General features: G+C 63.4%; 53 protein-coding genes (1 of these 53 cut by a window edge). 25 read left to right on the forward strand and 28 right to left on the reverse strand.

Annotation, left to right across the window (positions count from 1 at the left end):
• The coding region (locus HMPREF2807_RS05795) for a Clp protease N-terminal domain-containing protein (RefSeq protein ID WP_304439985.1) at positions 1–707 on the reverse strand (707 nt) is incomplete at its 3' end.
• A 234-nt stretch (positions 708–941) separates the two neighbouring features.
• Between HMPREF2807_RS05795 and HMPREF2807_RS05800 the strand changes: the two genes are divergently transcribed.
• The 4 genes from HMPREF2807_RS05800 (at position 942) to HMPREF2807_RS05815 (ending at position 5,265) form a co-directional block, all read left to right on the forward strand.
• On the forward strand, positions 942–1,628 hold the full coding sequence (locus tag HMPREF2807_RS05800) for a hypothetical protein (RefSeq protein ID WP_070511101.1): 687 nt from the start codon (positions 942–944) through the stop codon (positions 1,626–1,628).
• A 122-nt stretch (positions 1,629–1,750) separates the two neighbouring features.
• A complete protein-coding gene (locus HMPREF2807_RS05805) occupies positions 1,751–2,416 on the forward strand; it encodes a hypothetical protein (RefSeq protein WP_046647212.1) in 666 nt (221 codons plus the stop codon).
• A 2-nt stretch (positions 2,417–2,418) separates the two neighbouring features.
• Complete coding sequence (locus tag HMPREF2807_RS05810) at positions 2,419–3,912, forward strand: serine/threonine-protein kinase (protein WP_070511104.1); 1,494 nt, start codon at positions 2,419–2,421, stop codon at positions 3,910–3,912.
• Between the two features lie 111 nt (positions 3,913–4,023).
• Positions 4,024–5,265, forward strand: a complete 1,242-nt coding sequence (locus tag HMPREF2807_RS05815; protein WP_070511106.1) for a serine/threonine-protein kinase — start codon at positions 4,024–4,026, stop codon at positions 5,263–5,265.
• Here HMPREF2807_RS05815 and HMPREF2807_RS05820 read toward each other — a convergent pair.
• Positions 5,262–6,662 (reverse strand): MDR family MFS transporter, encoded by a 1,401-nt coding sequence (locus tag HMPREF2807_RS05820; protein WP_070511108.1) that lies wholly within the window; start codon positions 6,660–6,662, stop codon positions 5,262–5,264. The genes HMPREF2807_RS05815 and HMPREF2807_RS05820 overlap by 4 nt on opposite strands.
• 270 nt (positions 6,663–6,932) lie before the next feature.
• On the opposite strand from HMPREF2807_RS05820, the gene HMPREF2807_RS05825 reads away from it, so the two are divergent.
• Positions 6,933–7,274, forward strand: a complete 342-nt coding sequence (locus HMPREF2807_RS05825) for a hypothetical protein (RefSeq protein WP_046647209.1) — start codon at positions 6,933–6,935, stop codon at positions 7,272–7,274.
• A 1-nt stretch (position 7,275) separates the two neighbouring features.
• Here HMPREF2807_RS05825 and HMPREF2807_RS05830 read toward each other — a convergent pair whose 3' ends face one another.
• On the reverse strand, positions 7,276–8,214 hold the full coding sequence (locus tag HMPREF2807_RS05830) for a hypothetical protein (protein ID WP_070511203.1): 939 nt from the start codon (positions 8,212–8,214) through the stop codon (positions 7,276–7,278).
• A gap of 147 nt (positions 8,215–8,361) precedes the next feature.
• Complete coding sequence (gene lysS, locus HMPREF2807_RS05835) at positions 8,362–9,936, reverse strand: lysine--tRNA ligase (RefSeq protein WP_070511110.1); 1,575 nt, start codon at positions 9,934–9,936, stop codon at positions 8,362–8,364.
• Positions 9,937–10,106: 170 nt separating this feature from the next.
• On the opposite strand from lysS, the gene HMPREF2807_RS05840 reads away from it, so the two are divergent.
• Positions 10,107–12,203, forward strand: coding sequence for a PhoX family protein (locus tag HMPREF2807_RS05840; protein WP_070511113.1), 2,097 nt, complete (start codon positions 10,107–10,109; stop codon positions 12,201–12,203).
• 27 nt (positions 12,204–12,230) lie between these two features.
• On the opposite strand, the gene HMPREF2807_RS05845 is transcribed toward HMPREF2807_RS05840, so the two are convergent.
• Genes HMPREF2807_RS05845 through dacB form a run of 13 tightly spaced genes read right to left on the reverse strand, consistent with a single transcriptional unit; the run spans position 12,231 to position 24,021 of the window.
• Complete coding sequence (locus HMPREF2807_RS05845) at positions 12,231–13,178, reverse strand: 2-dehydropantoate 2-reductase (RefSeq protein ID WP_049154717.1); 948 nt, start codon at positions 13,176–13,178, stop codon at positions 12,231–12,233.
• A 39-nt stretch (positions 13,179–13,217) separates the two neighbouring features.
• Positions 13,218–13,949, reverse strand: a complete 732-nt coding sequence (locus HMPREF2807_RS05850) for a pantoate--beta-alanine ligase (protein ID WP_046647273.1) — start codon at positions 13,947–13,949, stop codon at positions 13,218–13,220.
• A gap of 23 nt (positions 13,950–13,972) precedes the next feature.
• The gene (locus tag HMPREF2807_RS05855; RefSeq protein WP_083306688.1) at positions 13,973–14,650 is read right to left on the reverse strand and encodes a Rossmann-fold NAD(P)-binding domain-containing protein; all 678 of its coding nucleotides are present in this window, start codon (positions 14,648–14,650) and stop codon (positions 13,973–13,975) included.
• The gene (locus tag HMPREF2807_RS05860; protein ID WP_070511115.1) at positions 14,651–15,868 is read right to left on the reverse strand and encodes a DUF6779 domain-containing protein; all 1,218 of its coding nucleotides are present in this window, start codon (positions 15,866–15,868) and stop codon (positions 14,651–14,653) included.
• Between the two features lie 5 nt (positions 15,869–15,873).
• A complete protein-coding gene (locus tag HMPREF2807_RS05865) occupies positions 15,874–16,347 on the reverse strand; it encodes a DUF3180 domain-containing protein (protein WP_070511118.1) in 474 nt (157 codons plus the stop codon).
• On the reverse strand, positions 16,347–16,820 hold the full coding sequence (folK, locus tag HMPREF2807_RS05870; protein WP_046647202.1) for a 2-amino-4-hydroxy-6-hydroxymethyldihydropteridine diphosphokinase: 474 nt from the start codon (positions 16,818–16,820) through the stop codon (positions 16,347–16,349). The genes HMPREF2807_RS05865 and folK overlap by 1 nt, the downstream gene beginning before the upstream one ends.
• Complete coding sequence (gene folB / locus HMPREF2807_RS05875; protein WP_046647201.1) at positions 16,820–17,191, reverse strand: dihydroneopterin aldolase; 372 nt, start codon at positions 17,189–17,191, stop codon at positions 16,820–16,822. The genes folK and folB overlap by 1 nt, the downstream gene beginning before the upstream one ends.
• 3 nt (positions 17,192–17,194) lie before the next feature.
• A complete protein-coding gene (gene folP / locus HMPREF2807_RS05880; protein ID WP_046647200.1) occupies positions 17,195–18,124 on the reverse strand; it encodes a dihydropteroate synthase in 930 nt (309 codons plus the stop codon).
• Positions 18,125–18,129: 5 nt separating this feature from the next.
• Positions 18,130–18,720 (reverse strand): GTP cyclohydrolase I FolE, encoded by a 591-nt coding sequence (gene folE / locus HMPREF2807_RS05885; RefSeq protein WP_046647199.1) that lies wholly within the window; start codon positions 18,718–18,720, stop codon positions 18,130–18,132.
• Positions 18,710–21,166 (reverse strand): ATP-dependent zinc metalloprotease FtsH, encoded by a 2,457-nt coding sequence (gene ftsH / locus HMPREF2807_RS05890; protein ID WP_070511120.1) that lies wholly within the window; start codon positions 21,164–21,166, stop codon positions 18,710–18,712. Before ftsH ends, folE begins: the two co-directional genes overlap by 11 nt.
• A gap of 48 nt (positions 21,167–21,214) precedes the next feature.
• Complete coding sequence (gene hpt / locus HMPREF2807_RS05895; protein WP_046647197.1) at positions 21,215–21,802, reverse strand: hypoxanthine phosphoribosyltransferase; 588 nt, start codon at positions 21,800–21,802, stop codon at positions 21,215–21,217.
• Positions 21,792–22,745: a tRNA lysidine(34) synthetase TilS gene (tilS, locus tag HMPREF2807_RS05900; RefSeq protein ID WP_083306690.1), complete on the reverse strand. Its 954-nt coding sequence runs from the start codon at positions 22,743–22,745 to the stop codon at positions 21,792–21,794. Before tilS ends, hpt begins: the two co-directional genes overlap by 11 nt.
• Positions 22,735–24,021 carry a D-alanyl-D-alanine carboxypeptidase/D-alanyl-D-alanine endopeptidase gene (dacB, locus tag HMPREF2807_RS05905; RefSeq protein ID WP_070511124.1) on the reverse strand — a complete coding sequence of 429 codons (1,287 nt, stop codon included), beginning with the start codon at positions 24,019–24,021 and terminating at the stop codon, positions 22,735–22,737. Before dacB ends, tilS begins: the two co-directional genes overlap by 11 nt.
• Before the next feature lie 69 nt (positions 24,022–24,090).
• Here dacB and HMPREF2807_RS05910 point away from each other — a divergent pair, with 69 nt between their 5' ends.
• Positions 24,091–24,564, forward strand: a complete 474-nt coding sequence (locus HMPREF2807_RS05910) for an inorganic diphosphatase (RefSeq protein WP_010188812.1) — start codon at positions 24,091–24,093, stop codon at positions 24,562–24,564.
• A gap of 414 nt (positions 24,565–24,978) precedes the next feature.
• Complete coding sequence (locus HMPREF2807_RS05915) at positions 24,979–25,524, forward strand: endonuclease domain-containing protein (RefSeq protein ID WP_232751634.1); 546 nt, start codon at positions 24,979–24,981, stop codon at positions 25,522–25,524.
• Between the two features lie 15 nt (positions 25,525–25,539).
• On the opposite strand, the gene HMPREF2807_RS05920 is transcribed toward HMPREF2807_RS05915, so the two are convergent.
• From HMPREF2807_RS05920 to HMPREF2807_RS05930, 3 genes are read right to left on the reverse strand one after another with little or no spacing between them, the layout of a single operon-like run.
• Positions 25,540–26,472 carry a S41 family peptidase gene (locus HMPREF2807_RS05920; RefSeq protein ID WP_070511126.1) on the reverse strand — a complete coding sequence of 311 codons (933 nt, stop codon included), beginning with the start codon at positions 26,470–26,472 and terminating at the stop codon, positions 25,540–25,542.
• Positions 26,469–27,869 (reverse strand): FtsX-like permease family protein, encoded by a 1,401-nt coding sequence (locus HMPREF2807_RS05925; RefSeq protein ID WP_070511129.1) that lies wholly within the window; start codon positions 27,867–27,869, stop codon positions 26,469–26,471. Before HMPREF2807_RS05925 ends, HMPREF2807_RS05920 begins: the two co-directional genes overlap by 4 nt.
• Positions 27,866–28,552 carry an ABC transporter ATP-binding protein gene (locus HMPREF2807_RS05930; protein WP_070511131.1) on the reverse strand — a complete coding sequence of 229 codons (687 nt, stop codon included), beginning with the start codon at positions 28,550–28,552 and terminating at the stop codon, positions 27,866–27,868. The genes HMPREF2807_RS05925 and HMPREF2807_RS05930 overlap by 4 nt, the downstream gene beginning before the upstream one ends.
• Before the next feature lie 109 nt (positions 28,553–28,661).
• On the opposite strand from HMPREF2807_RS05930, the gene HMPREF2807_RS05935 reads away from it, so the two are divergent.
• Together HMPREF2807_RS05935 and HMPREF2807_RS05940 are read left to right on the forward strand one after the other, a co-directional pair.
• Complete coding sequence (locus HMPREF2807_RS05935; RefSeq protein ID WP_046647190.1) at positions 28,662–29,354, forward strand: sensor histidine kinase; 693 nt, start codon at positions 28,662–28,664, stop codon at positions 29,352–29,354.
• A 3-nt stretch (positions 29,355–29,357) separates the two neighbouring features.
• Positions 29,358–30,014 (forward strand): LuxR C-terminal-related transcriptional regulator, encoded by a 657-nt coding sequence (locus tag HMPREF2807_RS05940; protein WP_070511133.1) that lies wholly within the window; start codon positions 29,358–29,360, stop codon positions 30,012–30,014.
• Between the two features lie 149 nt (positions 30,015–30,163).
• On the opposite strand, the gene HMPREF2807_RS05945 is transcribed toward HMPREF2807_RS05940, so the two are convergent.
• Positions 30,164–30,976, reverse strand: coding sequence for an endonuclease domain-containing protein (locus HMPREF2807_RS05945; protein WP_070511135.1), 813 nt, complete (start codon positions 30,974–30,976; stop codon positions 30,164–30,166).
• A 92-nt stretch (positions 30,977–31,068) separates the two neighbouring features.
• Here HMPREF2807_RS05945 and HMPREF2807_RS05950 point away from each other — a divergent pair, with 92 nt between their 5' ends.
• From HMPREF2807_RS05950 to HMPREF2807_RS05965, 4 genes are all read left to right on the forward strand, one after another.
• On the forward strand, positions 31,069–31,371 hold the full coding sequence (locus tag HMPREF2807_RS05950; RefSeq protein WP_070511137.1) for a rhodanese-like domain-containing protein: 303 nt from the start codon (positions 31,069–31,071) through the stop codon (positions 31,369–31,371).
• Positions 31,372–31,506: 135 nt separating this feature from the next.
• Entirely contained in the window at positions 31,507–31,836 is a 330-nt protein-coding gene (locus HMPREF2807_RS05955) for a type II toxin-antitoxin system HicB family antitoxin (RefSeq protein WP_070511139.1), read from the forward strand.
• A 60-nt stretch (positions 31,837–31,896) separates the two neighbouring features.
• Positions 31,897–32,373: a MarR family winged helix-turn-helix transcriptional regulator gene (locus HMPREF2807_RS05960; protein WP_049154701.1), complete on the forward strand. Its 477-nt coding sequence runs from the start codon at positions 31,897–31,899 to the stop codon at positions 32,371–32,373.
• Complete coding sequence (locus HMPREF2807_RS05965) at positions 32,374–36,342, forward strand: Pls/PosA family non-ribosomal peptide synthetase (protein WP_070511141.1); 3,969 nt, start codon at positions 32,374–32,376, stop codon at positions 36,340–36,342.
• Between the two features lie 98 nt (positions 36,343–36,440).
• On the opposite strand, the gene ppk2 is transcribed toward HMPREF2807_RS05965, so the two are convergent.
• From ppk2 to HMPREF2807_RS05985, 4 genes are all read right to left on the reverse strand, one after another.
• Positions 36,441–37,340 (reverse strand): polyphosphate kinase 2, encoded by a 900-nt coding sequence (gene ppk2 / locus HMPREF2807_RS05970; RefSeq protein WP_046647187.1) that lies wholly within the window; start codon positions 37,338–37,340, stop codon positions 36,441–36,443.
• 522 nt (positions 37,341–37,862) lie between these two features.
• Positions 37,863–38,042 (reverse strand): PorH family porin, encoded by a 180-nt coding sequence (locus HMPREF2807_RS05975; RefSeq protein WP_046647186.1) that lies wholly within the window; start codon positions 38,040–38,042, stop codon positions 37,863–37,865.
• 494 nt (positions 38,043–38,536) lie between these two features.
• Entirely contained in the window at positions 38,537–40,183 is a 1,647-nt protein-coding gene (groL, locus tag HMPREF2807_RS05980) for a chaperonin GroEL (protein ID WP_046647185.1), read from the reverse strand.
• Positions 40,184–40,475: 292 nt separating this feature from the next.
• Entirely contained in the window at positions 40,476–42,449 is a 1,974-nt protein-coding gene (locus HMPREF2807_RS05985; RefSeq protein WP_049154698.1) for an OPT family oligopeptide transporter, read from the reverse strand.
• 109 nt (positions 42,450–42,558) lie between these two features.
• On the opposite strand from HMPREF2807_RS05985, the gene HMPREF2807_RS05990 reads away from it, so the two are divergent.
• From HMPREF2807_RS05990 to HMPREF2807_RS06025, 8 genes are all read left to right on the forward strand, one after another.
• The gene (locus tag HMPREF2807_RS05990) at positions 42,559–43,926 is read left to right on the forward strand and encodes a dipeptidase (protein ID WP_070511144.1); all 1,368 of its coding nucleotides are present in this window, start codon (positions 42,559–42,561) and stop codon (positions 43,924–43,926) included.
• 236 nt (positions 43,927–44,162) lie between these two features.
• The gene (locus HMPREF2807_RS05995) at positions 44,163–47,078 is read left to right on the forward strand and encodes a Na+/H+ antiporter subunit A (protein WP_070511146.1); all 2,916 of its coding nucleotides are present in this window, start codon (positions 44,163–44,165) and stop codon (positions 47,076–47,078) included.
• Positions 47,078–47,578, forward strand: a complete 501-nt coding sequence (locus HMPREF2807_RS06000) for a Na(+)/H(+) antiporter subunit C (RefSeq protein WP_046647182.1) — start codon at positions 47,078–47,080, stop codon at positions 47,576–47,578. Before HMPREF2807_RS05995 ends, HMPREF2807_RS06000 begins: the two co-directional genes overlap by 1 nt.
• Complete coding sequence (locus HMPREF2807_RS06005) at positions 47,571–49,367, forward strand: Na+/H+ antiporter subunit D (RefSeq protein ID WP_070511148.1); 1,797 nt, start codon at positions 47,571–47,573, stop codon at positions 49,365–49,367. The genes HMPREF2807_RS06000 and HMPREF2807_RS06005 overlap by 8 nt, the downstream gene beginning before the upstream one ends.
• Positions 49,364–49,882 carry a Na+/H+ antiporter subunit E gene (locus HMPREF2807_RS06010; RefSeq protein ID WP_070511150.1) on the forward strand — a complete coding sequence of 173 codons (519 nt, stop codon included), beginning with the start codon at positions 49,364–49,366 and terminating at the stop codon, positions 49,880–49,882. The genes HMPREF2807_RS06005 and HMPREF2807_RS06010 overlap by 4 nt, the downstream gene beginning before the upstream one ends.
• Positions 49,882–50,154 (forward strand): monovalent cation/H+ antiporter complex subunit F, encoded by a 273-nt coding sequence (locus HMPREF2807_RS06015; RefSeq protein ID WP_046647179.1) that lies wholly within the window; start codon positions 49,882–49,884, stop codon positions 50,152–50,154. Before HMPREF2807_RS06010 ends, HMPREF2807_RS06015 begins: the two co-directional genes overlap by 1 nt.
• Positions 50,151–50,531 carry a monovalent cation/H(+) antiporter subunit G gene (locus tag HMPREF2807_RS06020; RefSeq protein ID WP_049154692.1) on the forward strand — a complete coding sequence of 127 codons (381 nt, stop codon included), beginning with the start codon at positions 50,151–50,153 and terminating at the stop codon, positions 50,529–50,531. The genes HMPREF2807_RS06015 and HMPREF2807_RS06020 overlap by 4 nt, the downstream gene beginning before the upstream one ends.
• Positions 50,532–50,619: 88 nt before the next feature.
• Positions 50,620–51,843, forward strand: coding sequence for a glycosyltransferase 87 family protein (locus HMPREF2807_RS06025; RefSeq protein ID WP_070511152.1), 1,224 nt, complete (start codon positions 50,620–50,622; stop codon positions 51,841–51,843).
• Between the two features lie 158 nt (positions 51,844–52,001).
• On the opposite strand, the gene HMPREF2807_RS06030 is transcribed toward HMPREF2807_RS06025, so the two are convergent.
• Genes HMPREF2807_RS06030 through HMPREF2807_RS06040 form a run of 3 tightly spaced genes read right to left on the reverse strand, consistent with a single transcriptional unit; the run spans position 52,002 to position 54,232 of the window.
• Positions 52,002–53,132: a glutamate--cysteine ligase gene (locus tag HMPREF2807_RS06030; protein ID WP_070511154.1), complete on the reverse strand. Its 1,131-nt coding sequence runs from the start codon at positions 53,130–53,132 to the stop codon at positions 52,002–52,004.
• A gap of 48 nt (positions 53,133–53,180) precedes the next feature.
• On the reverse strand, positions 53,181–53,951 hold the full coding sequence (locus tag HMPREF2807_RS06035; RefSeq protein ID WP_118853190.1) for a LytR C-terminal domain-containing protein: 771 nt from the start codon (positions 53,949–53,951) through the stop codon (positions 53,181–53,183).
• Between the two features lie 26 nt (positions 53,952–53,977).
• Positions 53,978–54,232, reverse strand: a complete 255-nt coding sequence (locus HMPREF2807_RS06040; protein ID WP_070511158.1) for a DUF3263 domain-containing protein — start codon at positions 54,230–54,232, stop codon at positions 53,978–53,980.
• 16 nt (positions 54,233–54,248) lie between these two features.
• Between HMPREF2807_RS06040 and HMPREF2807_RS06045 the strand changes: the two genes are divergently transcribed.
• The 3 genes in view from HMPREF2807_RS06045 to HMPREF2807_RS06055 are tightly spaced (at most 5 nt apart) and all read left to right on the forward strand, a layout consistent with a single transcriptional unit that may run on beyond the window.
• Positions 54,249–54,863, forward strand: a complete 615-nt coding sequence (locus tag HMPREF2807_RS06045) for a peptide deformylase (protein WP_070511160.1) — start codon at positions 54,249–54,251, stop codon at positions 54,861–54,863.
• Positions 54,863–55,861 carry an N-acetylglutamate synthase, CG3035 family gene (locus tag HMPREF2807_RS06050; protein ID WP_070511163.1) on the forward strand — a complete coding sequence of 333 codons (999 nt, stop codon included), beginning with the start codon at positions 54,863–54,865 and terminating at the stop codon, positions 55,859–55,861. The genes HMPREF2807_RS06045 and HMPREF2807_RS06050 overlap by 1 nt, the downstream gene beginning before the upstream one ends.
• Before the next feature lie 5 nt (positions 55,862–55,866).
• On the forward strand, positions 55,867–56,398 hold the 5' portion of the coding sequence (locus HMPREF2807_RS06055) for an exodeoxyribonuclease III (protein WP_070511166.1). Its footprint extends 278 nt past the window's final position; only the first 532 of its 810 coding nucleotides appear in the window; its start codon is at positions 55,867–55,869; the stop codon falls past the right edge of the window.

A 56,398-nucleotide genomic window follows, 5' to 3' on the forward strand; every position in this document is an offset into this window, starting at 1 on the left:
CCGGGCTCACCGATGAGCACCGGGTTGTTCTTGGTGCGGCGAGACAGAACCTGCATGATGCGTTCAATCTCGGAATCGCGACCCACGACTGGGTCCAGCTTGCCGTCGCGCGCAGCCTGGGTGAGGTTGCGGCCAAACTGGTCCAGCACCAGGGAGTTGGAGCGCTCGCCGGAGCCACCCGGGCCAACACGGCCTCCCTGGCCAGCGCCGGCACCGGCACCTACCGGGCCGGGGCCACCCTGGGACTGGCCGCCTTCGCCTTCATTCCCTTCGTAGCCTGAGAGCAGCTGGATAACCTGCTGGCGCACGCGCGGCAGGTCGGCGCCCAGCTTGGTCAGCACCTGAGCCGCCACGCCGTCACCCTCACGGATGAGGCCGAGCAGCAGGAACTCAGTGCCAATGTATTTGTGGCCCATCTGGAGCCCCTCACGCAGGGAGAGCTCGAGAACCTTCTTCGCGCGCGGGGTAAATGGGATGTGGCCGGTGTGCGGCTGAGAACCTTGACCAATAATCTCTTCCACCTCACGGCGGACGTCCTCCAGCGAGATCCCCATGGATTCCAAAGCCTTGGCCGCTACGCCTTCGCCTTCGTGAATAAGCCCCAGGAGGATGTGCTCGGTGCCGATGTAATTGTGGTTGAGCATGCGTGCTTCCTCCTGCGCCAAAACGATGACGCGGCGAGCACGGTCAGTAAACCTCTCGAACATTACCTCTTACCTTTCGCTGTAAATGTGTCATCCACTCTAACGCGCGGGGCGGACACTCCATTCGCGAATTCCGCACCCCCCTACTCAAAAACCTCATTTCCCCAGGTAGAGCCACTGTACGCCGGTAGCGAACAGGTGGCGGGAGGCGTCGCCAAGCGCCTGCGCGCAAGCCTTAAAGTAAAGTAACTCTTCAGTCAACACTGGTTACATCCCCGCGGGAAGGAGCCTCCCCCGATGCAACAGGCACAGCACGGCACTCTGCTTATCGACGATCTGATTGGGCACTCCCGCCTCCTCGAGGTCTCCGAAAGCGTCACCCTTGGCCGCCAGGGGGACTTCCTACTGGCCTCCGATGATCCCGCCATGCACCGCACGTTCCTGCAGGTGTGGTCCAATGGCTCACAGTGGTTCATCAAGAACATCGGCAGTTTCATCGCCGCTACGATCCAGCCGCCCGCCGCCTGCGGCTTCGGCCGCACCCTCATCAGCCCCGGCAGCATTGAGGTCCTGCACCCGGGAACCTCCACGCTCTATTTCTCCACTGCCACCATGAGCTACGAGTGCGAGCTCACCGTCATGCAGTCGCTGCGCAGCCCACAGCCCAGCCTTCCACCGGATGGACCGTTTACCACCCACGTCTTCGAGCCGAATGAGGAGCAATGCCTGCTGCTCAAGACCCTCGCTCAGCCGCTCCTCGACAACCCCGCTGCGGAGCCACGGGTGGTCGTGAGTAGTCAGCGCGAGCTAGCAGAGGCCCTGGACTGGACGGAAAAGAAAGTAGAGCGCAAGATTCAGACGCTGGCGGAGACCTTGCAAAAGCTCGGCGTTCCGCAGTTCCAGCCGGGCCAAAAGATCTCATGGCGCATTGTGCTCGCCCAATTCGCGGCCGCGCACCCGCACTACTATGCGCACCTTTCATAACAATTCAGCATTATTGTTTTAAGCCGCTCACCGGTGCTGTTATTCTTTGTCTGATTCTGGCCCCTATCTATTTTTATCCCCTTCTATCCCTCATCTGTCCCTCTGCAAGGATCTGACAACCAATGTTCGCCTCCGTCTCTCCGCGCGCGCTAGCTGGACTCGGCGTAGCGCTCCTCGCGCTGTCTGCGTGCGCGACGAACAAAGACACCGCGGAGGATGCGCCCAAGTTCACGGTCACGGGCCAGACCACCCTGTCCCAGCACGAAGACGTTCCTGTCGAGGGCACCGATTCCGAGATCCCAGAACCCAGCGAACCTTCGCACCTGCGTCAGGAGGACGGCACCTACCTGCTCACGAAGAAGGAAGCGGGCCCAGGAGTGGTCAACGAAATCGTGGCCACCTACTCGGGCGTGGAGCCCTACGGTTTCCAAACCCTGCGCGTTGAGCTGGACAACCGGCGCTACGACGGGGCCATCGGCGGCTCTGCCCCGACCGGCGTACTGCAGTGGGCCACCGGGGGTGCCCTTGTCCTCAGCGTGCAGGCCACGAACTTGAGTGGGGACGAGGCAGATCTGGATAACAATGCCGAATGGCAGGTGGCGCTTCTCGACGACACCCAGTCACACCACCTCAAGGAGGGCGAGGATTTCGTCGTGGACTGTGAGTCCGGCGAGTGCACGCTGGTTGCTCGGCTCACCGACCCCGGCGACTTCGTCGCAGAGATCAGCATCCGGCAGGCCGGTTATGAGCCTTTTGTCATTCACCAGCCCATCATCGTCGCCGCATAGCCATGAACAGTCAGCCCACCGCTTCCGGTCTGCCTTTGGATCTTGAGCCCGAGCTCAGCGCCAAGGGCTACTCGCAGTTCCACCAGATCGGTGCGGGTGGCATGGGCACCATCGTCTTTGCCCGCAAGGAAAGCTTGGACCGCGAGGTCGCCATCAAGGTCATCGCGCAGCATGCGGCCGAGGATGATGAGGAGGTCCGCCGCTTCATGGCGGAGATGCGCACCGTCGCGGCACTCGAGCATCCGGCCATCGTGCCTATCTACGATGGCGACATCACCCCGGGCGGCGTGCCTTATTTCATTATGAAATTTCTGCGCGGCCCTAGCTTGGAGGCGCACATTAACCAGCGGATCTTGGACAATTCCAAGTTCACGGTGGAGGAAACCGTGCAGCTGCTCGCGCCCATCGCACAGGCCCTGGACTACCTGGCGGCCCTTCCATCGCCGGTCATTCACCGCGACGTCAAGCCCGCGAACATCATCGCCGATAGCACGCCTTCCCCCACGGCCCACAGTGATAACGAGGGCTGTACCGTCATGCTGGCGGACTTTGGCATCGCCATCAATGAGGACACGACGCGCTTGACCCGCGAAGGCCTGCGCGTGGGCACGGATGCCTACATGGCGCCGGAGCTCTACCCCACGCAGTTGGTCAAGCAGCCACCGCAGCCGACCGCCGCCAGTGACCGCTACTCGCTCGCGCTCATCGCGCTGGAGATGCTCACTCTGGTTAATCTGCGCCGCGCCACCAGTCCCCAGCAGTGGGCGCACAGCCGTGTGATACCGCAGTTGACCGCTCATAATCTGGCGCCTGGCGACGCTCCCCTCGCCCCCGCCCTCAACACTTTCTTCGCCTCCGCGTTGAACCCGGATCCTCAGCAGCGCTTCGCCACTGCATCGATTATGCTCGCGGAGCTGAGTGAGCTGGCGTCCGCGCCGCGCCCCGCAGCCCCGGATGCTGCCGCCGGCCCTGCTACGCTACCGGCCAGCCCCCATCACGAGCGCGCCCAGCACGAGCGCGCCCAGCAGCCGCGGCGCCGCCATCTGAGCATCCTCGGGGGCGTGCTTGCTGCGGTGTTGCTGTGTCTGGCAGTCGCCGGCGGACTAGCGCTGTACGGCGCGGGGTGGGACGAGCACGACGAAGTTCTGGCCCAACAATTTCCACAGCTGTTGCCGGAGCACCCTGGCCGCGCTCCGTGGCGCAACCTCGACTGCCGCCCCGCGCTGCCGGAAGCGGGGCAGCAAGCTCGAATCGTGTGCAGGAGCGACGACCTCACGCTCGTCGCAGCTGATTTCGGCACGGAGGACAACCGTAACTCCATCATGCCGCGCCGCCTCGACGTCTTAGTCCAGGATGCGTGCAGCATCACCTCGGCGGAAATCCCTCACCAGCCGGGAACGTGGGGAGTGTACCCCTCGGGAGTCTCCGCGCGTTTTGCTCTCGTTCTTGCTGGTCCGCATGCCCACGAGGACCGTTTGAGCTTGCCCATCTGTTAGCCCACCCTGGCGGGAGCGCTGTGTCACGCCCATGGACACGGTGTCGCCTTTAGAATGAGGAAGATTCTTATACCTCACCGTCTACCTCCTCCACGAAGGATTTCTCTCACCGTGACTACGCTTCCTGAATTTTTCACTACCCAGCACCGGCTGCGCGAGAAGGCTGTCTTGGACCAAGGGGCGGGCTCCTCGCTGTTTCTCGTGGAAGATCCCTCGCAGGACGAACTCCTCGTAGAGATTTATGGTCCGGAGCACCGCGGCGTGCTCCGCCAGTCCGGAATCGTTGGCCAGCTGCAGCACAGCGCTATTGCCCCCGTCGTGGGCACGGGCACGATGAACAATGGTCAGGAGTTTTTTGTGCGCCGCAGCCTGCCGGGCGAGCAGCTGTCGAAGTACACGTCGTCTGGCATCGGCGCCCACCACCTTTCCCAGGAGGAGGCTCTCGCCGTCTTTGCTCCCTTGGCCGACGCCACGGACTTCCTTATCCAGCAGGGCCGCGCTGGCTTTGCTCTCCGTGCGCTCAACCCGCGACGCATCATCCTCACCGATAACCGCTCGAACGCCTTCTTCGCCTCAGTCGGCCCAGCCACCGCTACCGACGCCCCCACTGCCTCCGCGAAGGAGGTCATCGACCGCCTGGCCCAGCTCGTCTCCGCGGCCTACCCAGGCTTCCGCGCCGCGGCCGCCTACCCCTCAGCCGCCGCCGTTATCGACGCCGTGCGCAGCACACACGCGGACAGCCCGGGCCCGGGCGCGGCCCCGTGGCAGTCAGCTCCGCAACACACCGCCGCCCCGCAGGCGGAGTGGGCCGGGCCGCAGCAACCCCAGCAACCCCAGCCTGGCTATGCTGCCGATCCCGCGGAGTCATCACCCACCACGCGCACCTCGAAATCGAAGGGCAAGGTCTTTGCGGGCTTGGGCGTGGGCCTTCTTCTCCTGCTCCTGGTTGGTGGGCTGCTGTGGTTCTTCTTGGGGAGGTCGGCGTGGTCCGACTCAGAGCAGGCGCTTGCCGACGGCCACCCCGGGCTCATCAGCTCCCGCCCCGGCGACGAAGGCTTCAACGGCGCCACCTGCGAATCCCGTGCTCCGGAGGACGGCCAAGAGGCGAAGATTACGTGCGTTGGTGACGGCGTGAGCTACTCCGTGGCGCGGTACGGGGACGTCACCCAGCGCGAGGCCGCCGGCCCGACGCAGGGCGCGCAGGAACTATCCAACGGACGCTGCACCGTGTACAGCTACGACATTTCCGATTCCGAGCCGGTGTTCTACATGAGCGCCGAGGACTCCACCGACGCCGTCCTCGTCTGGGGCGAGGACGCAGAGGACATCCGCCTCAACCTACCTCTGTGTTAAACCGCGCGCTTAAGCAGCGGTGCTATCACCGCAATGGCGATGCCGGCCACGCCGGCAAACAGGAAAGCCCAGTGCGTTCCCTGCGCCGTCGCCGCGGCCGGGCTTAGCCCAGCGGCAGCGCCAGCCAGGGTGCCGCGGGTGAGGAAGACAACGAGCAAAGCCGTTCCCGTCGCACCCGCCAACTGCTGGAAAGTGTTCATGATTGCCGAGCCATGCGAGTAGAGCTTCTTCGGAAGCGAGGACAGCGCAGTGGTCATCAGCGGCGTCATCATCAAGCACATGCCGAGGGAGAAGATCACGTGCATACCCACGACCATCCACACAGCTGAGTTCTCACCCAAGGTGGCCATGAGCCACAGCCCGGCCACCATGAGCAGTGATCCAGGAATCATAAGCGGGCGCGGGCCATAGGAATCGAAGAGCCGGCCCACAATCGGGGAAAGGAAGGCTTGGAGGATGCCGCCCGGCATCACCACCAACCCCGTGGCAAAGGCCGTAGCCCCCAGGGTGGTTTGCAGATAGATGGGCAAAACCGTGACCATTCCCAGCATGAGCCCAAAGGACAGGAGGAGGATGATCACCGCGAGGGTGAAGTTGCGCACGCGGAAGGGCCGCAGATCCATCAGGGCGCGGTCCTCCAGCGCCAAGCGCCGCTGCCGACGGATGAATACGACGAGCGCGATAACGCCCACCACGGTAACGGCGATATCCACCCATCCGTCACCCTGCAGCATCTTTTCTATCGAGGATAAACCGTAGATCAAACCGCCAAACGCGAAGGCGGAAAGGATGACGGAGAGGCCGTCGAGCGGGGTATCACGGTTCTCACCAACATTGTCCAAACGCCAGAGCCCGGCAACCAGGATGAGGCCGATGAGCGGAGCCATGGACCAGAAGATGGCGTGCCAGGTGAAGTGGTTGAGAATCGCTCCGCCGACGGTGGGGCCCAATGCCGGGGCCACGGAGATCACCACGGAAATGATGCCCATCACCGTACCCCGACGCTGCGCTGGGACCAGCGTCATGGCCACGGTCATAAGAGTAGGGATCATCAAAGCGGTTCCACCAGCTTGAAGGACGCGGCCCACCAGCAGGATGAAGAAGCTCGGCGCGAGGGCCGCCACCACGGTTCCGGCCAGGAAGAGCCCCGCGGACGCAACGAGAATCTGACGCGTCGTGAGCCTTTCCAGAAGGAAACCGGTGGTGGGGATAACCACTGCCATGGTGAGCATGAACCCTGTCAGCAACCACTGCGCACTCGTGGCGGGGATGGAATAGTCCGCCATAATGGCCGGTAGCGCAACGGAGAGCGAGGTCTCGTTGAGGATCATGACCATCGCTCCCAGCACCAGGATGCTGAGGGTAGTTATTACCTTCGAAGGGATTTCAGCGGACATTCAGCCGGCTACACCTTTCAACTTTTCTATTTTGGGTCTTCAGCGCTACTACTCACATCGTCAGCACCCAAAAGACAACACGTGAGCGATTTAGTGTATTCCTCTGGTGGCCGGGGGTGCCACACGAGCCAAATGTGAGCCCTCGTTGGGTGGCACTCCCCAGAATCTCAGCGAGTGCGCTAGGCCACACGGCAGTGTAAAGGTGACAGCGCCCTCCGTACTACTCAAAGCTCTAAAAGCTACTGCCTAAAGTTACAGAAAGGCCTCTGGATGCAGCGCGACCTCCTTGTCACTAACTCCGCTGGGGAACGCGCCGTCGTGCGCCCAGGTCAGCAGCTAGTGGCAGGCCGCGCGGGGGACTTCCCACTGGCTCCTGATGACGCCTCCATGCACCGCCACTTCCTCCACTTCTGGCAGCAGGAGGACAACTGGATGGTGAGTAACGTGGGCAGCTTCCTGGCGGCGGAGTTATCCTCCCCACGCATCCGCACGCACGGCCCCATCAGGCTACTGCCGCACGCTACCGCAGCCATCCCCGAGGGCACCTCGCTGCTGTGCTTCACGACGCCCAGCGGCTCCTACGAACTCACGCTGACTCGCGGCCCGCACTGATCTAGCGCTGCCCACCTTTCTCGGACACGAGTGCACGCGCGGTCGGGTCCAAGACGACGACTGCGCCGCCATCTTCGATGCTGCAGCCCAGCCACCGATAGTCGGGCTCGTCTGGCCAGCCGGGATCGGCGTTATAGGAGCAGCTGAAGTCATCTTCCATGAGGTACCCGCGGTTGCCGCCCTCCATGGGCGCGAAGTCATAGTTCTTGTAATACTCAAGAACCTCCATTGCCCGCGCGCAGTTCGTCCCATTCTCTTTGGCATAGACGTATTCGCCATTACCGAGGTCCCCACAGATAGTTCCGGTCATGGCTTTTCCTTCCCCATCTGGCTCCGGCGGGAAGGTATCGGAGTAGTATTCACCATCGTCTTTCACTGTGAAGTGGTGGCCATCAATCTTGACCGTGAATTCATCCTCACTCACGGATTCAAACGTCACCCCGTTCATCGTGACGGTGTTCCCTGCTTCCAGCCTGGTGGGTGCCGCGGCGTCTCCTCCCATTTTCACATTGGGATAAAAGCCCGCGTTCGCATCGAAATTGACGGAATTGGAGAGCCAAAGCGGCTGCCCGGTCGCCGGGTACAAGGGCGGATCAGCGAACATGACGCTGCACCCGATCAAACCTTGATCCTCAGTGACTGTGCAGGACACGCGGTCATTTGGGCTGCTCACTCCATACACCGTGGAGGTCGCGTGCCCCAAGTTGGTGGCGATGAAGTCTTCCTTAGCTTGTTCCTTAAGACCCGAGTCGCCTTCCTTGTCCTTCCCAGACGTCGGAGACGGGCTCGCTGCCGTAGATTCAGCGTTATCGGCGGAAGTCTCGGCGGTGGAGGTGTTGTGGAATTGCGGTTCACCGCTGGTGGAATCCTCAGCAGCAGAACACGCTGCCGCTGTACAGGCGATCAGTGCGAGGGGCAGGGCATTCAGAAGCTTTGTCACACCTGCATCTTCCCACGGATTGGTCAATCCTGCGGCCTGCCGCAGCAGTTTTCCCTCATTGGGGGCTGAAGGCGCAGCAATGAGAAAACCAGAAAACCCGCGCAGCCACCACAGTGGCGGGCGCGGGCAGGTGGAAGCTAGGAGAAACTAGTGCTCCGGCTTCACGATCGGGAAGAGCACGGTCTCGCGGATGCCCAGGCCGGTCAGGGCCATGAGCAGGCGGTCCATGCCCATGCCAGCACCGGCTGTCGGCGGCATGCCCTGCTCCATGGCGGCGAGGAAGTCCTCATCCAGCACCATGGCCTCCTCATCACCGCCGGCGGCAAGGCGGGCCTGGTCCTCGAAGCGCTCGCGCTGGATTACGGGATCCACCAGCTCCGAGTAGCCCGTGGCCAGCTCGAAGCCGCGCACGTACAGGTCCCACTTCTCCGTCACACCCGGCTGCGAGCGGTGCTGGCGGGTCAGCGGGGAGGTCTCAACCGGGAAGTTCTTCACAAAGATCGGGCCCTCGAGCTGGTCCTCGCAGAGCACCTCCCAGATCTCCTCCACCAGCTTGCCGTGGCCCCAGCCGCCGTTCTTCGGGACGTCGAGCCCGATGACGTCGGCAATCGCCTTGAGCTCCTCGACGGTGGAGTCGATGGTCACTTCCGGCTGGCCGGGGAACTTGCGCTGCAGAGCCTCGTTGAGGGAGGGGTACATTTCAATTTCCGGCCACTCTTCGCCGCCGAGGTCATACTCCGTGCCATCCGCCAGGGTGACGGTGGTGGAGCCAAAGACCGCGCGGGCCACAGACTGGATGGACTCGCGAATGGTGCGAGCACAGTCGTTGTAGTCGCCCCATGCCTCGTAGGTCTCCAGCATGGCGAACTCCGGGGAGTGGGAGCGGTCAACGCCCTCGTTGCGGAAGTTGCGGTTGATTTCAAAGACGCGGTCAATGCCGCCGACGACAGCGCGCTTCAGGAAGAGCTCCGGAGCGATGCGCAGGTAGAGGTCGATGTCCAGGGCATTGGAGTGGGTCACGAACGGGCGGGCCGCCGCACCACCGTGGATGGTCTGCAGCATCGGGGTTTCGATCTCCACGAAGCCCTGATCCTCCAGGTAGTTGCGCAACGCACGCATGACCTTCACGCGGGTCATGGCATTCTTGCGGGCCTCCTCGCGCACGATGAGATCGTTGTAGCGCTGGCGCACGCGAGTTTCCTCGTTCATGTCAGCGAAGGAAACCGGAAGCGGGCGCAAGGACTTCGCCGCCATGGTCCACTCGGAAGCCATGACGGAGAGCTCGCCGCGGCGCGAAGCAATGACGCGGCCGCGTACGGAAATGAAATCACCCAGGTCAACGTCAGACTTCCACGCGGCGAGGCGCTCCTCCCCTACCTCCGCCAGCGACAGCATGGCCTGTACCTGGGTGCCATCACCATCCTGCAAGGTGGCAAAGCAGAGCTTGCCGGTATTACGCATGAAGATAAGGCGGCCGGCGATGGCTACCTCGACGTCAGTCTCCTCACCCGCGCTGAGGTAGGTGACGCCCTCTTCCGCGGCCGGCTCTTCGCCCTCTGCAACGACCTGGAACTGCTGGCGGAGATCCCGCAGGGAGATCGTGCGGTCCACGGTCACCGGATAAGGCTCGGTGCCGGACTCCAACAGTCGGGCGCGCTTCTCGCGGCGGATGCGCAGCTGCTCGGGGACGTCAGTAACTTCAGTATTCTTCTTCTCGCTCACGGTTGTCTAGGGTAGTCGATCCCCATACGCTGGCGCGATCCCGGTTCACAGAGTGTTCATCTAGCCGTTAGACAGCATCAACCGCGCGGCCATCTCAACCGTATTAACTCAGTGCGTCCGTTGCGACATCCCCGCGCAACCAACGAGTTCGATTTTTGGAGCATATTTTCATGACACTCAACGGCCGCAATCTCTTGGCTAACATGTTTACCTCTTCTCGTTCTTCTCTTACCTGCACCTACAAGTGCGGTAATGCCTGCTTCGGCGAGTGCGAGAACACCTCCGATAACCCTTACTTTGGTGACCAGTTCTCCCGCCGCACTGCTCTGCGCGCCGGTGGTCTGGCCGTCGTCGCCGTCGGTGGCTCCTCTGCGCTGGCTGCGTGTGCCGCGCCGGATGACAACGGGTCTGCGGCTGGCAGCTCCTCCAACAAGACCAGCGAGGTCAAGGGCTCTGACATCGAGCTCACCTCCGCCGAGGGCATGCACTTTGAAGCCGTGGAGGCCAACACCAAGGATGAGGTCGTCATCCCCAAGGGTTATGAGCAGTCCGTCCTGATTGCCTGGGGTGACCCGGTCATCGAGGGCGCGCCGGAATTCGACGTCAACAACCAGACTGCCGCGGATGCGGAGAAGCAGTTCGGCTTCAACAATGACTTCGCCGGCCTCATCGAGCACCCGGATGACAAGAACCGCATGATCTACATGTGCTCGCACGAGTACACCACCGAGCCGATGATGTTCCCGGACTACGACCCGGAGAACCCTACCGAGGAGCAGGTAAAGATCGGTTGGGCTGGCCACGGCCACACCATCCTCGAGGTTTCCAAGGTGAAGGGCTCCGGCGAGCTCAAGCGCGAATTCGGCCCGCTCAACCGCCGCATTACCGCCACCACCCCCTTCACCTTGGTCGGCCCCGCCAAGGGAACTGATCTGGTGAAGACCTCCGCCGACCCGAAGGGTGAGAAGGTCCTGGGTACCCTCAACAACTGCTCCGGTGGCGTGACCCCGTGGAACACCATGCTGTCCGGCGAAGAAAACTTCGACCAGTATTTCGCCGGTGGCGATGTCAAGGATGAGAAGGCCGCTGAGTCTCTCAAGCGCTTCGGCATCGAGGAGGGCCCGTCCGAGCGTAAGTGGGAAAAGTACGATGACCGCTTCGATGTGACCAAGGAGCCGAACGAGCCGAACCGCTTTGGCTGGCTCGTGGAGATCAACCCGCTGGACCCGAAGTCCACCCCGATTAAGCACACCGCTGTGGGCCGCTTCAAGCACGAGGCCGGCAACATCCACATCACCAAGGATGGCACCGTGGTCTGCTACTCCGGCGATGACTCCCGCTTCGAGTACGTCTACAAGTTCGTCTCCTCCAAGAAGTACAAGGAGGGCGACCTGAAGCACAACATGACCATCCTGGACCACGGCACCCTGTACGTGGCCAAGATGGAGGGCAACTCCCCGGAGAAGGAAATCGACGGCTCCGGCGTCCTGCCGGAGGACGGTGCTTTCGACGGCACCGGTGAGTGGGTCAAGCTGCTGACCTCCGATACGGAGAACAACAAGTTCGAGTCCCACGTGGACGGCATGTCCGCCGAAGAAGTCGCCGTCTTTACCCGTGAGGCCGCCGATAAGGTGGGTGCCACCAAGATGGACCGCCCAGAGGACGTTGAGGTTCACCCGGAGACCGAGAAGGTCTACATCGCACTGACCAACAACAAGTACCGCGGCGCCACCGGTGAGAACGCCAAGAAGAACAAGGAAGACGCCAAGGAATGGGCTCCGGTCAAGGAGAACAAGAACGGCCTGGTCATGGAGCTCGAGGATGACCACGCCGGCGAGAAGTTCACCTGGAACCTCTTCCTGGTCTGTGGTGACCCGCGTGAGGCCAGCACCTACTTCGGTGGCTTTGATAAGGAGAAGGTCTCCCCGATTTCCTGCCCGGATAACCTGGCCTTCGACAACCACGGCAACCTGTGGATCTCCACTGACGGCAACGCGCTGGACTCTAACGACGGCCTCTACGCCGTGACCACCGAGGGCGAGACCCGCGGCGAGCTCAAGTGCTTCCTCACCGTCCCGGCGGGCGCGGAGACCTGTGGCCCGATCGTCGACGATGACCGCGTCATGGTCAACGTTCAGCACCCGGGCGAGTCTGATGACGCCACCTTCGACAACGCCACCTCCCACTGGCCTGATGGCGGTAAGTCCACCCCGCGCCCGGCCGTGGTTGTGGTGTGGAAGAAGGGCGGCAAGATCGGTACCGAATAAGGCACCGACGTTGCGTAGTGCGCACTCTTAGGCGGTGCGCAGCTGCGCCTCCAGCACCTCCTGTGCAAAGTCCCACAACGGGGTTGCAACGCCAGCTTTGACGCCCATGCGTCGGATCGCTCCGACCTGGGCGTCTAATTCGTTGGGAAGCCCCTCCTTGATATCGCGCTGCATCGAGGACGTACTGTCCGGGTGCTGCTGGCGGGCGAACTCCATGGTCTGTTCCACCACGTTCTCCGGCAGCTTCACGCCGAGTGCGCGCCCGACGGCCTCGACTTCCCGCATGAATGCCTCAAGCTGGCCGGGGATTTCCTGGCAGAGGTAACCAATCGGTTTATCCACCAAGGCGCCCAGAGTTCCTGTCGGGGTAACGAACATGGCTTTCGACCAAACGTCGACAAGCGCGGCGTCATGGAACTTGCTGGAAGCCCCAGACTCCTTCAGCGCCGCCGCCAGTTCCTCGCCCGTGCGGCGCAGGGACTCCGGCGCATCGGCACTTAGCGGTCCGAAAGCCAAAGCCAAAGGCCCTGGGTTGCGCTTGATCCGTGCCGGCGCCAGGCGCGTGGCATAGACGCGAGCGACACCGGCGAGGATGTTTTCCTCCCCGAATTCCTCGGCCGCCAAGTACGGAATCTCGACCGAGTTGTGCGTGGTCACCACCGGGATTCCCTGCAGCGCCTCGCGGTCCTCCGCGCTTCCAAAGGTCTCGTTGCCCGGCAGCGCCTTCGACGCGATAATCGCCACGTCCAATCCGCCCAAGAGTTCTTTGACCTCAGCAAAGGTGTGGGCAGCCGGGACCTTTATGACCTCGGTGGTGGTGGGTTCCGCGTGGGCGTCGATCAGCGTCACGCCCGTCTCCCCCAGCACCCGCAAGGTCTCACCGCGAGCGACGAAGGCGACGTCGTGGCCCGCTGCTTTCAGTTTTCCGCCAAAGTATCCGCCGATGGCGCCGGCTCCCAGAATTCCAATCTTCATGTCTCCAACCTAGCTGGTGGAGACCTGCGCCACAGACTTTTATCCGCGCTGTTCTAAGTTACGGAAGCCAATGCCCAACGGCACGCCCGCGTTATCGATGAGCCGCACGCCGCCAATGGTGGCGGCGATAAAGAGGCGGGCATCGCCCTCTGCTGGGGCTTCACCCAGGTCGCGTCCGCGCAGCTCCACGTACTCCGGCTCGACGCCCGCGGCGGCCAACACTTCACGTGCCACACGGACAACTTCCTCGGCTCCGGATTCCGCCGCGTACGCACCGGCGGTGAGTGCCGCTGACAAGGCGCTGGCTTGCTCACGGGCCTCCGGTGCGACGTCGGCATTGCGCAGGCTCATCACCACCCCATCGGGCATACGCACCGAGGGCACGCCCTGCACACGCGCCGCAATGTGGAGGTCCGTAAAGGCCTGCTGGGTGGCCACGAGCAGCTCGTAGTCCTTCTCCCCCATGAACACATCGCTGGGACCCAGCGCGCAGGTCAGCGCCACAATGCGGGTCAGCTCCGCGCTCACGTCCTCCATGCCGTGGTCGGGTGCAAGGACCCGCGTGCGCTGACTCTGCTGGTCGTAGCGCCACACCACATCAACCCCATCGAGGGAAGAGATGTCCGTCTCCGGGTCCACTGCCACGACCACGATGCCACCGCGCACGCGTTGTGCTGCCTGCACGAGTGCCAGGTGCCCGGCGTGAATATCGCGGCCGAGTGGCACCAGCACTACGCGCTTGCCGGTCTTGCGGTAGGCGCTGCCGACCATGCGGATGCGCTCGTTGTCCTCCACTAGGAGTTGCTCTGCCACGGCGCTTCCTTTCTTACTGCCCACAGTTCCAGTTCTTCCATGTTCTTCTTCTCACCCACCATGCGGGCGACGTCGCGGTAGTTGCGCGCCATGCCCAGCTCCACGGCGGCGGAGTAAGCATCGATGATGTCGCCAGCGTCAAGGTCGAAGGAACTGCCCATAAAATCTTCGATAATCCCCGCCTTAAGCGCCGCCCACGCGCTGAGTTCACCGAGCATCTCCGCGTAGTACAACCGCGCGGCTCGCTCGGCACGTTGTGCCGCCGGCACCGTTTCTGCAGTTTGGTGAATCTCCGAGAGCAGCAACCCAATGACGGTCTCCGCCACCTCATCGAGGGTGCCCACCGCGTAGGAGTCGCCCAGGGGAGCTGCGGCAATCGTCAGGCACCCGCGCGTTTCCAGCTCATCAAGGGCTTCCACCCCAGCCAGCAATGAGGTGTGGATGACGATTTGCTTGGGGCGCACGTGCTTTTCGACGTCCCCCACTGCCCCCTCCAGCTCCCTCGCCGTCGCGGCGAGAATCAGCGCATCGAAGCGGTCCAGCTGGGCGGGGTCCTCAAGCTTCTCAATGGTGTGGCCAGCCATCTCCAGACGGAGGGCGAAGTTAATGCCGGCTCGGGAATTACCCCAGACCGCCACTCGCATGCGCGGAGCAGACATCTACTTCTTCACGTCCTTGTTCTGCTGTTCTTTCCGGCGCTTGCTACGCGCCATGAGTTCAGCCACGGAGACCGCGCCCTCGCGGTGCTCATCGCTGCGGCGGCGGCCACGGGTGCTGGTCTGTGCGGTGTCTGCCTCCGGCTTGCGGTGGCGGTGGTGCGGCTGGGCCGGGGCAGAGTTCTCCTTGACGTGCTGCCCGCCCGCGGCACCCTGGTTCCACTGCACGGCCTGGAAGCTATCGGTCTTGAACTCCGGTGCCTTTGGCTGGGGCTGTGGCTTCTCAGTCTTCGGCTGGGGTTGAGGCTTCGGCTGCGGCTTCTGCTGTGCCGCCTGCGGCTGAGGCTGTGTTTCGGTCACTGGGCGAAACGCCGAGGGACGGTTCTGAGAAGGCTGCGGCGCGCCGAAGGCCGATGGTGCTGGGCGGGTGCCCTGCTGATCTGCGGGTTTCCCGGCGGGCTGCTCGGCTGGCTTCTGCGTGGGTTGCTGAGCAGGCTTCGCGGCTGGCTTCGCCGCCGGCTGCTGGGCGTTGGCACGGGCGTTATCCGCCAGCAGATTGTCCAGCGGGTTGCTCACCGGGTGGGTCGGCTGCGAGCCGAGGCGGCCTGCGACGGCGTCGGCAGACGGCGCGCCGCCGGACTTCTGGGTGAAGTTCACGTTGGGGGCATCGCCGCGCTCATCCACGCCAGCGCCGCCAGCCTTGCGCTCCAGCTCCTGGATGCGGCGAGCCTCCGCATACAGGGCGGCCGGCTCGTAGACCCACTCGCGCCCGGAGATCTCCTCGATCTGGGTGCGGATGGCTTCCAGCTCCGATCGGATCTCCGCCAGGACCTTGCTGTTATCCGCGCTCGAAGCACCGGAAGCGGTCAAGGTGGATGCGGCATGGGCGCGCTCCACCGCCAGAAGCTCCTTGGCCTCATGGGCCTGACGGCGATAGCGCACCACCAAGAAGAAGCCCAACACCGCGGCCCACAGGGCAGCCAGCAGGGCAATCTTCAGTGCGTTCGCCGAACCCGAAATCAACATGACCAGGCTGGCGATGACCGCGAGGATGACGAGGATGATAAGCCCAATAGAACCAGCATCCGTCTTCGAACCGTCCTGGGAAGACTCCGCCGTTGTCGGTGGCTGAGAGTCCGGCTGCGCAGAAAACTGGGTGGTCGGGCGATCATCCGGGGCCGACTCGTACTGGGGATCAGGGGCGTGGTGCGGGCTCGTCATGCCCACTAACTTACCGCTTGTGCCCCATCAGTTGGAGGTGGCACCTCGCAGTGTCGCTCCAACACCACTCCGGCAACACACATCGCGGCACCGCCCAGCGCCGAAGACACCACCCCGGCCAGGTCACCAGCCGCAGCGACGAGCTCACCGGCGCGCGGCACCACGTAGACCGCCATGCCAGCATAGGCCCCGCCCACGATGGCCCCGGTCCACGCCGAGGCTTTGCCGACAAGCAGGAATTGCGCGATGGTCATGGGATTGAGCTGCGAGTTATCCAGGCCGATACCGTGCTCGTCCTCCTTGGCACCGCGCACCTTGAGCGTCAACAGCACGCACACCAGCGCCATAGCCCACAGAGAAATCGATACGGTTGCCGGAATGGCCAGCATGGAGCCATAAAAGCGGGTGGTGAGGGTGGCAGCCGCCGCAGCCACGAAGAGGGCGGTGCCGACAAGCGCGCCAATCGACGTCCTCGTCATTACTCCCCCAGTTCCTTCACCGCAGCGACCTCGTCCTCATCGAGGTCGGCGATGAGCTCGCGCACCGGGGTGCCGTTGAGCTCCGCGTGCTCATCCGCGGCCAACCACGGCACGAGCACGAAGGCCCGCTCGTGAGCATAAGGATGCGGCAGAATAAGTTCCGGATCTTCGGAGGTCACGCCGTCTATCTGCACGACGTCCACGTCCAGGGTGCGAGGACCCCAGTGCCGCACCCGCACACGCTCAGCGGCCTCCTCCAGCTTCTGGCCACGGCGTAGCAGCTCCAGCGGGGTGCAGTCCACGTCCACGATGAGCACCGCGTTGAGGAATTCATCTTGGTCGGTCACGCCCCACGGCGGGGTGGCAAAGACTGGAGAGGCAGCGACGGTCTCCTCAGCAAACTCGTCAAAGACGGTCTGCAGCAGCGCGCAGCGGTCTTCCATGTTGGAGCCGATAGACAGCACGGCGCGCATTAGCCTGCCATCCTCTTTCGGGAGCGGCGGGCCACGACTGCCACGTCCGCGAAGGTGCGCGGGATGGGCGCCTTCGGCTTGTGGATGGTCACCTCGATGGCATGGAGAATCCCGAAGCGCTGCATCGCGGTCTCGGCGACCTCCTCAGCCACCGTCTCGATAAGGTCCCGGGAGGGGCCCTCGACGATGTCCGCGGCGACGTCGGCAAGCTCGGCGTAATTCACCGTGCGGGACAGGTCATCCCCGATTCCCGCGGTGTCCAACCAACAGGTGATATCCACGATGAAGGGCTGCCCCGTCTTCTTCTCTTCCTCGAAGACGCCGTGGTAGCCAAAGCACTCCAGGCCGGTGAGTTCAATGCGATCCGCCATGTTTTATGCCTTTCCCAAAGAAGTGGACACCACTGTTCCGCCGTCCGCGCCGTTGGCGTAGCTGCCGGAGGCATGCGCGCCGCCGGTGTAGGCCGCGCCCGCGTTCCAGGCCGCGGCGACATCCACGGCATCGCGCGAGACTTCCACCTCGTGCACGCGCACGCCCCACGCACCCATCTGCGCAGAGATGGCGGTGACGGCCGCGGTGGCCGGGTCCGCGAGCAGCGGGCTGGACTCGGCGCCGCGATCTTCCCGGATGGCGGCGAGGAAGCGCTTGCGGGACGCGCCCACCAACAGCGGGAACTCGCCCTGGAGGAACTCCGGCAGAGCCTTGAGCAAAGCCCAGTTATCCTGCGGGGACTTGGCAAAACCCAGGCCCGGATCCACGACGATATTGTCGTGGCTAACACCGGCCTGCAGGGCGTTATCAGCGAGCTTCGCCAGGGACTCGTGGACATCGCGCACCACATCCCCGCCATGGTCGGCCACACCGGCGGCCGAGCCGAACTGGACGGTGCGCCAGTGCATGAGGCAGACCGGCAGGCCGGTTTCGGCCATGGTGCGGTACATGTCCGGGTCGGCCGCACCACCGGAGACGTCATTGATCATGTCCACGCCGGCCTCCGCAGCGGCTTGAGCAACCGAGGCCCGCATCGTGTCCACCGAGGTCTTAATCCCCTCCTCGCGCAGCGCCTTGATGACGGGCACGACGCGGCGTTCTTCCTCCTCGGCAGCCACGCGCACCGCACCCGGGCGGGTGGACTCACCGCCGACATCGATCATGTCCGCGCCGCAGGCGACAAGGTGGCGGGCGTGGGTAAGTGCATCGTCGATGTTGATCCAGCGCCCGCCGTCGGAGAAGGAGTCCTCGGTGACATTGACGATGCCCATGACCAGCGTGCGGCCGGGAACGGTGAGATCACTGACTGCCATTGCTGCTAGCTCCTAATCAGGCTCATGACCTCCGCGCGGGAGGCCGCATTCTTCTTGAATCCGCCGCGCACCGCGGATGTCGTCGTGGTCGCCCCCGGCTTGCGGATACCGCGCATGGCCATGCACAGGTGCTCGCACTCGATGACGACGATGACGGACTGCGCGTGGAGGACCTCCACCAGCGCATCGGCGATCTGGCTGGTGAGGCGCTCCTGGACCTGCGGGCGCTTTGCGTACATGTCCGCCAGGCGAGCCAGCTTGGACAGGCCGGTGACGTGGCCGTCGGAGCCAGGGATATAGCCGATGTGCGCCGTGCCGTAGAAGGGCACGAGGTGGTGCTCGCAGGTGGAATAGATGGGGATATCGCGCACGAGGACGAGCTCTTGGTGCTCCTCGGCAAAGGTCTTGTGCAGGACCTCAGTCGGGTCCTGGTGGAGACCTGCGAAGACCTCGGCATAGGCGCGGGCCACGCGGGCCGGGGTCTCGCGCAGGCCCTCGCGGTCGGGGTCCTCGCCCACTGCGATGAGCAGCTCGCGGATGGCTGCTTCGGCGCGCTCGTGGTCGAAGTCGCGCTGCGCCGGGATGTTATCGCTCATTGGTGTCGCCATCCTTGTACGGGTTGTTGCGGTGTTCATGTTCTCCCCAGCCGGGAGCGCCCCAGGCGTGCTCCTCCGGCTTGGCGTGGCGGCCGCGGCGTTCCGGTTCGCGTGGCTGCGGCTGGTGTTCTGGTTGGGGCTGGGATTCTGGCTGCGATGCGGCGGCATCCGGCACACGCGGAATCTCTTGGGTGTCCTCGTGGCTGGGGCCAGCCTGTTCTGGGGCAACAGTTTCTTCCTGCGCCCCATCGCTGACCGCTTCGTCTGCGCTGAGCTCGCGACCGGTGGGCTCGGTGATATCGGACTCGCCGAAGAAGGTATTGCCCTTCTCCGGATCCACGTAGTCACCCGCGTGCTGGCCGAAGCTGAAGCCAATCTCCTCGACCGATGCCTCCGATGTCGCGGCGGCGGCCTCGTCACCGTTTTCCTTCGCGCGTTCGAGCTCCGCGTGGCGGCGCTCGCGGGCGGCACGGGAGGCGTCGAGAAGCGTCATGCGCTTCGGCAGCTCCTCGCCGCGCTCCTGGGCAAGCTCGACCGGGGTCTTTACCGGCTCGCGGCCGGCCTGGCGCGGGAAGCGAGCGTCCTCGTTCGGGAAAACGTCGAAAGCCTCGCGCGGCTCGATGCCCTCGAAGATGCCCTCGAGGTCCGGGCGGCGCAGGGTTTCCTTCTCCAGGAGCATCTCGGCGAGCTTATCCAGGTAGTCGCGGTGCTCGGACAGGATGTCATAGGCCTGCTGGTGCGCGCGGTCCAAGAGGTAAGCCATCTGCTCATCAATCTTGGCGGCAATGGCATCGGAGTAGTCGATGGTCCCGCCGCCACCCATCTGGCTGAAGGGATCGCCCTGCTCCTTGCCGTACTTGACGGTGCCTAGATCCGGCGAGAAGCCGTACTCAGTAAGCATGGACCGCGCAATCTTGGTGGCGTGCTCGATATCGGAGGAAGCACCGGTGGTCGGTGCGCCGAAGACCAGCTCCTCAGCGGCACGGCCACCCATGGCGAAGACGAGGCGCGCGAAGAGCTCATCGCGGGTATACATGCCCTTGTCATCTTCCTGCGCGGTCATGGCGTGGCCGCCGGTGCGGCCGCGGGCCAGGATGGTGACCTTGTAGACGCGCTCAATGTCCTTGAGCGCCCAGGCGGCCAAGGTATGACCGCCCTCGTGGTAGGCGGTGACCTTCTTTTCATGCTCGGAAATGATCTTGCCCTGGCGGCGCGGGCCGCCGACGACGCGGTCGGTAGCCTCTTCCAGCGCATCATAGGTAATGACGTTGCCGCCGATGCGGGCGGTGAGCAGGGCGGCCTCGTTGAGCACGTTGGCCAGGTCCGCGCCGGACATGCCGGCGGTGCGCTTGGCCAACTGAGCCACGTCGACTTCCTTGGCCAGCGGCTTGTCCTTGGCATGCACGCGCAGAATCTGCTCGCGGCCGGCCAGGTCCGGGTTGGTGACCGGGATTTGGCGGTCGAAGCGGCCCGGGCGCAGCAGCGCCGGGTCCAGGATGTCGGGACGGTTGGTGGCCGCGATGAGGATAACACCCTCGCGGTCACCGAAGCCGTCCATCTCCACGAGCAGCTGGTTGAGGGTCTGCTCGCGCTCATCGTGTCCACCGCCGGTACCGGAGCCGCGCTGGCGGCCCACGGCATCAATCTCATCAACGAAGATGATGCACGGGCTATTTTCCTTCGCCTGCTTGAACAGGTCGCGCACGCGGGAGGCACCGACGCCGACGAACATCTCCACGAAGTCGGAGCCAGAAATGGAGTAGAAGGGCACACCGGCCTCGCCCGCCACGGCACGGGCCAGCAAGGTCTTACCGGTGCCCGGCGGGCCGTAGAGAAGTACGCCGCGCGGGATCTTCGCGCCGAGGGCGTGGTAGCGCTCCGGATCATCGAGGAAGTCCTTGATTTCCTGCAGCTCATCCACGGCCTCGTCCGCACCGGCCACATCCGCGAAGGTGTTGGTCGGCATATCCTTGGTCAGCTCCTTGGCCTTGGAGCCGCCAATGCCAAACATGCCGCCAGCGCCCTGCTGCATGCGCGACATCATCCAGAACAACAGCGCGAAGAGCAGCAGCATCGGCAACAGGAAGCTAATCATCGAGCCGATGAAGGAATCCTGCGTGACCTTCGTTTGGTACTTCTCAGCACCGGAGTCCTTGACCGCGTTAAAGACCTGCTCGGAGGCGCGTGCCGGGTACTTGGCAATGACCTCCTCGATGCCCTCCTGCTCTTCCACCGTCACCGGCTTCTTGAGCTTGAGGCGCAGTTGCTGCTCGCGGTCGTCGATCTGCGCTTCCTCGACGTTCTTGGAGGTCAGCTGCTCCATGGCCACCGAAGTGTCCACCTGCTTGAAGCTGCGGGCATCGTTGGTAAAGAACGTGAATGCGTACAGCAGGATGAGAACCAGGCCCGCGATGGAGCCGTAGCGGATGATGTTCTTGTTTTTCATTAACTACCTTGCACAATTGCGGCTTAAAGCGCCGGACAAGAATAAAGATTAATCGTTGCTGTAGACCGCCGGATGCAGCGTACCTACATAGGGCAGGTCACGGTAGCGCTCGGCAAAATCCAGGCCATACCCCACGACAAACTCGTTGGGGATATCGAAGCCTACATCGAACAGGTCAAGCTCTGCCTTAACCACCTCTGGCTTGCGCAACAGGGTGACCACCTCAAGGGATCGTGGCTGGCGGCCCTGCAGGTTACGGATAAGCCACGACAAAGTCAGGCCGGAATCAATGATGTCCTCCACGATGACCACATCGCGGCCCTCGATATCGCGGTCCAAGTCCTTCAGAATGCGCACAACCCCCGAGGAGGAGGCCGAGTTGCCGTAAGAGGAGACCGCCATGAACTCCAGCTGGGACGGGATAGCAAGCTTGCGGGCGAAATCCGTCAGGAAGAAAACCGCGCCCTTGAGCACGCAGACCAAGATGAGGTCCTCGTCGGTGTTGCGGTATTTCTCCGCCACGCGATCCGCCATTTCCTGGATGCGCGCCTGAAGATCGTCTTCGGTGATGAGAACGTTTTTGATGTCCTCTCCATAAGGATGGGCGGGGACGGCTAAATCATGGTTATCGTGCACGTGAGCGCTCCTTTGCTGACCGAGGCAATAGTGACAGTTTGCCACCAACGCGTGCGACTTCCAACCTTGTACCTTTCTTTTCCCCACGGACGGCGACGGGGCCTTGGCCATGCCACTGCGTGCACAGGGCATCGATGCCGCGCACCGCCTCGCGCGTAACCTCTATTCCCTCCTCGCGCAGCCACGCAGCGATCGCCCGGCGGCGCTTTGGTTCTGGGAGAACGGCCAGCTCGGCGCAGTCGGTGGTGGGGTGTGTGCTGAGGAGGGCGTCGTCAAGCGCGGCGTCGTGGGCTGCCTGGGCCAGGGCCGGGATGGGGTCACCGCCCACGATGTCCGCCAGGCGCGGGAGAATCTCGCGGCGCAGGGCCACGCGGCGGAAGGCTCGGTCCTGGTTCTGGGGGTCCTGCCAGACCTCCAGCCCCAGCTCCGCGCAGGCGGCCTCGGTCTGGGCGCGGCGCACGCTCAGCAGGGGGCGCACAACGCGCACGCCCTCCACCTCGGAGCGCTCGCGCATGCCCGCGACCTTCCCCCGCAGGGCACCCAGCAGCAGGGTTTCGGCCTGGTCATCAGCGGTATGCGCCACCGCCACCTCACCCCAGGGCGCGAAGGCACGGTACCGGGCGGCGCGGGCTTCGGCCTCCACGGAGCCTTGCTTGCCGACGTCCACCCGCAACACCTCCGCCCCCGCCCCCAAGGCGCGGGCCTGCTCGGCAGCCCGGCGCGCCTGCGCGGCCGAGCCTTCCTGTAAGCCGTGGTCGACGCAGAGCGCTGTCACCTCGTGTCCTTCGGCCACGAGAGCGGCGGTCAGCGCCAAGGAATCGGCCCCGCCGGACAAGCCCACGGCGATGGCGCGTGGCTGCTCACCGACCACGGCGCGGGCGGCGACGCGGCACGCCAAAAAGTTGGGGCTTCTGCGCGGCCAAAAAGGTTTCTTAGAAGTCATGGAGGGCAGCGGCGAGAGCATCTTGGGCTTGGCGGGCGGAGGTGACTTCGCCGTCGTTGACTAAGAAGGCGAAGGCGTACACGCGACCCGACTGGCCCTGGGCGGTGCCGGTCAGCGCGGAGGTTCCCGTGAGGGTGCCGGTTTTGGCGCGAACGTACCCGCGGGCCGGCGAATCGGGGTAGCGCTGGTAGAGCGTGCCCTCACCGCCGGCGAGGGGCAGGTAGCCCAACAGCGGGCGCAGCTCCTCGGTGGCTACGGCCTGGTCCATGATGTGGGCGAGTACGTCGGCGGGGATGCGGTTATCGCGGGACAGGCCGGAACCGTCTTTGAGGGTGATGTCGCTGATGTCGATGCCGTGGCCTTTAAGCACGTCGAGCATGGTTTTCGTGGCGCCCTCGAAACTTGCTTCCGCGCCCTGGCTGACGGCCAGCTCGCGGGCGATGGCCTCCGCCATGACGTTATCGGAATCCTTCACCGCTTCCTGGGCGCGCAAAGCCAACGGCTCAGATTCTGTAGCTGCGATGACCTCGGTGTTCTCGGGCGCTGAGCTCGTGTCCGCCTTGTCGGTTCCCAGGCGGGAGGCCAACGCGCGGGCGACGTCGAGGGCCGGCTCGTGGGAGCGCGGAACGTCGCCGGTCTTCTCCCCAATGCGCCCACCGTAGAGCATGGCCGGCTGGATGGGGGCGACGAAACCGCCGTCAATATTGTCATCATCCCAGCCCGGTGCCTGGTCGGGCCCGGCCCAGATGGACGTGTCGATGGAGACCCGCGTGACGGTATCCATCTTCTGCTGAATCTGTTCCGCCAGCTCATCGAGGCGCTCGTCCGTCAGCCAGACATCGCCGGCGGCCTTGATAACGATCTCGCCCTCGTGCTCACCTGCGACCACTTCGGTGGTCAGGCGCTCTTCTTCGTCGAGCTTGAGCGTAGCCGCGGCGAGGGTGAGGACCTTGGTGGCGGAGGCCGGGGTCAGCGGCTTTGCGGGCTCGCGCTCCCACAGCACGTCCTGGGTGGTGGTGTCGATGATCTGCCCGCCGAAAGTGGCTAGAGCCTTGTCCTTGCCTAGCTCATCCAACCTGGCTTTGAGCGCGGCGGCGTCGATATCACCGGGCTCGACGGGCTGGACCAGTGTTGTGGGTTCTTCCTGTTTATAGGGCTGGCCGTGGTCCAGGTGATCGTAGGTGCGCTGGATTTCTACGCCCAAGGCGGCCGTCGCCGCCACGGCTCCCGCCGTGACGAGGGCCGCAGTACTCCACCAGACATGCTTAGCTTTCATCGCCCTTTAGACTAGCGCGGTAGACTAAGCGGAGCACATGCCAACCTATTAGTTATGGAGGATTCAGCCGTGAGCGTTGAAGTAACCATCGAGATCCCAAAGGGCTCCCGCAACAAGTACGAGATCGATCACGAGACCGGCAAGGTCCACCTCGACCGCTACCTGTTCACCCCGATGGCCTACCCGGCTGACTACGGCTTCATCGACCACACCCTGGGTGAGGACGGTGACCCGTTGGACGCGCTGGTCATCCTCCCGGAGCCGGTCTTCCCGGGCGTTGTCGTTGAGGCTCGCGTCCTCGGCGTGTTCAAGATGACCGACGAGGCCGGTGGCGACGACAAGCTGCTCGCCGTCGTCGATGACCCGCGCTGGGAGCGCTACCAGGACATCAACGATGTAGAGCAGCACATCAAGGACGAGATCGAGCACTTCTTCACCCGCTACAAGGACCTGGAGCCGAACAAGGAAGTTACCGGCTCCGGCTGGGGAGACAAGGCTGAGGCAGAGAAGATCCTCGAAGAGGCTAAGGCTCGCTTCAAGTAAGCCGCCACGGTCCGCATGCCGGCGACGGCACTGTCAGGTACGTTTTGGTAAATAGGGGCTGAAAACCTACCAGTTTTTCGCCACTATTTGCGAAAACGTACCTTTTTCGTTCCGGGGGGAACATTGATTGAGATTTATCGGGGGCGCGATGTCTCCCGCGGGGCTCGGCGCAAGGGGGCCATCAAGATTGCGAATGGCTTTTACCTCTCAGAGGAGCCCACACCGCTTCAGCTAGCACAAATCATGTCACGTGAATGGCCCGATTTAGCGCTTGATGGCTATTCCGCCGCGCGCCGGTACCTAGAACAGCCCCTTCAATTCCCGCTCGAGTTTATCCGCGACTCCACTCTCCCATCGAGCACTTATTTTCGCAGCAGGCGGGCACGGCCTAAAGCGCTGGGCAGCATGAATCGGGTGAACGTCTGCAGCCCACTGCAGTGTGTTGAGGCGATGGCGCAGGAGGATGCCGTGGCCTTCATCGAGGCCTTCTTCGCCGGGCCGCACGGGCGTTCGCGCATCGAGACCGAGCAGCTGGACTTTCGCCGCCTGCCCAAGCACACGCGCGAAGTTCTGGAAAAGGCCATCGTCGGAGCGGATAGCAAGCCGGAGCGCGACCTGACCAGGGGCCTTGAGCCCCACGTCAAAGTCCGCAACAACGTGCGGATTGGGCCCTACCGCTGGGACTTGGTGCTGGAGGAACACAAGGTCGCCATCGAGGTGGACGGCTACGCCTATCACAAAGGCGAGAACCGACAGCGTTTCGAAATCGACCGCCAAAAGCTGAACGACGCCGTCCAGCGCGGCTATCGGCCCCTCCACTTCACCGCCGCCACGATTGAGTACCACCTCGACGTCGCCGTCCAGCAGGTTCTCGCGGTCATACAAGGGCGGGGCAGTTTCGTGGCCCCGCCGTGGACATGGCACCACTACTGGCGGTGGGAAGGCGAGCGTTGCGGCTAGATCGCCGCACCACACTTAGGAGCCGCAGTGGGAGGCGAGCCAGCCGTCGAGCTCGGATTCGGGTGCATCGGGAGCGATGGGATCCTCGGCGAACTCCTCGCCCGTGCGCGCCTTGTCCTTGGCCGTGGTGAGCATGAGCGAGCGGCCGTCCGGATAGTCCAGGACCACGTTGGCGGAGGCGTAGCCGGCGGTCGGCTTGCCAAAGGTCCGTGTGTTGTCCAGCCCGCGGAAGGCCAGGAGGGTGGCTTCGGCGGAGGAGGCGGTCTCGTCGTCGGTGAGCACGGCGACGGGAATGTTCAGCTTGCCGCCCGACGTGGTGGTGGGCGTGCCACCGCCGGTAACGGAATTACCGTCGATGACCACGTCAGAAGTAGTCATTCGGCTGACGAAGGAGAGGGCGGTGCCATCCGGCAGAAGGGGGCTTAAGCCCGCGTACATCGGGCCCATGTCCCCGCCGTCATTGCCGCGCAGATCCACCACGGCAGCACAGGCCTCCGGGTGAGAGGTCAGACCGTGGGCCAAAGTGTCGGCGTAGGCTTGGCCGTCATCGTGGCGGCCGATGGAGGGCACGGTAGCGCGCAAGACGCCATCGTTGAAGTCAACCGAAGGCTCAGCGCTTTCGGCGGCCTTTTCCTTTTCGGTGCTAAAGACTTTGGAGTGCTTGCCACCGGCAGCGTTGATGGCGGCATCGAGGAGCTCAGCGTTCGTGGGGTCCGCTTTGAAGGCCTCGCGGGCGCGCTGGAATTCTTCGCTCTCGCCATAGATTCCGGAGATCGCGGCAGTATCCACCATCGCAGTGTTGATGCGCTTCTCGCTGGCATTGAAGAGGAAGTAGGGCTTGCCCAGCAGCGCCCCGCCATAGGAGGGGCCGAAGAAATACACGGCCGCGGCCACAGCAACAAGAGCAACGAGAAAGAGTCCGCCGAAGATTTTCAGTACCGTTTTCATTCTTTTCGACCTCCAGTCCGCAGCACGTAGCCGCGCAGGGGTTCAACAAGGACAATGGCAAGCAGCGTGACCAGCCAGCCTATGGCCAAGAAACCGAAGGCCATGAGCAGACGGCCAAGAACGTCGACATCGCTTTGCTCGACACTGGAGAAGAACATCAGTGAGGCGATCCCACCGCCGAAAAGGAAGCCGAAGAAGCTCAATCCCACCACAGGCCCCATGATGGTCAGGGCACCGGAGCGGAACTGGAAACCGCGCGGCACACCCATGAGATCCAGAGAGCGGATGAGTTCCTTGTCTTCGAAGATGCCGGAGACCTGCCCCAGAATGATGGACATGGTGGTCAGCGTGAAGCCGAAGATGAGGGTTAATAAGACGCCGGTGGAGATGTCCTTAAACACCACGTTCATCCCCGGGTCCTCTTTGAGAACCATGGCCAAGGCATCAGAGCCTAGGGGCGCCGCAACGAGGAAGCCCGCCAAGTAGCCGAAGAACGCGATGGCCGCACTCCGCTTCCACGCCGGGCGCGCATTGCCCGCCACTCGCTGGCAGGCCACGAAGTGCGCGGTGCCAGGAAAGAGAGACATGATGTGTGCGCCGAGCTGCAAGATAAAAGGGGAAATGAGGTTGATGCTCATCACCATGCCAAACATGACCACGATGACCATGGCGGTCGGCGGTCCCGCCTTCCCGGAGAGCAACACACCACCGATACCCGCGATGATGAGGAAGACGATGACGCGCCACCAGCGATAGGCCGCGGGCATCTGGCGCTTGGCCACACCCAGGGGGCTCACGCGCACGCGCTGCATGCCGACGAGTGCCGCACCGATGGCCAACACAAAGAGCACACCGGCCACGGCCAGATAACCCCACCACGGGAGGAGAATCTCGGATACAGCAATAGAACGCATCTGGAAATCCACCTGCGTAAAGACCGGCGCGACGAGCAGGCTGATAAGCCCGCCGAGCACGATGCCGAGGATGGCTTGCAGGCCGGTCTCCACGATGGCCATGCGCTCCACCTGGCGGGAGCTCAATCCCAACAGGCGCAGGGTGGCCAAGCGCTGCTCCCGGCCGGAGGCGCCGAGGACGGCGGCTTGGGCAGTGAGGTTAAACAGCGCCGGAAGAATGAAGGCGCAGGCCAGCAGGGCCAGGGCAAACCACGGGTAGAGGAAGGCCTCCATCTCGTCGCCGAAAGCCTCCTGCAGAGCGGGCGCGGCCTCCTCGACGTGCTGAGCGCGCTCCCAGAACATCCAGGTACCGCCCGCAACCAGGAAGGCGATGGCGGAACCAATGGTCAGGCTCACAATGGCCAGAAGCGAGACGATACCCGTTCCGGAGCGCGCGCGAATCGATTCGCGCTGCAGGTCAAAGACTAAAGTCGCGGTGTTCATCGGATCACCTCGAGGCGGCGGTCGTCGTGGATGATGCCATCGCGAATCTCCACGCGGCGCTGCATCCAGTCGGCCACCTTCGGGTCGTGCGTGACCATGACCAGGCTGGCACCGGACTGGCGCACGATGGTAGTCAGCATCTGCATGACCTCGTGACCGGTGGACTGATCCAGCGCACCGGTGGGCTCGTCGGCGAAGACGACACCCGGGTTCGCCACCAGCGCACGCGCAATGGTCACGCGCTGCGCCTGGCCGCCGGAGACCTGCGCCGGGCGACGCTCCGCCAAACCGCCCAATCCCAGCTGGTCCAGCAGCTGCATCGCGCGCTTGCGCGCAGCACCGCGCGAGACCCCGTTGAGCATCGCGGGAAGCGCTACGTTGTCCACGTTGCTCAGCTCCGGCAGCAACTGGCCGTCCTGGAAGACGAAGCCGAAGTTGCGCAGGCGGAGGCGGGAGCGGGGGCCGTCGCCAAGCGCGGAGAGCTCGTCATCCCCGTAGCGCACGCTGCCGTGCGTGGGGGTCAGCACGCCGGACATGCAGTGCAACAGCGTGGACTTGCCGGAACCAGACGGCCCCATGACCGCCACGAGCTCACCCGGTTCAATGTCGAGGGAGATTCCGGCGAGCACCGGGCCGCCGCCGAAATCCTTGGTGATGTCTGTCAGGGAAAGTGTCTGTGCCATGTCTCTCATTTCACCGTCTCGGGCCCTCATAAAGAACAGTCCTAGCGTTGCTCTTTAAGGTAGTGCCAGCACTACCCCTGCCGCAGGGGCGGGCCACTATGCTGGGCCTGTGTTCCGAAGAAAACCCCAGCCCACCAACCATGAGCAGCAGCAGGCGCAGAAGATTGCGCAGCTCACGGCCTCGCGCCGCGCCATCGCGGATGCCTATGAGGTGGAGCGCGCCCGCATCGAGCGCGACTTGCACGACGGCGCGCAGCAATACCTCGTGGCCGCGAGCATGAAGTTGGGGGAGGCTCTTCTCGACGCCCCCTCTGAAATTGCCGAGCTTCTCACCGCCGCCAAGCAGGACGTGGACCGCGGCCTGCACTCCCTGCGCGCCACGGTGCACGGCATCCACCCACAGGTGCTGCAGGATCACGGTTTGGTCGCCGCGCTTGCCGACGTCTCCTCTTCCCACGGCCCCCACGTCAGCGTCTTCGCCCCGCATCCTTTGCCCAAGCTTTCCGCCTCCGTGCTGGCCTGCGGCTACTTCTTCGGCACGGAGGCTTTGACCAACGCGGCCAAGCACGCGCCCGGCGCGCCGGTGTCTGTTTTAGTGATCGCGGATGATTCGCTGCGCATCACCGTGGTGGATGAGGGCCCGGGTGGCGCGCAGGTTGTACAAGGTCATGGCTTAGCGGGGATGGCCGAGCGCCTCGCCGCTTTTGGCGGGGAGATGACGCTGAGCTCTCCCCCGGGCGGGCCCACGAGGCTGGCGTGCTCGATTCCTCTTCTTCTCGATCGCGGACAGTCAGGAGTTTAAGAAATGAGTTTGAGAATCGTGGTGGCGGATGACTCCGCCATTCTGCGCGAGGGCCTCGCCGGCCTTCTGGAGCGCCGCGGGCATTCAATTGTGGGCCAGGCGGATTCTGCTCCAGCTTTGGAGGCCGTGGTGGATAAGCTGCGCGATGAGCTTCCGGACATCGTCATCACGGACGTGCGCATGCCGCCAGGTATGGGCGATGACGGCTTGAAAGCCGCCGTAAACTTGAGAAATGCATACCCGGGTCTGCCCGTCATGGTGCTCTCCCAGTATGTGGCCCCCGCATATGCGGTGGAACTCTTCGACTCCCCCGATGCCGGCACCGGCTACCTGTTGAAGGACCGCGTCTCCGAGGTACGGGACTTCCTCTCGAGCCTGGACGTGGTGGCCCAGGGCGGCACCGTCATCGACCCCACCGTGGCGCAGGCCCTCATGAGCTCCGGGCGCAGCGGCCTGGGCGAGCTCACCCCGCGCGAGCGCGAGGTCCTCGAGTTGATGTCCCGCGGCAAATCCAACAAGGACATCGCCACGGATCTCGTCTTGTCTTCCGCCGCGGTGGCCAAGCACGTCTCCAACATCTTCACCAAGCTGCGCTTGGACCCCAGCGAAGACAACCGCCGCGTGAAAGCCATTCTGGAGTACCTCTCAGCGCACCGCTAAAGCCAGCGCCACGTTCACGCGACGTTTCTACGATCATGCCGCCCTACGTTCATGCCTCACTACCTACATTCACGGTAAATAAGGCCCAGATTTTCGTGATTTTTCACCCCTTATCTACCGTGAACGGCATCAATCGTCCGCTTAACACCTCACACAAAGAACCGGTGCCACATCCACGGCGGGTCCAGATACCGCTTCGTTCCTTTTGCCACCCCACGCACTTGTTCCACCACCTTATCGAGGTGGTGCTCAATCGTGGTCGCGGTGAAGTGGAGGGGCGTGTAGCCGCGATGTACGGCGTCATTCAGTTTTTGGCGGTCGAGCTCGAACTGGCGGCGGTTTTCCCCTCGGTGATAGGCGTAGCCGTCGACCTCGATGGCAATCTTGTATTCCTCTAGAAGGAGATCCCACCGGTAGGGCCCAATTTTCGCATTGTTGCGCACCTTAAAGAAGGGCTCCAAAGCCCGGGTAAGAGCCCGCTCGGGCACACTATCGGCACCGATGACTGCTTTCTCTAACACCCGCCGAGTGTGCTGCGGGAACCTTCGAAAGTCCATGGAGAGCAGTTTCAGCCGCTTTTCCGCGTCCCTACCAGACAGAAACGTTTCTAAGAACACCACCGCGTGCTTTTCCTCCATCGCCTCCACCGCCTGTAGTGGATTGCACACGTTAATCCCGTCATAAGGGAATACCCCCTTTGGTCGAGCGCGGCGAGCGACATAGAAGCGCGTATCCTCCAGCCCTTTTTCACGAATGAGCTGCAGTGGAAACTCAGGTTTCCGCTCAAGAAGCACCATCGCCGCGGAATACCCGTCCAACGCACTGTCTGGCCAATGCCGGCTGAGCACTTGTGCTAGCTCGTAAGCAGTTGGTTCCCGTGGTAGATACAGCCCACGGGTGATTTTTGTTGCCTCACCTTTAGCCGCCGCCGATGGACCCGCGCGACCGACAATCTTGTCCATGAGAATCCCCTCCGATTGCAAGCCCCCACCCCTGCTGTTCACACTACAGTGCCCCACCAGCCTCACCACCGCACCCGCGTAAGCTGGTGCGCATGCAGAACGTACAACCCACCGAAGTACCCGAGAACGCCCAGCTCATCGACGTCCGCGAGGACCACGAGTGGAACACCGAGCACGCCCAGGGCGCCACGCACATCCCGATGGGAGACCTAGTCGAGCGTCTCGACGAGATTGACCCGGACCGCGATATCTACGTCATCTGCCATGCAGGCGGGCGCAGCATGCAGGTCTGCCAGTACTTGGAGCACGCCAAGGGCTGGGACGTCATCAACGTCGAGGGCGGCACGGATGGTTGGAAAGCACAAGGCTGCCCTATGGTTTACCCAAACCACTAGTGGTACCATTTGCGGTACCATACAGGTGTGGCTCCCAAGATAGAAAAGATCCTCATTAAGATGCGGACTTCACGGACAAACGTCCGCTTCTCAGAGCTGCAACTTGTGTGCGACTTCCATTTCTAGGAGCAGATCATGAACCTCGCAGACAAATACACCTACCAAACCGCTTGGTCAGAAGAAGATGGCGAGTTCGTTGCCACAGTCCTAGAGTTCCCCTCCCTCTCATGGCTCGACGCCACTGCGGCCACCGCAGAAGCCGAGTTGCGCAGCGTCGTCGAGGAAACTCTAGAAGATATGCAACGCAACAATGAACGCATCCCGGAACCATTCGGGCAGCGAAGCTTTTCGGGGAAGTTCAACCTCCGCATACCTCAGTCACTTCACCGAGACCTAACCATCGAAGCAGAACGGGAAGGCGTTTCTCTCAACACACTCATCGTGCAGAAGCTAGCCTCAGCCTGAAACTAATGGGCCACAACCCATGATTTAAGTTTGCCACCTTAGGCGCGTAATATCGTCGGCATGCCTTCATTGAATTCTGTATCCATTCCGACCGCGCTCTTGGAGTCCCCCTCCTTCCAGCTGGAGCGCCTCCGCCGCCGCACCCGCGAAGGCGTCGAGGCCGCGCTGCAAACGCAGCAAACCACCCTGCGCGAGTACTGGGTGCTCACCTGCCTCGTTGCGGAGACCGCGTCCTCCCAGTCCGCACTGTCGGAGACCTTGGCCATCGACGCCTCCGACATGGTGCGCCTGCTCGATTCCCTGGAGTCCCGCAGCTGGGTCAAGCGCGAGCGCGATGCCAAAGATCGCCGCCGCCAAATCATTGCCTCCACCAAGAAGGGCGTGAAAGCCCACAAGGAGCTTGCCGTCCTGGTGTCGAAGGCTGAGGACGAAGCCCTCGACGAATCCACCAACAAGCAGCTCAAGCATCTGCGCAAGCTGGCCGCCGCCATCATCGCGGCGGACGCACCCGCCGATACCGAAAGCGGTGATGCTTAAATGACAGAGCCCGAAAACCTTCCTAGTACCGGGGGCCGCCACGCCCTCCGCACCGATGAGCCCGAGACCCCGGCGATGCCCGAGGTCCCCGAGCACTACCTCCTCGGCGACGAGGCCGCCCCCGCGCGCACCCTGTGGGACATCGTTAAGACCACCGCTGAGCACTACCCCGAGGCCGCGGCCCTCGACGACGGTGAAATCCTCACCTACGCCGAGCTGCTTGCCGACGTTTCCGCATGGGCCACCGAGCTCCACGCCAGCGGTGTGCGCCGCGGAGACCGCATCGGCATCCGCATGACCTCCGGCAAGCGCGAGCTCTACCTGGCCATCCTGGCCACACTCGCCGCCGGCGCGGCCTACGTGCCGGTCGACGCCGACGACCCCGATGAGCGCGCCGAGATGGTCTTCGGCGAAGCCGACATCGACGGTGTCTTCACCGATGAGGGCTTCCGCATGCTGCGCGAGGCGCGGCGCACGTCCGATGACAAGGGCGGTGGAGACGGCGCGCTTTTCGACGAGCCACGCCCCGAAGACACCGCGTGGATCATCTTCACCTCCGGATCGACGGGCAAGCCCAAGGGCGTGGCCGTGAGCCACCGTTCCGCGGCCGCCTTCGTGGACGCCGAAGCTGCCCTCTTTTTGGCGGATAGCCCGCATGGCCCCCTCGGCCCGGACGACCGCGTCCTGGCCGGCCTGTCCGTGGCCTTCGACGCCTCCTGCGAGGAGATGTGGTTGGCCTGGGGCCACGGCGCCTGCTTGGTCCCGGCCCCGCGCTCGCTGGTGCGCTCCGGCATGGACTTAGGCCCCTGGCTGATTCGCCGCGACATTACGGTGGTCTCCACCGTGCCCACCTTGGCCGGCCTCTGGCCAGCCGAGGCCCTGGACAACATCCGCCTCCTCATCGTCGGCGGCGAGGCCTGCTCCCAGGAGCTCACGGACCGCCTGGCCACCGAGGACCGCGAGATGTGGAATACCTACGGCCCCACCGAGGCCACCGTCGTGGCTTGCGCGCAGCGCATGCTGCCGGGCAGGCCCGTATCGATTGGGTTGCCGCTGAAGGGTTGGGATCTGGTGGTCGTCGACAAGCACGGCGTCCCCGTGAACATCGGTGAGGTGGGCGAGCTCGTCATTGGTGGTGTGGGCCTGGCCGCCTACCTGGACCCGGTGAAGGATGCGGAGAAGTACGCGCCGCTGGAGTCCCTGGGCTGGGAGCGCGCCTACCGCACAGGTGACCACGTGCGCCTTGAAGAGGACGGCCTGTATTTTGTCGGGCGCGTCGATGACCAGGTCAAGATCGGCGGCCGCCGCATCGAGCTCGGTGAGGTCGAAGCTAACGTCGCCGCGCTGCCGAACGTCTACAACTCCGCCGTGGCCGTGCAAAAGACACCGGGCGGCGAGTCCGTGCTCGTCGGCTACGTCTCCCTGGATGACCCGGATGCTGGGTTCGACCACGAAGCGGCACACGCCCGCCTAGCGGAGACCATGCCGGCAGCGCTCGTCCCGCGCATCTGCGTCATGGATGAGCTGCCGATTCGCACCTCCGGCAAGGTGGATAAGAAGGCCCTGCCGTGGCCGCTGCCGGGAGTGGGCGTGGAGGCAGACGGCCTCAACCCCACCGAGCAGTGGCTGGCGGAGCTGTGGGTGGACACCCTGGGGGTGTCCGTCGAGGACGTCAACGCAGACTTCTTCTCCCTCGGCGGCACCTCGCTGGCCGCAGCGACCTTGGTCGGCCGCATCCGCGAGCGCTTCCCCACCGTGGCCGTGCGCGATCTGTACGACCACCCGCGCCTGGGATCCCTGGCGGAGCAGCTCGCTGGTGCCGAGTCCGTCGAGGACGCCGGGCCTGCCCGCGAGGTCAAGCCCGTCGGCGCTGGCACGCGCATCGCGCAAACACTCATCCAGCTGCCCATCATGACGCTGGCCGCCACGACGTGGCTGGCCTGGCTGCTGCTGGGCTCAAACCTGGCGAACCTGCTGGGTGTGGAGTGGGCCATGACCACCCCGTGGTGGCTGGTCATCCTTCTCCTCGTCATCTTTGTCACCCCCATCGGCCGCATCCCCATCGGTGGTTTCGGCGCGCGGCTGATCACCACCGGTATTAAGCCCGGCGAGTACCCGCGCGGGGGCTCCACGCACCTGCGTATTTGGGCAGCGGAGCGCTGGGCGGATGCTTCTGGTTCGCGCTCGATCGCGGGCGCTACGTGGGTCAACAACTATGCCCGCGCGCTGGGAGTGAAGATGGGCCGCGGAGTGGACCTGCACTCGCTGCCGCCTGTGACGGGTCTGCTGACCTTGGGCAAGCACGCCGCGATTGAGCCCGAGGTCGATCTCTCCGGCTACTGGCTCGACGGCGATATCCTGCACGTCGGCGCCATTGAGGTCAAGGAAGGCGCTCGCGTGGGCGCGCGCTCGACGCTGCTCCCAGGAACCGTTGTGGGCAAGGATGCCCACGTCGAGGCTGGCTCCACCGTCACTGGGCGCAAGAAGATCAAGGACGGCCAGCGCTGGTCCGGCTCGCCTGCCAAGAAGGTGGGCCGCTCCAAGCACCGCTTCCCGTCGCATGCCCCGAAGCGCCGCCCGTGGTGGGTAGCCATCTACGGCGCTACCTCTATCTTGCTGGCCTTCCAGCCCATCGTGGCGCTGGCCGTGGGCGCTGCTGTCGTCGTGGGGCTCATCGCGGTGACAGAGGGTTCTCCTTACGTCGGATCTATCTTTTTCGCTCCGCTCGGTGCCCTGGCGGCGTTTGCCACCTTCATGCTGCAAACCTGGCTGGGCGTGCGCATCCTCTCGCTGGGTATCAAGCCCGGTGTGGCACCGGTGCGCTCCGCCAAGGGCTGGCGCCTGTGGGCCATCGAGCGCCTCATGGACGAGGCCCGCACGCAGCTCTTTCCCATCTACGCCTCGCAGCTCACCCCGGCGTGGCTGCGTTCGCTGGGTGCGACGATTGGCAAGGACGTGGAGATTTCCACGGCCGTCATGGTGCCCAAGCTCACCGAGGTCAAGGACGGCGCCTTCTTGGCAGATGACACCATGATCGGCGGCTATGAGCTCGGCGGCGGCTGGATGCTTACGGGTGAGACCAAGGTGGGCAAGCGGTCCTTCGTGGGCAACTCCGGAATCACCGGTCCGGGCCGCAAGCTGTCCAAGAACTCGCTGGTGGCCGTGCTGTCCTCAACGCCGAAGAAGACCAAGTCCGGTGCCAACTGGTGGGGTTCCCCGCCGGAGCGCATGCGCCGCGTGGAGGCACACGTGGACGGTGTGGAGGGCGAGTCCCTCACCTATAACCCGGGCTTTGGGGTCAAGGCCGCGCGTGGTGCGATTGAGACCATGCGCCTGCTGGCGCCGATGACCTCGGCCATGCTGCTGGCGGGCACGTTGGCGACGCTTTACGCGCTTGCCGACGCCCTCAGCATCGCCGCCGCCTGGGCCCTCGGCGGTGTCATCCTCATGGTGGCCGGCGCCATCGCGATGGCGATCACCGTGGCGGTCAAGTGGATCTGCGTGGGCACGCAGACCGCCGGCGACCACCCGCTGTGGTCCGCCTTCGTGTGGCTCAACGAGCTGCAGGACACCTTCGTGGAGGCGGTTGCCGCCCCGTGGTTCTTCACCCACACCTATGGCATGGGTGAAATCAACCAGGGCCTGCGCGCGCTGGGCGTGACGATTGGCCGCGGCGCGTGGATCGATTCTTATTGGTTCCCGGAGACAGACCTGTGCTTCGTGGGCGAAGGCGCATCCGTGGGCCCGGGCACCGTGGTGCAAACGCACCTCTTCCAGGACCGCGTCATGAGCCTGGATACCGTCACCATCAAGGCCGGCGCCACCCTGGGCTCGCATTCGGTGGCACTGCCTGCTTCAGTCATCGGCAGCGTGGCCACCGTCGGCCCCGGCTCGCTGGTCATGCGCGGCGACCAAGTCCCGAGCAGCTCCGAGTGGCAGGGCAACCCGATTGAGCCCTGGAAACACTAGGTAGGCAAAGAAAGGAGGCGGCAGGATTTCCTGCCGCCTCTTCTCTTTATGCCTGGCGCAAATTCGCGAGCCGCTAATGAGCGGTCAATGTGACGTGACTAGTCACCGATCTGGTCGCGACCACGCTTGACGATCTTGTCATCCACCTGGTCAACGAGCTCGTGGTCCTTGTTGGTGTACTCAAACTTGGAGAGCACGTAGCGCATCGCGTTAATGCGGGCACGCTTCTTGTCGTTGGACTTGATGGTGATCCACGGAGACTCTTCAGTATCGGTGTAACGGAACTGCTCCTCCTTGGCGCGGGTGTAATCATCCCACTTATCCAGAGAGGCCAAGTCCATGGGCGAAAGCTTCCACTGACGGACCGGGTCGATCTGGCGGATGGCGAAGCGGGTGCGCTGCTCCTTGCGGGTCACGGAGAACCACAACTTAGTCAGCGAAATGCCGGAGCCGAGAATCATGTTCTCCAGCATCGGAACCTCGCGCAGGAACTCTGCGTGCTGGGATTCCGTACAGAAGCCCATGACGCGCTCCACGCCGGAGCGGTTGTACCAGGAGCGGTCAAAGAAGACGATTTCACCACCGCACGGGAAGTGCTGAATATAGCGCTGGAAGTACCACGACGTGGATTCGCGCGGGGACGGCTTCTCCAGCGCTACGGTGCGGGCACCACGCGGGTTGAGGTGCTCATTGAAACGCTTGATGGTGCCGCCCTTGCCTGCGGCATCGCGGCCTTCAAAGAGGATAATGTGGCGCTGGCCGGTTTCCTTGGTCCAGTTCTGCCACTTCAACAGCTCGATCTGCAGGGAGCGCTTGATGGACTCGTACTCATCGCGCGTCATGCGCTCTTCGTATGGGTAGTTCTCGCGCCAAGTCTCAACCGGCGAGCCATCCGGCATGATGAGCGTGGGATCGTCTTCATCGGAGTCATCGACGACGTAGCCGTCGGTCTGCGCAAGGTCGATCTCGGGGAGTTCGTCGTCTTTAATGTCAGCCATGCCAATAATTCTATCTATGAAACAGGCATCCGGCGCGATAAAACTGGTTGCCGCCGCCCAATTTACCCCCGTCGTGGCAAACGGGCGTCAGCAGCAGCCCAGAATGTACGTTTCTCACAAATAGTGCCCCCAAAACTCGAAGATCGGGGGCCTTAAATGATCGATCCGTACCCGCCCCGCTTACGCGATGGTACGTTTTCGCATGCAAGGTCCGGAAAGCGCATGATCCCAAGGGCATGTTTGCGAAAACGTACCGCGGCACTGCGCTAGCCCAAGGGTTCTGGAAATGAGAAACCCCGCTGCCCATCATGGGACAGCGGGGTTAACGCTTAGTTCTGCGTGAACAGCGTGCTGCTTAGAGCAGGCCGATCAGCTTCTTGGCGCCGGAAGCAGCGTCGCCCAGAGCGTAGAGAAGCGGCAGGATGAGGCCGAAGATGCCGGTGGAAGACAGGGTTTCCATTTTAAAATCTCCTTGGGATTGAAAGTGTGTGTATTAAGTGCGCCCTTCAGAAGGGCACAAGATTACTTCGTGGAGGACAGGGCGTCCAGCTTGGAGGTGTCCGGGGTTACCTCAACGGAGTCAGCGGTAGCAGCACCAGCGATGATGTCGAAAGCCTTAGCGAAGCCCTGGAAGAGGTTCTTGATGCCGGAAGCGAAGTCAGCGAAGTTGCCCAGCTGATCAGCAACGAAAGAAAGATCCATTATGGTCTCCTTTTGTGAAGTCCGGACTCAGAAGTGCCCGGAGGGGTTTGCGGTTTTGCAGACACCCTCAGCGGGCGTCACAGAAAACTATTTTGGCACACCTCCCCGACTTTGCAAGCGTTTAGGCGAGTTAATTTTTCGGATGAAGATCATTGCAGATCAAGCATGCAACGAGCGTTATTTATTCACTCGACCTTAACCTAACCAGCAACAACGCCTCTAACTGCGGAAATAAACAGCATCAGGTGCGAGGCGACAAGAAATTTTCTGCAAAACGTAACGCTAGCCCCTCCACTAGCGATTCATAGGCCTGACAAACAAAGTAAAAGCGAGAAATATTTTCCGCAAGAACATGCTCGCCTACCCCCATCCGGGGTGACATAAGGGCACAAAAAGGTCTCAGAACAGAGAACGCTCCCCACGGTTGACCGTGGGGAGCGTTCGTTTTGCTACGGGCTGCAGCCGCGAGACGCCTCAGCCCGGGGAGCTAGGCACTAGAAGCCCATGCCGCCCATTGCGTCAGGATCCGGCATGCCAGCGCCTGCACCGGCCGGCTCCGGCTTATCCGCCACAACTGCCTCGGTGGTCAGGAACAGGGCCGCGATGGACGCAGCGTTCTGCAGTGCGGAACGGGTGACCTTGACCGGGTCATTGATGCCAGCGGCCATGAGGTCCACGTACTCGCCAGTAGCCGCATTGAGGCCCTGGCCAGCCGGCAGGGAAGCCACCTTGTCGGCGACAACGCCCGGCTCCAGGCCAGCGTTCTGAGCAATCTGCTTCAGCGGAGCAGACAGTGCCTCACGGACGATCTTGACGCCGGTTGCCTCGTCACCGGTGAGGTCAGAGAGGGAATCCAGGACATCAGCTGCCTGCAGCAGGGCCACGCCACCGCCGGCGACGATGCCCTCTTCGACGGCTGCCTTAGCGTTGCGCACGGCATCCTCGATGCGGTGCTTGCGCTCCTTGAGCTCAACCTCGGTAGCGGCACCAACCTTGAGGACTGCCACGCCGCCGGCCAGCTTGGCCAGGCGCTCCTGCAGCTTCTCGCGGTCGTAATCAGAATCGGAGTTCTCGATCTCGGCGCGGATCTGCTTGATGCGGCCGTCGATCTGCTCCTGGGAGCCAGCGCCCTGAACGATGGTGGTCTCGTCCTTGGTCACGACAACCTTGCGTGCCTGGCCGAGGTACTCGATCTCAGCGGTCTCCAGGGACAGGCCGACCTCCTCGGAGATGACCTGGCCGCCGGTGAGGATAGCCATGTCCTGCAGGGTGGCCTTGCGGCGGTCGCCGAAGCCCGGAGCCTTCACGGCAACGGACTTGAAGGTGCCGCGGATCTTGTTGACCACGAGGGTGGACAGGGCCTCGCCCTCAACATCCTCAGCGATAATCAGCAGCGGCTTGCCGGTCTGCATGACCTTCTCCAGCAGCGGAACGAGGTCCTTGATGTTGGAGACCTTGGAGGAAACCAGCAGGATGTACGGATCCTCGAGGACAGCCTCCTGGCGCTCCATGTCGGTAGCGAAGTAGCCAGAGATGTAGCCCTTATCGAAGCGCATGCCTTCGGTGACCTCAAGGTCGACGCCGAAGGTGTTGGACTCCTCAACGGTAATAACGGAGTCCTTGTTTACGGAGCCGTTGCCCACGGTGTACATAGCCTCGGCGATCTTCTCGCCGATTGCCGGGTCAGCAGCGGAGATACCAGCGGTGGTGGCGATCTCTTCCTGGGTCTCTACTTCCTTCGCGGAGGAGAGCAGGGAGTCAACAACCTTCTTGGTAGCGGCCTCGATGCCGCGCTTAATGCCCATCGGGTTAGAACCAGCGGCTACGTTGCGCAGACCCTCACGCACGAGAGCCTGTGCCAGAACGGTAGCGGTGGTGGTGCCGTCACCGGCAACGTCATCAGTCTTCTTAGCTACTTCCTTGACCAGCTCTGCACCGATCTTCTCGTACGGGTCCTCGAGCTCGATCTCGCGCGCGATGGAGACACCGTCGTTGGTAATGGTCGGGGCGCCCCAGGACTTCTCCAGGACGACGTTGCGGCCCTTGGGGCCGAGGGTGACCTTGACGGCGTCGGCAAGCGTGTTGAGACCACGCTCGAGGCCGCGACGTGCCTCTTCATCGAAGGCAATGATCTTTGCCATGTGTTTGTGCTCCTTAAGCTTTGTTGAGGACGACACTCACGTCTGGATCTATGACGGACGCCCGCGACGGCACGGCTGGCGAGTGTTCTCCAGCCCCAACCACATAGATGATTTTGATTCATTTCTGGCACTTGCCATGTGGAAGTGCTAGCGACCATTCTGGCACTCAGACCTACCGACTGCAAGATTCAACACGAACGCTATAAGCGAACGGGCGGTGCATAAGCACCGCCCACGAAAACGAACTGCCCGCTAAACCGAACCGCCCGTCACAACGAAGTCTCTGTCGCTCTTAGGACGCAGCCTTCTTCGCCGTCCACTTATACGCCGCGGCAATGCCGGCAACGAAGAGGATGACGCCCACGAACTTGGCTGCCGTGCCGCCCTCGAAGATCTCCAGCGGGGAATCGCCGCCCGACGCCGCGATGATGCCCGCATTGACCACGCCGAAGAGCGACTCACCCACGATGAGGCCAGTGGCCAACAGCGTGCCCATGCGCTTGGCAAAGTCCGGCTTGGACTGGCGGGCCGCCCACCGGTTGTAGAAGTAGCCCAAGAACGCACCGATCGGCACCACAATGGTGATGGCTGCCGGCAGGTACATGCCCATGCCCACGGCCAGCGGGGACAGGGAGTACTTGTCGGTGAAGTGGCGCAGGCACTCGTCCACGATGATGATGACGGCACCAATCGCCGCGCCCAGACCGATGAGATCCCACGGCAGCGAGTTATCAAAAATGCCAGATGCCACCGAGGACATCAGAGCAGCCTGCGGGGCAGCCAGCGCGTCCTCACCGGCGCCCTCCATGCCCTGGAAACCAAAGCCGGTGAGCATGACCTGCAGAATCGGCGGAATCACCAGGGAGCCGAAGAGGACACCGATGATGAGCGCTACCTGCTGTTTCCACGGCGTCGCGCCGACCAGCTGACCGGTCTTGAGGTCCTGCAGGTTGTCATTGGAAATAGTCGCGATACCGAAAACAATGGCCGCAGTAAACAGCGTGTAGGCCACCAGCGACAGCGGCTCCGCGTCCGTCCCGCGGGTCACGGCGGCAATGATCAGCGCGGCGGCGATGACCGCGATGATGCCGATGGAGGAAATCGGCGAGTTGGAGGCACCGATGAGGCCAGCCATGTAGCCACACACCGACGCGATGATCAGGCCCACGAGCAAGGTGAAGAGTACGGAGACCGTGATGAGGACGGCCATGTGGTCGTGGATATCGGTGCCGCGCACGAAGTTCCACAGCAGCAGACCAATCGGAATCATCAGGACCAGGATGGTGCCAATGACATAGGGCGCCGGAATATCGCGCTCCTCCACCGCTACCTGCTGGCCGCCCTTGCGGTCACGGGAGGAGGCGAAGGACTCAGCCATGCCCTTGGCAATCGGACCGGTGATCTTGATCAGCGTCCAGATCGCGGCGATAGCCATGGTGCCCACGCCGATGAAGCGAATCCGGCCGGAGAAGACGGAATCAACAGTGTCCATGAGCGTGGCCGGATCACCCAGCCCCTCACCACCGGTGAGGATGGGCAGCAGGATGAGGTAGGAGATGACCACGCCGACGAGCATCGCAATACCCACGGCCAAGCCCACGAGGTGGCCCACGCCGACCAGCGCCAGCGAGAGGGAGCTACCCAGCGTCGTCGCGCCCGGGCCCAGCTTGAAGTAGGTGGCCACCTCGGAGGCGGCTGCCTTCATAGCCGCCAGCAGTGCCATGACGGCAGAAAGGATGCCGCCAAAAAGGATGACGTGCAGGCCCTTCGTGTTCTCTTCGTGGGCGGCCTCGCCCTCCTCACCGGTGCTATCGCCCACCTTGAGGACCTCCGCCGCGGCCACGCCTTCCGGATAGGGCAGGTCCGAGCCCGTCACCAGCGCACGGCGCAACGGAATGGAGTACATCACGCCGAGCACACCGCCGATGGCGCAGACCGCGGCGGTATCGATAAAGGAAAAGCCCTGCCAGTAGCCCACCATGACCAAGCCCGGGAGCACGAAGATGATCGCGGACAACGTGCCGGCCGCAGAGGCGATGGTCTGCACGATGTTGTTTTCCTTGATGTTGTGCCCGGCAAAACGGCGCAGCACCGCCATGGAAATCACGGCGGCAGGAATGGACGTGGCAAACGTCAGGCCCACCTTGAGGCCCAGATACACGTTGGCGGCGGTAAAGATAAGAGTGATGAGCCCACCAATGATGATGCCGCGCAGCGTGAGCTCGCGGAGCGTGGACTGGGAACCTTCGGCGGTGGTAGACGCCATGTCAGGTCCTTTCTAAAAAGAACTTATAAACAATATGGACTAGAACCGTGCATATGTTACTACCTAGCGGCCGGTAGGCCGAGTTGAGGATCCGAGTAGGTTGGAGTGCATGACCAAGATTTCTGAGTTTGTGAACAATGACCGCGACACTATTTTCAACCAGCTCAAGGAGCTCGTCTCCTTCAATTCCGTCCACAACGAGCCGGGTCTAGAGGACCAGACCGCGAAGGCGGCGGAGTGGGTCCACGCCGCGCTTGTCGACGCCAACTTCACCCCCGAGGCCATCCCTACCGCTGATGGTTCCACGGCGATCGTCGCCAAGCGCCCCGGCAAGGAGGGCGCGAAGACGGTGCTGCTGTACTCGCACTACGACGTGGTTCCTGCCGGGAACCCCGACGCGTGGGAGTCTGATCCCTTCACCCTGACTGAGCGCGATGGCCGCTGGTACGGCCGCGGCGCCGCTGACTGCAAGGGCAACGTCGCCATGCACCTGGCGGCCCTGCGCGCGCTCGACGCCAACGGTGGAACCGACCTCAACCTCACCGTGCTTATTGAGGGCTCCGAGGAACGCGGCGGCGAGGGCCTGTCCGCACTCATCGAGGAGCGCCCTGAGCTCTTCGCGGCCGACGCGATTCTCATCGCCGATGCCGGCAACGCCAAGGTAGGTGTCCCGACGCTGACGACCTCCCTGCGCGGCGGCTCGCAGATCAACGTCAAGGTCTCCACCCTCCACTCGGCCGTGCACTCCGGCCAGTTCGGCGGCGCGGCTCCCGACGCCGTCAAGGCGCTCATGCGCGCGCTGGATTCCCTGACGGATGAGTATGGCCGCACGACTATCGACGGCGTCGATTGCGAAGGCACCTGGCCGCTGGCCGAGGGCCAGGACACCGCCTACAGCGAGGAGAACTTCCGCGCCGACGCGCAAATGCTCGAGGGCACCGAGGTCATGGGCGCGCAGGACCCGGCCGGTGCCACCGCTATCGCGGATATGATTTGGGCCCGCCCGGCAGTGACCATCACCGGCTTTACTTCCACCCCGGTGGCCGAGGCCGTCAATGCCGTGCCCGCCACCGCAGAAGCCAACATCAACCTGCGCACCCCCGCCACCATGGATCCCCGCGCCACCGCGGAGGCCGTGGCCGAGCACCTGAAGAAGCACGTCCCGTGGGGCGCACACATCGAGGTCACCATCCTGGAGGCCAACCTGGGATTCGAGACCGACCCGGCAAAGCCCGCGGTGGCTCTGCTCGGCGAGTGCCTCGGCGAGGCATTCGGTGGGGAGACCATCACCCAGGGCATGGGCGGATCCATCCCGCTGACCGTGGAGTTGCAGGAGAAGCACCCAAACGCGGAGATCGCACTCTTCGGCGTCGAGGAGCCGCAGTGCACCATCCACTCTGCTAACGAATCGGTCGACCCGACCGAGATTGAAAAGATCGCCATCGCCGAGGCGCTCTTCCTGCAGCGCTTCGCCTAAGCGCACCGCAGCGCTGCCCACCGTGGCCCGGGTATCCCGGGCGGGCGGCGCAGTACCCCTCCAACCTGAGCCGCTAGCGACGTGGAAGAACGCCAACAGGAGACGCATATATAACTGTATGAAATGAAAAAGTGAAAATTGGGATTTCAGACTGTATCGTGAGCACTAGTAGACGCCCGCCAGAGCGGTGGGTTTAGCCCAGTCCCCCGACAAGGAAAGGACGCCACCGCAACCTCGTGCTCACTCTCTTTTGTGCCTTGGTTCTAACCACCATCGCCGCTCCCTTCCTGATTTTCTATCTCGGCCGCCGTGCCTTCGGCCTCTTGGCAATAGTGCCCGCGGTTGGGTTCTTCTGGGTGCTCCAACGGCTGACCGATGGCACGCTGCGCGACGGCAACCAGCTGGCCTATGACCTCAACTGGATGCCAGCAGCGCACCTCAATGTCAGCTTCCGCATGGATGCGCTTTCCGCGTTATTCAGCCTCATCATCCTGGGCGTAGGCGCGCTGGTCCTGCTCTATTGCTGGGGCTATTTCAACCACTCCCGGCGGCGCCTCGCCCTCTTCAGCAGCCAAATGGTGGGCTTTGCCACGGCCATGTATGGCCTGGTGATTTCCGATAATTTCCTGCTGCTCTACGTCTTCTGGGAAATCACTTCCCTGCTGTCTTTCCTCTTAGTGAGCTATTACGGCGAGCGAGCCTCGTCGCGTCGATCAGCGCAGCAGGCGCTCATGGTCACCGTCCTGGGCGGTCTCGCCATGCTGGTGGGTATTACCCTCCTCGGCCGCCAGACCGGCGCGTGGTCTTTCAGCAGTATCGCCGCCACCGAGGACCTCGCCAACACGCCCTACCTCACCGTGGCTATCGTGCTCATTCTCTGTGGTGCGCTTTCCAAGTCCGCCATCGCCCCAGCCCACTTCTGGCTGCCCGGTGCCATGGCCGCACCGACCCCGGTCTCGGCCTACCTGCACTCCGCGGCCATGGTGAAGGCCGGCATCTATCTCGTCGCACGCCTTGCCCCCTCGGTGCATGACATCCCCACTTGGCACCTCGTGGTCCTCCCCTTGGGTGCTTTCACCATGCTGCTCGGCGGCTGGATGGCGCTCAAGCAGCGTGACCTGAAGCTCATCCTGGCCTACGGCACCGTCTCGCAGCTGGGCTTTATTACCGCCATCATCGCCATTGGCTCCCGCGAGGCGATGCAGGCAGGACTGGCGCTGACCGTCGCGCACTCCCTCTTCAAGGCCGCGCTCTTCATGATCGTCGGCGCTATCGACCATTCGACGGGAACCAGGGACATCGACAAGCTTGCGGGCCTGGGCAAGAAGAATCCCGCACTGTACGTCCTGGCCATCCTCCCCGCGATGTCCATGGCCGGTATCCCGCCCCTGCTGGGCTTCGTGTCCAAGGAAGCCACGCTCGAGGCCATCATGGGCGAGGAGCTTCTGGTCGGCATGCCGCGCAACATGCTGCTTGTCACCGTCGTCGTCGGTTCCGCGCTGACGATGGCCTACGCGCTGCGCTTCTTGTGGGGAGCCTTCTCCTCCAAGGGCCAGGACGAGCCCTCTGAGGCGGTAGCAAACATGCACCACATTGGCCCCTTCCTGTGGATCCCGCCGACGGTACTGACCTTGCTCACCATCTTCTTCGGTCTGCTGCCGCTGCCGCTCTCCCACGGCATCACGCAGCACTTGGACAACACCTTTGGGGCGCAGGACGCCTCCGAGCTCGCCCTGTGGCATGGCTGGACCATCCCGCTGCTGCTCTCCGTGATCATTATCGCTGCGGGTTCCCTCCTCCACTGGCAGCGCCAGGCGCTCACCAAGGCCCAATTCACCTACCCCGCATTGGGCTCTGCCGACGATGCTTACGACGCCATCATCAACTCCCTGCGCCAGCTCTCCCTGCGCATTACCGCCTCCACGCAACGCGGTTCGCTGCAATACAACCTCACGGTCATCTTCGCCACGCTCATGGTGCTGCCCATCGTCATGCTCATCCGCGGCGATCTCACCAACGTGCGCATGATCGTGGCCGAAAACCCCTGGCAGGCCATCGCCGCGGTGATCATCATCATCGCCGCCGTGGCCGCCACGGTGCTGGATAACCGCCTCTCCGGGGTCATCCTGGTGGGCGTGACCGGCTACGCCTTGTCCTTCATCTTTGCGCTGCAGGGCGCTCCGGACTTGGCGCTGACGCAGCTCCTCGTGGAAACCATCATCATGGTGCTCTTCATGCTGGTGCTGCGCCGTATGCCGGCTAATACCGAGTGGAAGCAAGATCCCAAGACCGGCCGCCTGCGCGCCTGGCTCGCGGTAGGCGTAGGCCTCGCCGTCACCGTGGTGGGTATGTTTGCCATCAACGCTCGGCGCGAGGAGCCCATCTCGCAGTACATGCCGGAATTGGCCAAGGAGATCGGCCACGGCGCCAACACGGTCAACGTCCTGCTCGTGGACCTGCGTGCGTGGGATACCTTCGGCGAGATCACGGTGCTCGTCATTGCCGCAACGGGTATTGCGTCGCTGATTTTCCGCACGCAGAGCTTTACCCGTGCCTCCCGCCGCCCGACCTTGCAGGTCACCGGGCGCCGCTGGCTGGCTGCAGGCGTGGAATCGGAGAAGGCGCTCAACCGCTCGCTCATGGTGGACGTGAGCACCCGTATTCTCTTCCCCTCGATGATGGTACTGTCCCTGTACTTCTTCTTCGGCGGCCACAACGCCCCCGGCGGCGGTTTTGCTGGCGGTCTCGTGGCAGCCTTGGCGCTGATTCTGCGCTACCTGGCTGGCGGCCGCGAGGAGCTCGAAGAGGCGCTGCCTCTCGACGGCGGCCGCACCATGGCGGTAGGCCTGCTGCTCTCCCTCAGCGCCGTTATTACCCCGATGCTCTTGGGCTACCCGCCGCTGACCTCTGGGTACACGAAGGTAGGTATACCGCTCATCGGTGATGTGTCGCTGCCGTCCGCGCTGATTTTCGACGCCGGCGTCTACCTCATCGTCATTGGCCTCACGCTCTACGTGCTGTCCTCCTTGGGCGCGAAGCTCGATGAGGAAGAAGAGATGCGTAAGCAACGCGCCCGCGATCGCGCACGCTCCCTGGCGCGCCGCACACAAGCAAAAGAAACCGCTGCCACGGCAGAGAAAGGACACGCCTAATGGATGCCAATCTCATGCTCCTGCTCGCTGCGGGCGTGCTCTGCGGCACCGGAGTCTACCTGTTGCTCGACCGCGCGATGACCAAAATGCTGCTCGGCATCTTGCTGCTGGGCAACGGCGCGAACCTCTTCATGCTCATGGCTGGCGGCCAAGCCGGCTCGCCGCCTATCGACGGCCGGAACTCCCTCCCCTACGGCGATCAGATCGCCGATCCGCTGGCCCAGGCGATGATCCTCACGGCCATCGTCATTTCGATGGCGCTGACCGGCTTCATCCTCACCTTGGCTTACCGCCAATACCGCTACCGCTCCGCGGACGTGATTGAGGACGACACCGAGGACGCCGCTATCGCGGCGATTGCCTCGCGCCCGGGCAATGCTTCAGCCGCCCCTGACCACGACGCGTCCAATGACCCGACCACCGGCCGCACCACCAAGGAAGGCGATAAGTTTGGCCCCGAGTTCTTCGAGGCTCCCGTGAAGGAGGCGACCGATGAGTGAGACCATCTCTCCCCTAGTGGATCTGTTGCTGCCGTATATCAGCTACCTGATCCCCCTGCCGATCATCATCCCGGCCCTGGCTGCCGCGCTGGCGATGCTTTGTGCACGCAATGCCAATGCGCAGCGCCGCATCGCTTTCTTCTCCCTGCTCACGCTCGCCACTGTGAATGCCGCTCTGATTTTCATCGCGGATACCACCGGCATTCAAACCCTGCAGGTGGGCGGTTGGGACGCCCCGGTGGGCATCACGCTGGTGGCGGACCGTTTGTCCACGGTCATGCTCTTTACGTCCTCCGTCGTCCTCTTCTCCGTCATGTGGTACGCCATTTCACAGGGCGTGCGCGACGGCACGAAGGACGAGCCGGTGGCGACCTTCCTGCCCACCTACATGCTGCTGACCATGGGCGTGAACGTGTCCTTCCTGGCCGGTGACTTGTTCAACCTCTACGTGGGCTTCGAAATCTTCCTCGTGGCCTCCTATGTACTGCTGACCCTCGGCGCCTCACCCGCGCGCGTGCGGGCCGGCGTGGGCTACGTCATGGTCTCCATGGCCTCCTCGCTCATCTTCGTGCTGGCTTTGGCCTATGTCTACGCCACGGTGGGCACGATGAACATGGCCCAGATTGGCATCCGGATGGAGGATATCCCGGCGGGCACCCGCTCCGCAGTGTTCGCCGTGCTGCTCATTGCCTTCGGAATTAAGGCGGCCGTCTTCCCGTTGGATGCCTGGCTGCCGGACTCCTACCCCACCGCACCGTCCCTCGTCACCGCGGTCTTCGCGGGCCTGCTCACCAAGGTTGGTGTCTACGCCATCATTCGCGCGCGCACCTCAATCTTCACCGATGGCGGGCTGGATGGCCTGCTCATGTGGGTCGCGCTGGCCACGATGCTCGTGGGCATTTTGGGCGCTATCGCCCAATCGGATATCAAGCGATTGCTGTCCTTCACGCTCGTCAGCCACATCGGCTATATGATCTTCGGCGTTGCCCTCGGAACCGCCCAGGGCTTGTCGGGCGCCATCTTCTACGCGGTTCACCACATTTTGGTGCAGACCGCGCTGTTCTTGGTGGTGGGCCTCATCGAGCGCCAAGCCGGCACTTCCTCGCTGCGGCGCTTGGGCTCCCTGATCTACACCGCGCCGCTCATCGCGATCTTGTACTTCATCCCGGCCATGAACCTGGGGGGTATCCCGCCCTTCTCCGGATTCCTGGGCAAGATCATGCTGCTCCAAGCCGGCGCGAATGAGGGTTCCTGGCTGTCCTGGGTCCTCATCGGCGGCGCGGTGATCACCTCCCTGCTGACCCTCTACGTCATGATCCTCGTGTGGGCCAAGGGTTTCCTGCGCGACCGCGGCGATGCGCCCGAGGGCAACCTCGCCATGGTTCGCCCTTCTCCACTGGGAGAAGTCACCGAGTACGTCGAGTTGGAGGAGCGCGATGACGTCGGCCGCGTGCCCTTCGGCATGCTGGCGTCGACCTCCCTGCTCGTCATCGCCTCGGTATCGATGTCCTTCCTGGCGGGCCCCATCTCTGGTGTCACCACCCGCGCGGCCACCTCGGCGCAGGATGATTCCATCTACCGCTATGCCGTCCTGGGTGACTCCGCCGAGGACCCGACGCGTCACTTAGACCCCGCTGAGCGCTACGAGGAGGGCGCGGATTCGCGAAAGAACCGGAGCCAGCCCCTCCCGGATCCGGAACCGGTGGCACCGACCACGAGGACGTCGCCAAGCACAACGGCTACACTCCCCACGACCGTGGACGATGATGAAAAGGAGGTGTCGCGATGAGATTCTCCGGTATTAAGCACCGCTTCCGGCCGTGGTTCATGGTGTGGATCGTCGTCATGTGGTGCATGCTCATGGGCGAAGTTACCGTAGCGAACCTGGTGGGTGGCCTGCTCGTCAGCCTCGTCATCGTCTTTGCGCTGCCGCTGCCGGCCATGCCCGTGGCGGGGATTTCGGTGAGCTGGGGCAAACTGCTCGTCTTCATGGCGCAGTGGTTTGTCGAGCTGATGGAGGCCTCCATCATGGTCGGCTGGCTGGCGGTGCGCCCGCAGCCTGTGCCGAAGACGGCGATTGTGAAGCTGCCGATGCGAGTGGAGAACGAGTTCGTTCTCTCGCTGGCGGTCAGCCTGTACAACCTGCAGCCCGGCGGCACGGTCTCCGATATTGACATTGCCAACCGCATGTTGACCATCCACCTGCTGAACGCCGATTCCGAGGAGGATCTGGAGCGCGAAATCGCGGCCGTACGCAAGCTCGAGGCCGACATGATTGCCATCTTTGAAAGGAGCCACCCCTGATGGATACGGACCTGTATAACATCCTGCTCACCGTGGCCGCCGGCTTCCTCGTGGTGGCTTTCCTCATCACCACGTGGCGCATCGTCATCGGCCCCAACTCGCTCGACCGCCTCATCGCTATGGACGGACTCGTGGCCATGTTCCAATGCGCCCTGGCCACCTATATCTGCTGGACTTTGGACACGACGGTCTCCAACGCGATGATCGTCGTGGCGCTCCTCGGCTTCATCTCCACGGTCTCTGTCACCCGCTTTAGGAAGAGGGATTCATGAGTTACGTACTGATTGCCGATGTCCTCTCCATCATCCTCATCCTCGTCGGCTCCATCCTCATCTTGGCGGCATCGATTGGCGTGGCGCGCTTTAAGGACACGATGGCGCGCGTGCATGCCATCGCCAAACCACAGACCACAGGGCTGATCTTCACCATCGTGGGCGCGATCATCAAGGTGACGGGCTCCGAGGACTTCAGCGTGGCCGAGAGGGGCGACCTGGGAATCCTCGTCTTGCTCGTTCTCTTCGCCATGATCACCAGCCCGGTGACCGCGCAGAGAACCACGCGTATCGCCCGCCGCGAGGGCCTGTACGGTCCCCCGGAATCGATGACACGCAACGAGAGCCCGGCCGCGCGTTCGATGCGCCGAAAGTAAGGACACGGTACCTTTCTGCCGGGAAATGCGGGGACAATAATATAGGCTGCAAAAGGCACTAATAGGTGGTCAGGCGAGGAGAGTCGACGTGAAGAAGCTGCAAGGCGTACCAACGATGTGTGCTGTCCTCGCACTGGGCATCGCGGTGATGGTGTACAAGATCATCCAGTTCGATGGCCACAAGGCCTTCACCTTCATCCTCCCCTTTGACCTCGCCATCTACCGCATGGCTGGCGAGGATCTCAACGCCGGTGGCCTGCTGTACGACGCCCCCTATATCTTTGAATTCCCTTTCACTTACCCACCCTTTGCGGGCCTGCTGTTCAAGGTCTTGCCGTTCTTCAGCAAGGACGCGCTGACCATTATCTGGCCTTCGCTCATGTTCTTGGCTGTGCTGGCCATCATCGTCATGATCTTCCGCGAGCGGGGCGTGAAGATGACCCCGGCGGCCGTCCTCATCGCGGTGCTGCTTACCGCGCTGACCCCGGCGAATGAGACGATGCACGGGTCGCTGTACTACGGGCAGGTCAACGTCTTCCTCATGTTGCTCGTGGCCTTTGACTTCCTGCCTATCAAGCGCCGCCTGCCGGGCGTGGGCATTGGCCTGGCTGCCGGAATCAAGCTGACCCCGGCCTACATGGGCCTAGCTCTGCTCTTTGAGAAGCGCTGGTGGGCTGCCGCGGGTGCGGTGATTACCTTCCTCGTCACGGTGGTGCTCGGATTCCTCTTCGTTCCTGATGCGATGGTGTTCTGGACCGATGCCATGTTCAACTCCTCGCGTGTGGGCGAGCATGCCAACCCCGGGGCGAAGTCGCTGCGCTCGCTCATGTTCCGCGAGCTCGGCATCGACGGTGGCATCTGGTGGATCCTGGCGGTCATCGTGGTCTTCGCGCTGACCTGCCTGGCGCTGCGCACCGCCTACCTGCGCGGCAACCGCTCGGCAGCGTTCGCGCTGACGGGCCTGAGCACCTGCTTGGTCTCCCCCTTCTCGTGGTACCACCACTTCGTGTGGACCATCCCCTTCATCGTCATGGTCTTCGTCTCGGTTAACCAGGCGGTGAGCTCGCGTGTGTCCGGCAAGGGCGGTGAGCAGCTCGCGGGGCTTGCCTCCGTGGCGGCCTTGTTCGTGCTTTCGCTGCCCTTCATGTCAGTGCCCGTGTGGTTCACCATGTCCTCGGCCAACCTCGACGCAATCGAATCCTTCCAGCCGTGGGCAACCTCGCTGTGGACACTGTCCTGCCTAGCTTTCATCGTGGTCTACGCCGTGTGGGGCTTCATTGCGCCGCGCAAGCGCGCAGCGGAGAAGAGCTAGGGTCGGTTCGATCAATTAAGGGGGCCAAACCCGGCTGTTTTGGTGCACTATTTGATCGAAACGTCATCTTTGGGCGAGACAGCTTCCCAAAAGTACGAATCGATCAATTGAGGCCCTGAAAACCACCAGTTTTCGGGCCTTAATTGATCGTTCGGTACTTACTCCAGCCGCTCCATCTCATCCGCGGTGGCCTCAACCACCTTCTGCCAGCTGCCGGTCTCCTGGTACAAACGGCGCTGGCGCTCATAGCCCGCCCCGCCGTCGATGATCTCCTGCACCAGCTGCAGCTCCGGAGCGCAGCCCAGCTCTTCCGAGAGCGGAGCCAGCTCCACCAAGAGATCCGCCAGCTCATCCTTGATCCAGCGTTCATCGGTCTCGCGCGAGGTGATGACCAGCGCGTCCATGCCATAGCGCGCGCCGCGCCACTTGTTCTCCGCCACGTGCCAGGGCTGCAGCGTGGGCAGCGTTTCGCCGGCGTCGATCATGCGGTCATAGTGCACCACGAGGCAGTGTGTCAGCGCCACGATGGCGGAGAGCTCGCGGAGGTTGGAGGCGGCGTCGGAAATCCGCACCTCCACCGTGCCCCACTTGGAGGCCGGGCGGACGTCGAAGTGCATCGAGCCCGTGTGGTTGATGACGCCCGAAATGGCCTGGTCCCGCATGTAGGACTTCCACTGCTCCCAGTTCTCAAACTGGTAGGGCATGCCCGCGGTGGGCAGCTGCTGGTAGAGCATCGTGCGGTTGGAGGCATAGCCGGTATCGAGCCCCTCCCACCCCGGCGAGCAGGCGGAAATAGCCAGCAGATGAGGGTACTTCGTCATCAGCGCATTAATGATGGGCCACACGCGGTCCTCGTGGCTGATGCCGACGTGCACGTGCGTGCCCCACAACAGCATCTGCTGCCCCCAATACTGGGTGCGGTTGATAATTTCGGAGTAGCTCTCCTTGTTGGAGACGGGGTTTTGCCGGAAGTCCGTAAAAGGGTGCCCGCCCGAGGCCCACAGGCGCACGCCCAAGGGGTCGGCCGCCTCACGCACGGCGCTGAGCGACGCCCGCAGGTCCCCCATCGCCTCCGGCACCGTCCGGCACACCCCGGTCACCAGCTCCACCGTGTTTTGGAGGAATTCCTTTTCCAGGTGGATGTCGGGATGAGCAGCGCGCACGCGGTCGATGAGTTCAGCGCCGCGCGGCACGAGATCCCAGGTCGCTGGATCAACGAGGGCAACTTCCCACTCAACACCTAGCGTGGGCTCGGGCGAGCGGGCGAAGTTCTCTTCCGGAATATTCACCCATTCATCCTATCCGTCGGGCGGATGAATTTAATAAGATTTTATTCCCTAGGCTTGGGGAACCGCGAGGACAACCACGACGGCATCGTCCTTGGTGTAGTCCCCGGTCAGCTCGGCCGGGTACGGGGCAATCGCTTCCGCCGGTACGTCGGCACCGTAGTACTGGGCGGCAACCTCCTTGGCCAGGCTCTCGGCGGCCGCATCGCCCTCAGGGAAGTAGACGGTGGTCTTCGGAGCCACGAGGACGTCGCCGCTGATATTGCCCACCTCGGCGATGTGGAAGTGCTGGGACTTCAGGCGCTCGGCCTCATCGGCAGCGAAGTTGGCGCGACCGGAGTTGTTGTACACATTGACGGGGATCTCCGCCTGGGCGCGGTCGGGGCTACCTGCGGCAGCGCCCTCCTCAGCGTTGTCGTCGCGGGCAGCGTCACGCTCGGCTTCAGCATCGCCGTCTGCGCCAGCCTCGGCGTCAGCACCGGCAGCATCCGACTCCTCGCGGTTCTTGTCCGCCTCTCCTTCCGCGCCACCGGCGGCAGCACCGTCACCCTCGGCGCCGCCAGTCGCGGGGCCGGACACGACAGCATCGTTGCCTGCCGGCGCGTTCTGCGCGGTGTCCTCGGAGTCATCAGAGGTCATGGCATAGAGCGCCCACATGCCGAGCATGACGGCAACGGCGATGAGCACCATGGCGAGCCCGCGCAGGGGGAGCTTGCTCGCAGGAGCGGCAGCGGCGGCCGGGGCGGCGGCCGCGTCAGAATCGGCGGCGTGGCGCGCGTGGTCAGCGGACGAGGCAGAGTTTTCCGGATTCACATTAGTCACATTGGCAACTTTAGTATCTGATTCGCTCAGTCTGGGGCATTATCGCGTGCGGCGCGCCGGACGTCGTCGCGGACGTCGCGAAGCCGGCGCAGGCGGGTGACCAACAGTGGGTAGGAGGCGTGCGCCGCGGGGTCATCCAGGAGCACATTGAGGCGCTGGTGATAGCGCACCGGAGTGATGTCCAACTGCGTGCGGATGGCCTCCTCCTTGGCGCCGATATCGCGCGGGGCGTGGGACTCGAACTCCAAAATCGCGGCGTCTAGGTCTGACAGGGAGTGCATGCTTAGACTGTATGCCATGACTATTCGTCCCATCGTTATCCACGGCGACCCGGTCCTCCACAATCCCACCGAGCCGGTCACCGAAGCCATCGACTCTCCTGAGCTACAGGAGCTCATCGCGGACATGCACGAAACCATGGACGCCGCGCACGGAGTTGGCCTGGCCGCTAACCAGATCGGCGTGAACAAGCGCCTCTTTGTCTACCACTGCCCCGACACCGACGGTCCCAATGGCACCGAGCTTCCCGAAGGCGGCATGCGCCGCGGCTGCGTGATCAACCCGGTGCTGGAAACCTCCGAGATTCCGGAGACCATGCCGGCTGACGACGGCTCCGAGGACGAAGGCTGCCTCTCCGTTCCGGGCGAGGGCTTCCCCACCGGCCGCGCCGACTGGGCCCGTGTGACCGGCAAGAATGAAAAGGGCGAGGATATCTCCATCGAGGGTTATGGTTTCTTCGCGCGCATGCTGCAGCACGAAACCGGCCACCTCGACGGCTTCGTCTACACCGACGTGCTCACCGGCCGCTACAAGCGCCAGGCCAAGAAGGCCATTAAGCGCAACGGCTGGACCGAGGCCGGGCTTACCTGGCTGCCGGGCGAGGACGAAGATCCCTTCGGGCACGAGGACTAATGTCCCGCATCTTCCGCTCCGATTCCGTCCAGGTGGGCGAGCGCGTGGTGGCCCGGCGCGATTTCGGCGGCGTGCACAGCGATGTGATTGGCCACGTGCTCAGCCTGGAGCCGCTGGTCATCCGCCCGCAGGAAGTCGGCGGCTACCCCTCTTCTCTCGACGCGGTGGAGATTCCGCCAGAGCAGCTCAAGATTATTAAGCGCCTCTCCCCACGCACGGTCCGCAATTCCGATATCCGCGCCGTCGAAGTGGCCACCGCGGCGGCCTTCCCGGGCAAGGAACACAAGTGGACCTTGGATGGCCAGTGGCTCATGCGCGCGGGTGATGGCGTGACGGGCCGCTCAAATTCCGCGATTCCGCTGGGCCCTTCGGCGGGATTTCTGCCGGTGCCAATGGAGGAGATCGAAGCGTTTTATGCCCGCCACGAGCTGCCCGTGTGCCTGGCCATTCCGGAGCGCATCGGTGCCTCCGCGGAGAAGCTGCTGGCAGCAGAACCCGAAGCGTGGGAGCTCGAACCGGAGATCCTCGTGATGGTGCGCGATTTGGCGGAGCTCCCTGCCCCGGGGGACGTCAGCTTCCGCATCGACGAGCAGCCCGATTCCGAGTGGCTCGACCTCTACCACTTCCGTGGTCAGGCCCTGCCGCCGTTGGCCCTGGAGTACCTGCGCAGCCGCATCGACGGGACGATGGGCTTTGGGCGCCTGCTCGCCCCGACGGGTGAGACCATCGCGATTACGCGGGGCACGCTGACGGAATCCGGTGACGGCACCGTGTGGCTGGGCTATTCCGCCGTGGAGGTCGCCGAAGGTTGGCGCCGCAAGGGACTGGGCACCGCGCTGGGCGCGCACATGCTGGCCTGGGGCAAAGCCCAGGGTGCTGAGAAGGCCTATCTGCAGGTCGTGGCAGGTAACACGGCCGGGATTCGGCTCTATGAGAAGCTCGGCTTCCTCGAGCAGCACCGCCACCGTTACGCCCGTCGCCTGCCTCAAGTACCCTAAACCACATGCGCATCGCTACCTGGAACATCAACTCCGTCCGCACCCGCGCCCAGCGCGCGGTGGACTTGCTGGCCAAACACGACATCGACGTGCTCTGCCTGCAAGAAACCAAGGTGGCGGATGCGAAGTTCCCCCGCGAGCCTTTCGAGGAGGCCGGCTACCACGTCACCTGCCACGGCCTGAACCAGTGGAATGGCGTGGCCATCCTCTCCAAGGAAGAACCGGAGGAGGTCCAGACCTTCTTCCCCGCTCAGCCGGGTTTCCACAAGGACCCCGCCAAGGAGCAAAAGCGCGAGGCCCGGGCGGTCTCAGCCCGCATCCGCGGGATTGAGATCTGGTCCCTCTATGTTCCCAACGGGCGCGAGATTACGGACCGGCACTTCGATTACAAGCTGGACTTTCTCTACTCCTTGGCGCGCTATGTGGAAACCCGCGCGCAATCGAAACTACTGCTCACGGGCGATTTCAACATTGCTCCACGGGATGAGGACGTCTGGGACATCTCTCTTTTCCGCGGCAAGACGCACGTTACCGAGC

The sequence above is a fragment of the Corynebacterium sp. HMSC074A09 genome (genome assembly GCF_001811545.1).
GTDB classification, from domain to species: Bacteria; Actinomycetota; Actinomycetes; order Mycobacteriales; family Mycobacteriaceae; genus Corynebacterium; species Corynebacterium hiratae.

Excerpts from the sequence above, each read along its gene's own strand:
- HMPREF2807_RS05800 (WP_070511101.1), top strand. The coding sequence starts at position 942 with ATGCAACAGGCACAGCACGGCACTCTGCTTATCGACGATCTGATTGGG.
- HMPREF2807_RS05805 (WP_046647212.1), top strand. The coding sequence starts at position 1,751 with ATGTTCGCCTCCGTCTCTCCGCGCGCGCTAGCTGGACTCGGCGTAGCG.
- HMPREF2807_RS05810 (WP_070511104.1), top strand. The coding sequence starts at position 2,419 with ATGAACAGTCAGCCCACCGCTTCCGGTCTGCCTTTGGATCTTGAGCCC.
- HMPREF2807_RS05820 (WP_070511108.1), bottom strand. The coding sequence starts at position 6,662 with ATGTCCGCTGAAATCCCTTCGAAGGTAATAACTACCCTCAGCATCCTG.
- HMPREF2807_RS05825 (WP_046647209.1), top strand. The coding sequence starts at position 6,933 with ATGCAGCGCGACCTCCTTGTCACTAACTCCGCTGGGGAACGCGCCGTC.
- HMPREF2807_RS05840 (WP_070511113.1), top strand. The coding sequence starts at position 10,107 with ATGACACTCAACGGCCGCAATCTCTTGGCTAACATGTTTACCTCTTCT.
- HMPREF2807_RS05845 (WP_049154717.1), bottom strand. The coding sequence starts at position 13,178 with ATGAAGATTGGAATTCTGGGAGCCGGCGCCATCGGCGGATACTTTGGC.
- HMPREF2807_RS05850 (WP_046647273.1), bottom strand. The coding sequence starts at position 13,949 with ATGGTCGGCAGCGCCTACCGCAAGACCGGCAAGCGCGTAGTGCTGGTG.
- HMPREF2807_RS05855 (WP_083306688.1), bottom strand. The coding sequence starts at position 14,650 with ATGTCTGCTCCGCGCATGCGAGTGGCGGTCTGGGGTAATTCCCGAGCC.
- HMPREF2807_RS05860 (WP_070511115.1), bottom strand. The coding sequence starts at position 15,868 with ATGACGAGCCCGCACCACGCCCCTGATCCCCAGTACGAGTCGGCCCCG.
- HMPREF2807_RS05865 (WP_070511118.1), bottom strand. The coding sequence starts at position 16,347 with ATGACGAGGACGTCGATTGGCGCGCTTGTCGGCACCGCCCTCTTCGTG.
- folK (WP_046647202.1), bottom strand. The coding sequence starts at position 16,820 with ATGCGCGCCGTGCTGTCTATCGGCTCCAACATGGAAGACCGCTGCGCG.
- folB (WP_046647201.1), bottom strand. The coding sequence starts at position 17,191 with ATGGCGGATCGCATTGAACTCACCGGCCTGGAGTGCTTTGGCTACCAC.
- folP (WP_046647200.1), bottom strand. The coding sequence starts at position 18,124 with ATGGCAGTCAGTGATCTCACCGTTCCCGGCCGCACGCTGGTCATGGGC.
- folE (WP_046647199.1), bottom strand. The coding sequence starts at position 18,720 with ATGAGCGATAACATCCCGGCGCAGCGCGACTTCGACCACGAGCGCGCC.
- ftsH (WP_070511120.1), bottom strand. The coding sequence starts at position 21,166 with ATGAAAAACAAGAACATCATCCGCTACGGCTCCATCGCGGGCCTGGTT.
- tilS (WP_083306690.1), bottom strand. The coding sequence starts at position 22,745 with ATGACTTCTAAGAAACCTTTTTGGCCGCGCAGAAGCCCCAACTTTTTG.
- dacB (WP_070511124.1), bottom strand. The coding sequence starts at position 24,021 with ATGAAAGCTAAGCATGTCTGGTGGAGTACTGCGGCCCTCGTCACGGCG.
- HMPREF2807_RS05920 (WP_070511126.1), bottom strand. The coding sequence starts at position 26,472 with ATGAAAACGGTACTGAAAATCTTCGGCGGACTCTTTCTCGTTGCTCTT.
- HMPREF2807_RS05925 (WP_070511129.1), bottom strand. The coding sequence starts at position 27,869 with ATGAACACCGCGACTTTAGTCTTTGACCTGCAGCGCGAATCGATTCGC.
- HMPREF2807_RS05930 (WP_070511131.1), bottom strand. The coding sequence starts at position 28,552 with ATGGCACAGACACTTTCCCTGACAGACATCACCAAGGATTTCGGCGGC.
- HMPREF2807_RS05940 (WP_070511133.1), top strand. The coding sequence starts at position 29,358 with ATGAGTTTGAGAATCGTGGTGGCGGATGACTCCGCCATTCTGCGCGAG.
- HMPREF2807_RS05945 (WP_070511135.1), bottom strand. The coding sequence starts at position 30,976 with ATGGACAAGATTGTCGGTCGCGCGGGTCCATCGGCGGCGGCTAAAGGT.
- HMPREF2807_RS05950 (WP_070511137.1), top strand. The coding sequence starts at position 31,069 with ATGCAGAACGTACAACCCACCGAAGTACCCGAGAACGCCCAGCTCATC.
- HMPREF2807_RS05955 (WP_070511139.1), top strand. The coding sequence starts at position 31,507 with ATGAACCTCGCAGACAAATACACCTACCAAACCGCTTGGTCAGAAGAA.
- HMPREF2807_RS05960 (WP_049154701.1), top strand. The coding sequence starts at position 31,897 with ATGCCTTCATTGAATTCTGTATCCATTCCGACCGCGCTCTTGGAGTCC.
- HMPREF2807_RS05965 (WP_070511141.1), top strand. The coding sequence starts at position 32,374 with ATGACAGAGCCCGAAAACCTTCCTAGTACCGGGGGCCGCCACGCCCTC.
- ppk2 (WP_046647187.1), bottom strand. The coding sequence starts at position 37,340 with ATGGCTGACATTAAAGACGACGAACTCCCCGAGATCGACCTTGCGCAG.
- HMPREF2807_RS05975 (WP_046647186.1), bottom strand. The coding sequence starts at position 38,042 with ATGGATCTTTCTTTCGTTGCTGATCAGCTGGGCAACTTCGCTGACTTC.
- groL (WP_046647185.1), bottom strand. The coding sequence starts at position 40,183 with ATGGCAAAGATCATTGCCTTCGATGAAGAGGCACGTCGCGGCCTCGAG.
- HMPREF2807_RS05985 (WP_049154698.1), bottom strand. The coding sequence starts at position 42,449 with ATGGCGTCTACCACCGCCGAAGGTTCCCAGTCCACGCTCCGCGAGCTC.
- HMPREF2807_RS05990 (WP_070511144.1), top strand. The coding sequence starts at position 42,559 with ATGACCAAGATTTCTGAGTTTGTGAACAATGACCGCGACACTATTTTC.
- HMPREF2807_RS06000 (WP_046647182.1), top strand. The coding sequence starts at position 47,078 with ATGGATGCCAATCTCATGCTCCTGCTCGCTGCGGGCGTGCTCTGCGGC.
- HMPREF2807_RS06005 (WP_070511148.1), top strand. The coding sequence starts at position 47,571 with ATGAGTGAGACCATCTCTCCCCTAGTGGATCTGTTGCTGCCGTATATC.
- HMPREF2807_RS06010 (WP_070511150.1), top strand. The coding sequence starts at position 49,364 with ATGAGATTCTCCGGTATTAAGCACCGCTTCCGGCCGTGGTTCATGGTG.
- HMPREF2807_RS06015 (WP_046647179.1), top strand. The coding sequence starts at position 49,882 with ATGGATACGGACCTGTATAACATCCTGCTCACCGTGGCCGCCGGCTTC.
- HMPREF2807_RS06020 (WP_049154692.1), top strand. The coding sequence starts at position 50,151 with ATGAGTTACGTACTGATTGCCGATGTCCTCTCCATCATCCTCATCCTC.
- HMPREF2807_RS06040 (WP_070511158.1), bottom strand. The coding sequence starts at position 54,232 with ATGCACTCCCTGTCAGACCTAGACGCCGCGATTTTGGAGTTCGAGTCC.
- HMPREF2807_RS06045 (WP_070511160.1), top strand. The coding sequence starts at position 54,249 with ATGACTATTCGTCCCATCGTTATCCACGGCGACCCGGTCCTCCACAAT.
- HMPREF2807_RS06050 (WP_070511163.1), top strand. The coding sequence starts at position 54,863 with ATGTCCCGCATCTTCCGCTCCGATTCCGTCCAGGTGGGCGAGCGCGTG.